We start from the raw sequence: 57,671 nt of genomic DNA on the forward strand, positions 1-57,671 counted from the left end.
CGATCTGCTGAAGCCGGCTTCGCCCGTCCGGGAATTTTTCTTCCGCTATCTGGTGGCCGCCTTCAGCATTCCCCTGGGCATCCAGCACTTTGCCATGGCGGCACGATATTTTGAGGAGGGCTATCTGCGACGGCTGAAGAAACGGACAGAGACCTTCTTTGCCATGGCCGCCCACGACTGCTTCAACAGCGAATGGTTCTGGGATACGATGCGTGATTTGCCGGTGCCGGATGTTGAGCCATTCACCATCACACCGGATTTGAGATCCTCCTATGTCTTTGCCCGACACCCGAAACAGGAAAAGGAAACCGTATTTGTGAACCGGTGTTTCTTTGACCATACCATCAGCTTCTACATCTTTGACCTGATGAACGGATTGCAGCACGGCCATGCCCCCAGTCGGTGCTGTGGCTGCGGGACATACTTTCTCACCACCAACGGCCACATGCCGAAATACTGCGATGGCATTGCGCCTCAGGATCCACGCATGACCTGCCGGCAGTACGGCGCCATGATGCGGCAGAAGGAACAAAACAAACAGCACCCGGTCTACCGCCTGTTCACCACCCGCACCAACACCATCCGCAAGCATCACCAGAGAGGAAAGATCTCCGACGAGCTACGCAATGAAGCACTGTATGTAGCGGAGAGCCTGCGGGATAAGGCGCTCATGGATAACGACTATGCTGCCAACGGCTATGCAAAGGACATGGAGCAGGAAGCGATCTATGCTCAGGCGAGAGCGCGCATTGCCCGGGAGAACCGGCCATGAGCATGTACCACTGTGACACTCCCTGCCCCAGCAACGAGCAACTGGCCCAGCGCATACAGGACGGCGATCCGCAGGCCGCACCGCTCCTGCTTTCCCAGAATGAGGGATACCTGACCATGCTGGCCACAAGCTACTGCGAGCAGTTTTCTCAGGACTTTCTGGTGGACGACCTCAAGCAGGAGGGGGCGCTGGCACTGCTGGATGCGGCGACGCGGTTTGATTTCTCCTATGGAACAAAGCTGCTGACCTATGCGACCCCCGCCATTGAGACGGCCATGCGGGACTGCGCCGCCCAGGGTTCTTTCTCTCTGTCGCTCCCGATGGACCGTTACCGCCAGCTGCACCAGGTGGCTTTCCTCTATGCCACACACGAGCAGGACGCCGAAGCAGATATTCTGACCGCCATTCAAGAGAAGTTGGTAGTCTCCGCCAAAGTAGCCAAGCGTCTGCTGAAGGAATACCGCACCGTGTTTCAAGTCGAGTGTTTGGGCGAGCGTGTCTTTGACCTGGGGTATGGAGGTGACCCCGCCAGGGCCTATGACCGCTTCATGCGCCGGACACTGATCCTCCAGCGTATGGAGGAAGTGCTGAGCCCCAGAGAGCTGAATTTGGTGCGCTGTTATCTGGGAATCGGCCAGCCCAACGATCAGGGTATGACCTTTCAAGAACTGGCCATCCGGCTCAACTACAACGGCCCCAGTGGCGCGGAGAAAACGTATAAGGCTGCCATCCGGAAACTGAGAAAACAGTTGAAAGGCGGCGCTTACGGTCAGTGGCTCTCCATCCAGAAAGCCCTTCGTAGAGCCAGAGCCGAGGCAGAGGCTGATTCCGGTTACTATGTGCCGCCGCAGACCACCTGGCTGGACGAAAAGGAACTGGCGGAGCGGTTTCTCTGTGAAGTTGTTTCGCTGATCCACGTCCATGAGATCTTCAGCGACGCTTTGGAGCAGGAAACAGAATAAGCAGTGCGGCACCAGGCTTTGTCCTGATACCGTACTGCTTTTCATTTATCCCATGATCCCGATTTTATTGCCGTTCTCGTACATGTCCTCGGCGTATTCCACATGGTTGGGGCCTTGGCTTTCTATCCAGCCGAAGCCTGGCACATAGACCATGTTGTCCGGTTCGCTGTCAGGTTCCGGGGCAGGCTCCGGTTCTTGCTGTGGTGCGGCATCCTGTTCAGGTGGGACTGGTACTTCACTCGCCGGGGGCGCTTGAGCAGGCGATGGCCCCGGGTCAATGTCTGCTTCCTCCACCAGTTCCGGCAGTGTTGCTTCCGCCTTTTCTTCCTCTGGGGATATGACTCCTTCTGTTTCCGGTATCTCCGAAACTTCGGGCTGTGTGGCGCTTACAACGGCTGGCATGGGCAGTGTGGGTGTTTCCCTGGCTGGTTGCTTCTGTGGCCACACAGCGGCACACAGAGCCGGGCAGGCAGCGAATGCTGCGGCAGTGATAATACGTTTCTTCATGTTACTTCCTTTCCGGAAACGGAAAGAGCGCCCAATCTCTTCGCCGTACAGCGAGAGACTGAGCGCTCTTTTTCGAATTGATTCAGCTCCACGGAGAGCTGCCACGCCAGTTCAAATCCAGAGATAAAGCTGTCGATGGAGCGTTCCTCTGACATCAGACTCTGGGCATCCATAATTCGCAGTACCAGCCGCCGTTCCGGCTTCTCCAGCGCTTTGATCAGTGCCTGGTGGCATTCTTCCACTTCCTGCTTCTGCTCCGAAAATTCTGGCGGGGTATAAAAGCAGTCGTAGAGGTCTTTCAGTAGTTTGTTCATGCGTTGCACCTCCTGGTAGCAACACACAATACCAAAATCTCGAGGCGAAAGCTACCTAAATATTTTGAAATAGACGCATTCGTAGAATTCTTGAGAAGAGATTGCGCCCGATCCCCCGCTTATGATATAATAACGCTCACGCCTATAAAACAGTTGCAGAAATTTTGTCTATGAGTTATAGTTAACAAAGATACAAAAAGGCAAGGAGGTGACGATTTTGAAGCCGATTATAAAATATCGTGGAGGAAAGCAAAAGGAAATCCCTGATTTTATAAATCGGATTCCACAGGATTATCACCGCTATTTTGAGCCGTTCTTGGGTGGAGGCGCAGTCTATTTTCATCTGGAGCCAGAGCAAGCGGTCGTTGGAGATGTAAATCCCAAACTGATTACATTTTATCAGCAGTTAAGAGACAACTACCCGCTAATGATGCAACAGCTGGATCAGCTTCAGCAGCAGTATGAAGCAAATCAACATGAGTACGAAGAATTAAAAAGGCAATACCCAAATGAGCGGTGCGAAAACCGCAACGAGGCATTATATTATCATTTGCGTGAGCAATATAATCATCCTACAGGCGAGTATCTTGATGGAGTGTTATATTATTTCATCAATAAAACGGCGTATTCTGGTATGATTCGATATAACAGCCACGGAGAGTATAACGTCCCCTTTGGTCGATACAGGCATCTGAATACAAAAGTTATTACAGAAGAACACCATGATTTATTGCAGCGGTCATTGGTTTTATGTTCTGATTATCGGACACTTTTCGAAATGGCGACAGAGAATGATTTTATGTTTTTAGACCCACCGTATGATTGTGTTTTTAATGATTACGGAAACATTGACATGATGAATGGGTTTGACGAAAATGAACATCGAAGATTAGCTGCAGATTTTCGAAATCTAAGTTGTCCAGCGCTAATGATTATTGGAAAAACCCGATTGACCGAAGAATTATATGCACCCTATATTCGGGGGGAGTACCAAAAGAGATATGCTGTGAACATCCGAAATCGCTTTCAGTCAAATGCGATTCATATTATCGTACAGAATTATGATTAACAGCAGAGATGGGGCTACGGCCCCACCTCTGCTTTGCTATTAAAGGGTTTTATAAAATCATCGAAAACGTTACTGTCAGGAATGTGAGCGTCATGCAAACAGGCATTCAAAAGCTGTGTGGGGTCAACTTGATAAATCAAAACACGGTCACCAGGAGAGGCGCTTACCATAGTTTTTGACAATGAAGTTTTCTTTGCAATTTCATCATGCCAATCCGTGTTTGGTACTGCATACCCTACACAACAATACATGCTGCTTGAAGAACAATAAGGAATCAAAAATGCGTTGCCAAATAGCGCAGTAGGGTATTGATTTTTGAGAGAATAGTAGTATTGAATTTGTTTTGCAATATCTGAATTCGGAGGTGCAGCATAGATGCGAGAATTCATATCATCAAATACTGGACAATAGTATTTAGCATCGAAAATCGCCAAGTATGGGTCAGAAGTAGTGCTTGTTCCAGCATTAAGAATATCAGGAATTGCTTCTCCACTGCCAATATAGGCATCGCTGGATCTATCCAAATAATACTTCGGTGGACCGGAGCGGGTATGCTCGATATTCCCGAAATACTTCTTGGTTGCGGCTTCCCAAAAATCTTCAAATGAAGTGATCCCTAAACGAGTTTGGTTATACGGCCCTTCCTTGCACCAGCTTCTTAATCCCCGGAGGAGCCGTAATTCCCGATCAGAAAAAGTCTGATTGATTTTATTGCTAATGGCAGGAACATAACGTGAAAGGTCTGCATTATCCAAGCGTGGTGCAGCAGGGAGTGTAAGTCTCTTAAAAAGTCCAAGCGGCTTGAGGAGGCGAGCACACTGATTCACAATATAGGCATGGAGCGGCGTAATGATATCAGAAATCTTTCTAACACTTTTTACTGTGATTGGTTGTAGATATACAGGAGTACGGTCAAAAATCGGCGCTGTGCGATGAAGCGTCTGTGTCCAATTACGTTGTCCGATACCATCAGTGCGAATCTGCCGCTTACGCTCGGTATATAAACCATTTTCTGCATAGTCTCTCAAAAGAAATACGGCAAGGTCGTATGGGTTTGAGATATGTGCTGTGCGCCGGGGATTAAACGGGTGAAACTGATTCTCAAACCGAACGCTGGACTGTGAAAATATCTTTGCGGCAACCTTGCAAATCAAATTGACATGTTCCAGTATTTGAGGTGCAGATGGTGTCGACAGATATTTGGGAAAACCAATTACTACGGTTTCTGCAACACAAGAGTAATAAATCCCGACAAAGGAAAACGAGGTTCCATTGAAGAAGCCCTGCTTTGCCAGATCCGCTTTTAATTGCTCTTGAACAGCATCGGGCAACGCATTCCAAACAGATTTGGATTCTGGCGGAACATCACCAGGAAAATCCTCCCATCTGGTCAGTTCCTTTACGAAAATAATTGCAGTGCTGGACATAGGCATACCTCGACATTAAACGGATGGGGTTATATAACTTTTTTCCGGGAGTACAGTCAACGATTTGATATCCACGGAGGTTCCATTGTAAGCAAGGTTTTTCAATGCCTGTCGGATCTGCGAAAGCGTATGAATATTTTCCGCAAAGAAACTGGAAGGGGTATTGCGGAAAACATCTTGTAAGAGGTATGCAAATAGTTTGTCCACTAACGGATTTTGCATGGTAGACAGCTCATGTGTTCCAGTTCCATTTCGCATTTCTACAGATGCATTTGTGTACTTCTCAATATCGTTCATCTCAGTTTCACTGAAGAACCAGTAGCCAATGCAACGATCTTCCGCAAAGCCCTCATTGAGAATCTCCGTGTTAATGGAGTCTCTAAAAGTATTCCAATCGAAAGTAGTGGCAACATAGGAATTTACGGAACTATCAAATACAGGCAAACAGATATGAGGGCGGCGTGCATTAGACGGATCAACTTCTACGACATCTCGATAAATGCAGGACCAGCGTCGCTTGAATGCCGAATCCAATGGAAATACACCTTGATCTGCGCTGTTCAACGTAGTCCAGATATACAGGTTGTCCGGGAGTTTTATCTTGCTAAATGCATCCTCGGGCAAGTCTATCGTATCGTCTGTAAGTTTGTGGGAAACTGCGGAGTGGAGATAGTGCGCAAACTCTGATTTTGCGGTGATTTCATAAATACTGGTACCCTTTTCGCGATCCAGAAGCTGAAAAATGTCCCCGAATACGCTGGCTGCATTAGCACGATTTAATTCTTCGATAATTAGAATATATTTCATAGGGGACTTATTTAGCTTTGCGGCATAGCAGTCGGCCAAGAGTTCAGCTAAAGGCCCCGGGGAAAATCGATATGTGATGTGTTCTCCAGACACTGTACCGGAGACAGGGGTTCCAGCATACTCTAAGGCTACGGTTTCGGTGCAGTCTTCCTGGGGAACGGGCATATATTCTCCGACAAACTGTCCATAGGAATAGTCTTCATAGAATGTGACACGCCGATATATGGCCTGACCTGCTTTCGCAAGATCCGTGGCAGCCTTATTCAGAAAGTGGCTCTTGCCCGTGCCAGGAGCGCCGTGAACCAGCAAATTGTGGGGCAAATCTAAGGGAGAGGGATCAGAAACATAAAGTGCTGAAGGCTTGAATACTATGCGATGTCCGCCTGATAGGTCTGTCATATATGGCCTGGAATCAAAATATTGGAGATAGTTTTCCAATTGACTTACAGCAAACGAGCCAGATGCATCGCAAATGCGGACAAAGCAGCTTTGAGTCAAGCTGGGACAATTATGTTCTGCGGGCGAGACGCGAAAAAAAGACCTGGTTTCGGGAGCAGACATATTATCATACATGCTGCGAATATCTACCCGCCCCGGTGTGGTTCGATTAATTTTACTTTCTATGGAAACAAGATATTCTGAAGGGTCTGTCCCAGTGGGTAACTTAAGATTAGCTGGCGGTGTAGCGCAGTAAGCAAAGAAAAAGTAGCGTAAGTTGTTCTGTTTTGCATAACGATATGCAAACTGTATATTATCTGTGAAAACTCGAATTTGAGGCTTGTTTCGGTCACTTCCTGTCAGTGAAGTTTGGCGTAAAACAACAACCAATTGCTCTCCTGAAGGAGTAGTCCAGAGGAAGAACTTCCCAGAAGGGATAGATCCCAAAACAGGATCATTGATGGGAGAATTCTCAGTGAAGGTCCAGCCGCCTGATAGGGTGGCTTTAATGCTTTGGTATAAACTATCGATAGTAGAGAACAGAGCCATATACACACCAACTTTCGTTAGAGTTATTGCTGTAATTTTATCAAATAATAAATATTCTTGCAACTAATGGGAAAATGTTTTTTGACGATAGACCTCTTGCATTAGAAATCATATGATTTTCTAAATAAGCACGGAGAAGAAAATGTAAATCTGATATAGATTATCACACCTAAAGCAATTTAATGAAGTGGCAATCTTTAGACATCTTCCTTTCTGGCTCGCTCTGTGTGCCAGAAAGGTTTGATATATAATTACGATGGTTGATAATGTTTTGAGATAAAATTGAAAAATCCACAAGCCATCATTCGACAGCTCGTGGATTTTTCTTTGTTCCGTACCGGTAGTGCCCCTGGGGGTTCAGTTCGTTTCCCTATGAGATGGAGCACTCCAGCAGCGGGGCTTTGCTTATGTGTTTCGGCTCCCAAAACTCACTCCCATGGTTGGGAGGATCAAACAAACTTTCGCTTCAGGCATCAGGAAGGGAAAAATAATATTGGAAAAGGAAATGCTTGAAAAGATGTATACTGAAGAGAAAATCACCTGTTTACAGACAGAAATGAAAGGACCGGAGCCAAACAATGCGTTTGATTCCGGTCCATAGTTTATTTTAAATGTTTTCCGAAAATTCTGCTGCTCCGCCTTCCTCTTTCCACTGAAAGCGGTATCCGATCCCTCTCATGGTTGTAATGCACTTGCCATAGCCCCGCAGCTTTGCCCGCAAACGTTTTACATGAGTGTCCACTGTGCGGATGTTTCCATCATAGCTGCAGCCCCATACCGATTCCAACAGCTGAGCCCTGGTAAGAACCAAACCCTGATACCTTGCCAGATACACCAGCAGATCAAATTCTTTTCGGGTCAGCTCCACCTGTTTTCCGTTGATTAAAACGATGCGCTGCTTGCAGCGGATTTCCAATCCCCCAAAGATCATATCCGGCATATTCCGTAAAACGGATGCGCCGGTGTGTTCTCTGGGGCAGCTGGCTTCCAGAAGCAGGGGCTTTACATTATACAGCAGTCCTGCCGCCAGCTCTTCCTGATCGGGACTTTGTTGTCCCTGCACCAGACTGAGCAAAGAAAGCGGGCTGGTCAGGCGCAGCAGCTGCGTCCGCTTTTCTTCCAGGGAAGCCGCATCGGTCAGCATGACTGATAAAGCGACCAACACAATGTGCTGATCCCCTGGCTGTCTCGGGGAATCATCGTCCAAAAACTGGAATCCCTCCCGGCGCAGGCAGTTGCTTAACAGCTTGCGGACCTGTTCTTCTTCTTGCAGAAGCATCCGTTCTTTTTCCATGTTGCACTTCCTTCCATTGATGGGAATATCACCGGGGATATATTGCTGCTTCATCCTCGATGATTCAGACAGGAAAAAGGGTTTCAGGTATACCTTTACTCTTTTTCGCAAAATTTCACTTTAATTATACTGGAAACCCATGAAGATTTCTGGGATTCAATGAAAGTTTTCCATGTCTGAAAAATGAACATTTATCCTTGATGTGTCCTGGGGTAAAAAAGAAAGCCTTTTTCACAGCATTGCCATACTTTTAAGGAAATAAGCAATTTTTCAGCAGAGAAGTGTGTTGAAAATGTGTTTGAAAGATTACAACTGTGTAATCTTTTTCACATAATTTTCTGCTTTTCTGGAAATGATCATATGGATCTTTGTGCAAAATTGGTTTTATAGGAAGCTTTTTTTACAAGTTAAAATGAAAATTAACGACTGCTCCACTTTTTTGACCGGAAAAATTCATGAAAAAGATTACACGATTGTAATATAATAAGCGTGTCGAAAGGATATGAGATCCTGACGACAAGCGACAAAAAATCGTTAGGAGGAATTGTGCATGAAACCGATCAAAAAGGCCCTGTCCATGGTCTTGGCGGTGGCTATGATGTCTACCATGGCTTTCGCTACCACCTACGAATGGGGCGATCCCACCGTAGGCACCTCTGACGTCAATGGTGTCTACACCACCATGACTGTCAAACCCGGCGATACCGTTAAAGTACCCGCCAGCTATTTCTACAACAGCAAGGGAGACAACCTGAATATCAAGGAGTACGACCTGGACGATGCTACCTTTACCATCGCTACCAAGAAGTTCTCCAAGGGTGCTGATCTGGTAGAGAAGATCTATCTGGATGATGACTGCGTCAAGATCAAACTGAAGCAGAACTACACCCAGGAAGTCAAGGATGGCAAGGTCAATGTGACCATCTCTGAGCTGACCCTCAAGTCCAAGAAGACCGTGAAGGATTCCAGCGATACGACCATTCTGCGCAAGAACGACAGCTACAGCTTCAGAGCGGGTACTGGCGTTTCCAGCCTGAAGCTGAGCGTTGGTTATCCCAAGGAAGTCCGGGGCGTTGACACCCAGCTGGCCGTGGATCTGAGCGGCAGCAACGGTATGTTCGTAGAGTGGGATAAGGAGAACAACACCACTTACGGTACCGCAGAGGTTACCTTTGGCGACATCGCTTACGCGGAAGGCCGTGTCTATGACGGCGATGAGATCTACTACGGCTACGACGAGGATGCCGATACCGATATCCTCAAGGCTTATCCTGATGCCGAACTGACCTTCGCCAACATCCACACCAATGGCTTCCCCTCTACCATGAACTTCGAGCTGTATGCAGAAGAGGATGCTCATGTTTATGAGGTCAAGAATGGCAAGCTGGTCAAGTCTTCCCTGAAGTGGGATAAGGATGCCTATGCCTTCACCGGCAAGATCCGTTCCGCTACCAGCTATGTGATTTCTGATGTGAAGCTGGATGTTTCCGCTTCCGATAACACCGAGGACAACACCAGCGGCAATGACAACACCGCCAACAACCCTGATACCGGCGCTAACGACGTGGTGGGTGTAGCCACCGCTCTGGCTGTGGTATCCCTGATCTCTGCCGGCGCTGTGGCAATGAAGAAATAATTGCTCCGCCCGGAGAAAAGAAAAATCTGTTCTGACCGTATGTCAGGACAACAGTGGCAACCATGCCCCCGCATCATTGTAAGATGATGCGGGGGGATTTTTTGTCAATGGAAACCACCGGCTCTGCCGGTGAAGGCATCCCATAAAAAGCTTTAGCTTCAAGCATCGAGCGAAGTGAGCTGCAAGGAGCAAATTTTCGTCCATGGAAAAACTTCCGAGGAACGTCGATTGCCCGTTTACGGGCTGCGGGGCAAGTGATGCAAGCGAAGTAACATTCAGTGCGTCTTAAGACGCAGGCCGGTAATATGCCCTTCTAGGGCTGATGCAAACCACCAGTTGAACTGGTGGTTTTGATTGGTTGTCTTTTGTTTTTGCAGAAAAACGCAAGGTTTCAAGACCCTACTTTCTCCACTTGTTTTCGTCACATATGGATGTTACACTATTATTTAAAGCTGCTTTTCTTCGGGGAAAACGGCAGAAAGGAAAGGTGATCCATATGGAGCTTCGTATGGCCGCGGCATTGTGTGGGATGCTGCTTTTGACATTGGCGGTGGGGTGCGGCAGCCAGCAGGAACAAAATCCTCCTTCTATTTTGGAGGAGCATCAGGTGATTTCTCAGGCGGAGTTTTCGCCTCCGTCCTTGAAGGCCAAGCTTGCGGGACTGGAAAATCCCGTAGAGATTCCGGCCATATCCTGGGGGGAAGAGGGAAGTTTGGAAGACTTGTCTCAGACCACCGCAACCTGTATGAATCCCATGCCCTCGGAACAGGGACTGCCCCAGCTGACACTGGAGCCTGCTGCCGATACAACGGAAGTAGAGGCTTTTGAGGGGGAAGAATCTTTGTGGCAGGGGACGCTGGAAGAGCTGCAGCAGGGAGAATGGCAGCCTCAGGAGGGCAGCACCGTTAAACTGGTGATCAAGGCAGTGTGGGAACAGGACGATGGAAGCCGCATCCAGGCGGAATATCTGCTGCCGGTGACCATTTCCGCTTCGGAAAGTGCGCCTGAAGAGAGTGCTTCTGAGGAAAGTTCAGCGGAAGAAAGTACATCGGCAGAGAGTGTTTCCCAGCAGGAAGCTCCCCAGACTGAGCCGGAGGCGGCTGAAAATGCCGTTTCTGATTCAGAGGAAGAACCATCAGATTTGATTTCTTTGAGCAGCGATACCGTTCAGGCGGGACGTTTGACGGTGATCCGTTTTGAGGATGTGCCGGAAGAATTCCCCACCATTGAGACGGATTTGGGATTTACCCCCACATTTTTTGAGGACGATGGAGGATTGACCGCTTATCTGCCGGTGAACAACGGCACCCAGCCGGGGGAGTATCATGTGACTGTCCGGTGGAACGGGGGAGAGGAGCAGCTGCCCCTGACGGTTACAGACGGCGAATTTGACGTGGAAGTGATCACTATGGATCAGGAGGTGGCAGATTCCACCGTCAACAGCAGCACCGCCAACACCGAGTTTGAGACGGTCACCCGCCCGCTGAAAAACCAGTCGGATGATGAGCAGTATTGGTCCGGTCCCTTTGTGATGCCGGTGGAGATGAATCCTGTGCGTACCTCCAGCTCCTTTGGATATACCCGGCTGATCAACGGTGTGGCGGACCGGCACAATGGCGTGGATTTTCCTGTTGCCAAGGGCACGCCGGTCACCGCGCCCAATAATGGCCGTGTGCTGTATGCCGGTTATCTCCAGCTGACAGGCAATACCGTCTGCATTGAGCACGGTTTCGGCCTGAAAAGCTGGTACTATCACATGGACAGTCTCAGCTGTGCCACAGGGGATTTTCTGGAGACAGGAGATCCCGTGGGAGCCGTAGGTTCCACAGGATATTCTACCGGCCCTCACCTTCATTTTGCCCTGTCCATCAACAATGTTTACATCGATCCTTTCCAGCTGATGGAAGAGGACCTGTCCTGAGAAACTGTGATCAAAACGCTGGAAACACCTTCCAAAGCAGGAGCTTGGGAACCGCGGTTTTTGACTGGGGAGAAAGGCTGAGCCGCTTCAATTGGTGCGGATTTTCAGTGGAGAACTCACAGATATCCCCTTGTTTCAGAATTTTCTGCTTTGCAAATTTTCCACAGGTGATTCCTCCTATGAAGGGAAAGCCTTTCCCGGCTTTTCATCCTTTCAAGGAGTAAATAAAGGTGCAATTGGATGAAAACCCCGGGAAAAAGGGGCTAAAGTGGAATCTTATAGGACAGTTTGACCATTGACGGATAAGGGAAGATACCGTTATACTAAAGTTGTTTCCACAACTGACGGACAAAGTGGGATAACCACAGGGGAGTGGAAATGGATATTTGCCGACCGTCTGGGCAGCGTCGCTTTGGTGATGCTGCCCTTTTTGTTTTATCGGGCAGCCCGGTGACGGGAAAAACCGTGAAACTTTTGGAGGTGCATCTCTATGGCAAATCCCTGGAACGGCTTCCGCCCTGGCCGGTGGCAGCAGACCATTGATGTCCGTGATTTCATTCAGCGCAACTACACCCCTTATACCGGGGACGAATCCTTTCTCGCTCCGGCTACAGAGCGGACCCAGGCGCTGATGAAGAAGCTGAATAATCTGTTTTCTCTGGAGCGGGAGTTTGGCGGTGTGCTGGATATCGATACCACCACCGTCACTTCGCTGCTCAACTATAAGCCCGGCTACCTGGACAAGGACCGGGAGATCATTGTGGGCCTTCAGACCGACCGTCCCCTGAAGCGGGGGGTCAATCCCTTCGGCGGCATCCGGATGGCCCGTTCCGCCTGCAAGGCCTATGGCTATGAGCTGTCCCCCCAGGTGGAGGAGGAATTCCGGTACCGCACCACCCATAACGACGGTGTGTTCCGGGTGTATAATGATGAAACCAAGGCGGCGCGCCACTGCGGCCTCATCACCGGTCTGCCGGATGCCTATGGCCGGGGACGGATCATTGGCGACTATCGCCGGGTGGCTTTGTACGGTATTGACCGCCTGGTGGAGGAGAAAAAGGCGGATAAGCAACAGATCGGCCAGCAGGATATGACCGAGGAGAATATCCGCCTGCTGGAGGAATTGTACCGGCAGATCGACTTTTTGGGTAAACTCAAAGAGATGGCTGCAATGTATGGCTTTGATATCGGCGCCCCCGCTGAGAATGCCAGGGAAGCGGTGCAGTGGCTGTATTTCGGTTATCTGGGAGCCATCAAGGAGCAGAACGGCGCGGCGATGAGCCTGGGACGTGTGAGCACCTTCCTGGATATTTATTTCCAGCGGGATCTGGAAAATGGCCTGCTGGATGAGACTGGGGTCCAGGAGATCCTGGATGATTTTGTGATGAAGCTGCGGATGGCCCGCCATCTGCGTACCCAGGAATACAATGAACTGTTCGGCGGCGATCCCATGTGGATTACCGAAGCGGTAGGCGGTATGGGAGAGGATGGCCGTCCTTTGGTCACCCGCAGTTCCTATCGGATTCTTCACACACTGTACAATCTGGGACCTGCGCCGGAGCCCAATCTGACCGTCCTCTGGTCCAATGAACTGCCGGAGGCTTTCCAGCGGTATTGCGCCAAAGTTTCCTGTGAGACCGACGCCATCCAGTATGAAAACGACGATCTGATGCGCCCCATCTATGGGGATGATTACGCCATCGCCTGCTGTGTTTCCGCCATGCGGGTGGGCAAGGAGATGCAGTTCTTCGGCGCCCGGGCCAATTTGGCCAAACTGCTGCTGATGAGCCTCAACGGCGGCAAGGATGAGATGAAAAACCAGCAGGTGGGGCCGGTCACCGAGCCTTGGCAGGGAGATTACCTGGAATATGAGGAAGTCACCCGGCGGCTGGATTTTTACCGGGCATGGCTGGCGCGGATGTATGTGAACACCATGAACGTCATCCACTATATGCACGACAAATACGCCTATGAGAAAACTCAGATGGCCCTCCATGATACCTATGTTCATCGGTATATGGCCTTTGGCGCGGCGGGAATGAGCGTACTGGCGGATTCCCTTTCGGCCATCAAATACGCCCGGGTCAAATGTGTCCGCAATCCTGAGACAGGCCTTATCACCGGCTTTGAGGTGGAAGGGGAGTACCCGGCCTTTGGCAACGACGACGACCGGGTGGACGCGATTGCCGCCGAGCAGATGAAGCTGTTCTCTCAGGAACTGAAAAAGCACAAGCTTTATCGGGATGCCGAGGCTACCCTGTCGGTGCTGACCATCACCTCCAATGTGGTCTATGGCAAAAAGACCGGCGCCACCCCGGACGGACGGAAGGCTGGTGAGCCCTTTGCTCCCGGCGCCAACCCCATGCATGGCCGGGAAAAGAACGGCGCTGTGGCCGCCCTTAATTCAGTGGCCAAGATTTCCTATGACTGGTGCAAAGATGGAGTATCCAACACTTTCTCCATTATTCCGGAAGCTCTGGGACGTACCCCGGAGGAGCGGTATGATAATCTGGTAAGCCTGCTGAGCGGCTATTTCGGTCAGATGGCTCACCACCTCAACGTCAATGTCCTCAACCGCCAGACGCTCTTGGAGGCTTATGAGGACCCCAGCAAATATCCCAACCTCACCATCCGTGTCTCTGGTTATGCAGTCAACTTCCATAAGCTCACCCGGGAGCAGCAGCGGGAAGTTATTTCCCGCACCTTCCATGAGGCGGTGTAAGAGATGGCGGTGACAGGACGGATTCACTCTTTTCAGTCCATGGGGGCGGTGGATGGCCCTGGGCTGCGCTATGTGGTCTTTTTTCAGGGCTGCCCTCTCCGGTGCGCCTTTTGCCACAATCCAGACACCTGGGAAATGACAGGAGGAGCGGAGTACACGGTGGAACAGGTGCTGGAGCGGGTGCTCCGGTGCCGTGGGTACTTGAAAAAAGGGGGCGTCACAGCCACGGGCGGGGAGCCTTTGGCTCAGGGGGAGTTTGTAGAGGAGCTGTTCCGGCAGCTGCGCCGGGAGGGAATCCACACCGCTCTGGATACCTCAGGGGCAGTCCCGCTGGACCGGGCGGAAAGGGTTCTGGAGCAGACGGACCTGGTGCTGGCGGACCTGAAATTTACCACCGAGGAGGAGTACCGCCGCTATACTGGCGGCAGCCTCAGCCATACCTTGGAATTTCTGGAGCTGTGCAGGAAAAAAGGCATCCCCCTCTGGATTCGCCATGTGGTCATCCCTGGCCTTACTGATACAGAGGAGAATATCCAAAAACTGGGGAAGTTACTGGAGCCTTATCCCAATGTGGAGCGGGTGGAGCTGCTGCCTTTCCGCACCCTCTGTCTGGAAAAATACCGGACATTGGGGATTCCATTTCCTCTGGAGGGCACCCCTGAAATGGACCTGAACCGAACCCGGGAACTGGAAAAGCTGTTGTCCTCAGCAAGAAAATAGAAAAAATCAGCAGGGCCTGGACCGGTGACAGACTGGTTCAGGCCCTGTTGTGGAAAAGGGAGAATTTTTATTTGAAATATTAGGTAAAACGTTGCTTGTTTCCGCAGCCTTTATCCGATTAAAATAAATTTCAATGGAATAAAAACGATAAAGAATAGAAAATAGCACAAAAAATGGAAGATCCACCTTCCACTGGGTGAGAAAGAAACTTGAGATAGCCAAGGCCGCAGGACGAAGGCGGAATGGAATCGGTCAAGGAGAAAAATGCAGACAGGAGCGTTTTTTTTTACTTTGTCTGTGCCCTTGCCCCTTTGCTTATAAGGAATCAGAACATCTTATAAATTGTACGACTTGGATGGAAGGGTTTTAAAGGGACCCTGCCTGACCTGAAAACGAAGGAGGAGCACTGATGGAACTGAGAAAGGATGCGGAAGAGATCATTCAGGGGGCGATTGGAGCGGCGCTGCCGGATGCGGCGGTACGCCGTGCCATGGAGCAGTGCCCTCTGGGAGAGGGAAAAGTGGTGCTGGTATCGGTAGGCAAGGCCGCCTGGCAGATGGCCAAAGCTGCTGCTGATTTACTGGGAGAGCGGATCAGTGCCGGTGTGGTGGTAACCAAGTATGGTCATAGTATGGGGCCTGTGAGTAACTTTGAGATCATAGAGGCGGGCCATCCGGTGCCGGATGAAAATAGTTTTCGGGGCGCTGAGGCAGCAATCCGCCTGGTGAGTGGTCTTACCCCAGAGGATCTGGTGCTTTTTTTGGTTTCCGGCGGCGGCTCTGCCCTATTTGAAAAGCCACTGGTCTCCCCAGAGGAGCTGACAGATATCACCCAGCAGTTGCTGGCTTGTGGTGCGGATATTGTGGAAATCAACACCATCCGCAAACGGATTTCCGCTGTCAAGGGAGGAAAATTTGGTCAGCTGTGCGCTCCTGCACGGGTGTTCAGCATCATTTTGTCCGATATCCTGGGGGATCCTTTGGATATGATCGCCTCCGGTCCAGCCTATCCCGACAGCTCCACGGCTGCGGATGCTGTGGCCATCGCAGAAAAATACCACCTGCGCCTTTCTCCGGAAGCCCGGCGGCTGTTGGAGGTGGAGACCCCCAAAAAGCTGGACCATGTGACCAGCTGCGTCACAGGCAGTGTGCGGCAGCTGTGTGCCTCCGCAAAGGAAACCTGCGAAAAGCTGGGATATGAGCCCATCATCCTCACCGACTGCCTCTCCTGTGAGGCCCGGGAAGCAGGAGCGTTTTTGGGCGCCATTGCCCGAACCTATGGGGACAGCAGCCGCTCTATGGCATTTATTGCCGGAGGAGAAACAGTGGTCCATCTGACCGGCAAGGGAAAAGGGGGCCGTAATCAGGAGTTGGCGCTGGCAGCGGCGGAGCTGCTGGATGGCGTTGCGGGAGCGGCAGTTTTTTCTGTGGGTTCCGATGGTACCGATGGCCCCACCGATGCCGCGGGTGGATATGTGGACAGCTTTACCAAGGCGGCGCTGAAAGAAAAGGGAATCTCCATCTATGAAACTTTGGCGGAGAATGATGCCTATCATGCCCTCCAGGCGGTGAATGGTCTGATTATGACCGGTCCCACCGGTACCAATGTCAACGATCTTTCGGTGCTGCTGCTGAAAAGATGACCTGGCGGCTGTTTTTCAGCGTCTGGTTTTGATGCAGCAAATCATACCAACGACAAAAGCCCCTCCCGGGAGACAACATCTGTTTTCCGGGAGGGGTTTGTTGTATATTTGAGCAGAACGTAAAATACCAGCGCTGCTGGGAAGAGCAAAAAAGCTTTGGATTCGGCAGTCCGGTGGTAAACATCAAACTTGCCGCCTCAGAAAAATTCATCAGAATACAAACACTTGCTTATAGGCCGTGGGACAAGGGTGCAGAAGATAAAATGTCCCACGCCTTTTGAAAAGTAAAATTCTGTCTCAGCCGGGGCTGAGGATGGGAGATGTTTTCGGCGCAGCAGGAGCGGATATTCTTTTTAAAAAGTTAGCTGCAAAAATGCTCCCGTAAGTAATCAAGCAGTCCCTTGACCCTGGGATCAGAAATGGAGTAGAGAACATGGAGCCCTTGTTTTTCCTTTTCCAGCAGCCCTGAAAGCCGCAGCAGATTCAGATGCTGGGATAGGGCGGACAGGGTGATGGACGGCAGATATTCCGATAGTTCCCCCACTGTCATAGGCCCCTTCGACAGGGCACAGAGGATCAGCAGGCGGTTTTCGTTGGAAAGCAGTCCCATCAGCTTTGCCACCTGCTTTGCCTGTTCCTCCATGGGTCATTCCTCCTTTGCCTTCACCTTGCAGATCAGCTGGGTCATGGTGCCCATGGGGCAGAAAACGCACCAGGCACGGGGTTTGAAAAGAACCATCACCACAATACCGATGAGGGTGGAGGTGAGCATGATGCTGTAGAAGCCGAAGGCGAATTGAGCTGCCCAAGGGGTCACTTCCACAGGATAGGCCCAATGCCAGGGGACGTTGAAGGTCCACAGCAGCCGTACCGACATTCCCAGTTGGCGGGCTCCGGTAAAGACCAGCCAGGTGGTATAGAGCATCTGGAAGAACATCACCATGAAGAAAGCGAGAAAGCCGTAACGAAAGGCTTTGGAGCGCATCCAGCCGGGAATATCCCGCTTCCGGGACAGTCCCAGACGCCCTCCCAACAGGGCCAGGAACTGTCCCCGGTCGCAGTAGTGGTTGCAGTAAAGTTTATCCTTGCCGCCGATGGCCAGAATCAGGGGAAGGCAGAAGAAAATCAGACCCAGCCAGGCAAAGAGAATATTGAAAAACCCCAGTCCCAGGTAGATGATGGTGACGATCCAGAGCCGATCATACCAGTGGAGTTGCTTTTTCACTGCGCTGCCTCCTCTCTTGCCACCAGAGTAATGACGCTGGCGGGACATTCGGCGGCGCATTTGCCGCAGCCTACACACCGCTTGGAATCCACTTTGGCAATAATCCCTTTCCAGATGGTGATGGCGTCCAGGGGACAGACCTTGACACAGCTGCCGCAGGCTACGCACAGCGGGCCGGGGAGGGCAAAACGTTTCGATGCCATAGACGTTCTCCTTAATTTAAGTATTTTAGAAATTACTAAAATAATAATGGATACCCCCTGCTTTGTCAAGGGGGATCAGAGAGGAAAAAATAATTTTCCTGCTGGGAGTAAAAAAGAAGATGCGGCGGACGATTTTCATGGGACCGGCGATGGAATCCTGCTGTGTCAAAATAGCTGGGTCCGTATCTGTAAAAATGTCCAACAGCAGTATGGATTTAGGAGAAAAAGACATAGCCTCCAAAAGCTGTGAGGGGAGAGAAGACTTCGCCTGTTCTGTTCCCCTTCCCGTTCCTGTACTCAGATTTTCCAGGGAAAATGCCCCCGAGATAATGGCCGATGTGGTGCTTTGTTTGATTAGGGATTGCTGGACAGTGGAAATGATGGTCTTTTTCTGCAATCAACGCCAGCTGCTGTGTTAAAACACTTGGAATTTATCAAAGATTTCTGCGCTTTTTGCTGTATATCTGTCTGTTGTCTTCGGGAGATGTGTCGGTTTCTTTGCTGATCAAAACGTTTTGAATCAAGGTTATTATGGTACTATCTTTCTAAGATGAAGTTATGCAATTGGAGTGAAAACAGCACCCCTTTTCTGTTATCAGAAAAGGGGTGCTGATATGATCAGCCTGCCGCCCTCAGAAAGCAGCCAGAAAAAAGCTTTCTTTACTCATCAGTACCGCTGACGAACCGGCAGGGAAAGAATGAAGGTGGCGCCGCCTCCCGGGGTCTCCTCCACACGGATGCTGCCGCGGTGGAGGCTTATGATTTCCCGGGCAATGCTCAGCCCCAGACCGTAATGGTCCTTTTTGCTCCGGGCGGGATCTGTCCGGTAGAAGCGCTCAAAGATTCTTTTGCGCTGCGCAGGCGGGATACCAGGACCATTGTCTGCCACCATCAGCTCCACCCGTCCCCGGTTTTGCCGGGCTTCCAGCAGAATATGACAGTCCTCGCCCCCATAAGAAAGAGCGTTGTCCACCAGGATGGTCAGCACCTGACTGATCCGCTGTCCATCCCATTGGCATTTGGGCAAAGGATCTTCCGGCAGCCGTATATCCAGCCGGGCTCCTTTGGCGGCAGCCACCGTCTCAAAGCTTTCTGCTGTTTCCAGTAACAAAGTTTCCGGCTCCACCTCCTGGAAATGAACGCTCCAGCTGCTGTTATCGGCGCTGGCCAGCAGCAGCAGGTCCCCCACCAGCCGGGACATCCGGGAACATTCCTGACTGATGGTCTGGCGGAAGCGGACCGCTTTATCCGGGGGAGCAGTCTCCATGGCGGAAACACTGCTTTGAATGACTGCCAAGGGAGAACGCAGCTCATGGCCTGCGGCGGAAACAAATTCCACCTGTTTGCGGCGGCTTTCTTCCACCGGCTCGATGGCCCGGCGGGTGAAAAACCAGGAGAAAATTCCCAGCAGGCATACAGCCACTGCCAGCAGTCCGGCGAACATCCACCGCAGATTGTTTATCTGCATCAGCTCCCCGGTCATGGGCTTTACGACGAGGAGCCCTGCCCAGCCCCGTTCCAGCGGCACCACCGCCGCAGCTCCATAACAGGGGATGCCGGAGGGGCTGGTAAAGGAGAAGGTGACGCGCTCACTTTGAAAATGGGTCTGAGGCGGCTGGGAGAGGTCAAAATAATAGTCCTCCAGGGCGGTTTGCCGGGCGGCTTCCAGCAATTCCTGTCGGTGAGGACGGTCCCAGGAGCCGGAAAAAAGGAGAGACTGGCCGCTGTCCTCCACCAGGATCATCAGCTGTCCGCTGGTTTCAGTCTGAGCAAGCCAGGTGTGATCCAGCACCTTTTGACTGATGATATGGTACAGAATCGCGTTTACATCACCGGCAAAAGCGGCGCTGCCCCGCTGGTTCAAAGCCTGTTCCGACAGGGAGAGAGAGGCCAGGGCCATACCCGCCAGAATAACGCTGGTGACTGCGGTACAGTAGAAGGTCAGTTTTCGCCGCAGCCGCTTAAACATGGGGAACCTCCAGCTGATAGCCTACTCCCCGGACGGTACGGATCTCCAGGGCGCTGCCCACCGACCGCAGCCGCCGACGGAGAAAATGGATATAGTTGTCCAGATTTCCTTCCTCCACTTCCGCCTCCGGCCCCCATACCCGGGACAGCAGCAGCCCCCGGGGCAGGATTTGGCCGGGATTTTTCAGCAGCATTTCCATCAGCTCGCTTTCCCTTCGGGAGAGGGTACAGCTTTGGCCCTCTTTTTCCAAAGTTTTTTGCTCCCGGTCAAAAACCACGTCCCCCAAACGGATGATTTGGCTGCTTTCCCACTGGCGGGGGCGGCGGGACATGGCTCGGATGCGGGCCATCAGTTCTTCAGCGGCAAAGGGCTTGACCAGATAATCGTCCGCTCCCGCATCCAGGCCCTCCACCCGCTGGGAAATTTCCCCCAAAGCTGTTACCAGCACCACCGGGGTAACGATCCCCTCCTGCCGCAGGCTCCGCAGCACCGAAAGCCCATCCAGACCCGGCAGCATCCGGTCCAGCAGAATCAGGTCATAGGCCTGCTGGCGCGCCCAATGGAGGCCGTCCTCCCCATCATGGCAGACGTCCACCGTCACCCCTTTTTGCTCCAGCTGAAAGCTCACCGCTTCACAAAGCCCCGGATCATCCTCCACCATCAGGATTCGCATGGTCCTTTTCCTCCTTCTTTCCTTTTTCAACACTATAGTATAACATGAGAAGTCTGTAAATTTCCTCTAAAGGAAAGCAGTTCCTTCTTATTGGTCTTTATCCTGTTCTGTCAGGTTGCCTCGGTTTCCAGTCTGAATGGAAAATTTGAATGTGAGACACAAAATGAATACCAATGGCGGTCAAAAGAAATTTTTCTTTTTTAGAAAAAATAGAGAAAGGGGTTGTATCGTTATGTTATCAGGCTGGTTGGGTGCTCTCCCAGCTGCCAGAGAAAGGGGTATGGACATGAAATGGAGAAAAATCCGCCGTTCACTTGCGTTTGGGCTTGCCTTTCTGCTGGTTTTTTCCGGCTGCGGAAAAGTGGAGGAAACCGGGGAACAGCCGGCGATGGGACGATATATTGAGGAAAAGGACCGAATGCCGGAAAATCTGGATCTGGTGCTGGGAATGGATGTTTTGTCCGATGGCACCCAGGTTTTGGCGGCAATTGAACAGCAGCAGCTACGGCTGTTTGAGCGGGAAAAAGATGGTCAGTGGAGCTCCACCGTCACCCTGTCCCCGGAAGAATTTGGGGATTTGCAGCCGGAAAGCATCTGCTGGAATGACCAGGGAGAAGTTTTGGTGGTGGGAACGGTATATCCCATGGAGGACAGCGGAGAGACTTTTTCCGATGATGTTTCTTTGAAGCAGCCGGAGCTCAGAGGAATCTGGCTGGATTCATCGGGGCAGAAAACGGCACAATCCTTTGAGACTTCGGAAAGCCTCATCAGCGGCACATTCCGGCAGCTGGCAACAGGTCCCAAGGGGAATATCCTGGGAAGCGATTATACAGAGGTTTATCATTTTGACGGCACCGGCGCATTGAAAAACCGGTGGAGTATGGAGCGGCAGGTGGAAGGCATTGCCGTTTGGGGAGATAAAGCCGCTGTAGCGCTGTCCAATGAGATTCGGCTCTATGATCTGAACACAGGGGAACAGGGAGAAGTTTTTCCCCTGCCGGAGGTACGCTCTTCTGAAGAGGAGTTTTTTATTTCCGGAGGGCTGTTCAAGGTGCTGCTGTCGGTTGGAGAGGACGGCGCGCTGTATGTTTGCAGCGCCCAGGGGATCTTCCGTATTGCCGGTGACGGTGCGCTCATTGAGCAGTTGGCCGATGGAAGCCTTACTTCATTGGGTGATCCGACGGCGCAGCTGGTGGATTTTATAGTGGATGGCGATGTCTTTCAGGTCATGCTCCTCAATTCCTCCAGCGAATATCAGCTGCTGCAATACCGCTATGATCCTCAGACCGCCACCGTTCCAGCCAAGGAGCTGCGAATCTATGGCCTTACTGAAAACAGAACCATTCGTTTGGCCATCAGCGAATATCAGCGGCAGAATCCCGACACCCAGGTGATTTATGAGACGGCAGGAGAGGATGTTTCCCTGTCCGATGCCATCCGCTCCCTCAATACCCGTCTGCTGGCTGGGGAGGGCCCCGACCTGCTGATGCTGGACGGCTTGCCGGTGGATTCCTATGTGGAAAAAGGGGTGCTGCTGGATCTGCGGGAGCTGGCAGAGAAGCGGACCGCCTCAGGGGAATGGCTGACTTCTGTTATAGAGGGAATGAAAGAGGAAAACGGGTCCCTTTATGCTCTGCCCGCCCGTTTTGGAGTGCCTATGGTGATAGGGGATGGGGATCTGCTGGAACAGGCGGAGGATCTGACTGCTTTGGAGCAGGCGGGAGAAGATTTGTCCAAGCGGTACCCCAATGCCATGGTACTGTATGACTGCGGCGGCAGACAGCTGACACAGCTGTTCTTCCCCTGGTATCTGGCCCAGGGTTCCGGGGAGATCTCCCGGGAGGTCCTCACCGCCCTGCTGACCGATATGGAAGGGTGGCGGCAGCTGCAAAAGAAGGAAAATCCCGATCTCACTCCTGAGCTGTTGTTTGGAGCTCTGGCATGGCGTTTTAATACCGATATTCTGGCGATTGGCGACGTAGTTTCTCCCGAGGATCTGGCCATGGCGTGGCAGGCCCTCGGGGAGAAAGAGGGAGGCGTTTTCCTGCCCCTTCCCGCAGGTGGAAAAAAGCTGTTTACTCCCATGGTTCAGCTGGGCGTCAACGCTTCCGGCAAAGCTACGGAGGAAGCGCTGAACTTTGTGGAAACAGTCCTTTCCCTGCCGGTGCAGCAGGAGGACTTCCGTGAGGGCTTGCCAGTCAACCAGGAGGCATGGCAGACAATGACCGAAAAACTCAGCGCCAGAGAGCAGCTGGGAGGCTACGGCTTTACCGACGAGGGAGGGGAGACGAAAGTGATGATCATTGCCGCTCCCCGTCTGGAGCAGTGGGAAAGCTTCTGGTCACAGCTGCAAACGCTGGATACCGCGGTACAAAAAGATCAGTTGGTGATGGAGCAGGTGACGGAGACGGCGGACCGCTTTTTCCAGGGAAGTGTTTCTCTGGAGGAAGGGGTAGAGGAACTGACGGCAAAGCTGAGTTTGATGGCTTCCGAATGACCGACTTCCAGAAAATTTAGAGGAAGCTTTTTTATGATGAAATTACCCTCCATGAACAAGGTGGGAAATGGTTTTCCAAAGACGGTCGTGTGCCGTCTCTGAAAAAATGTTGGAGCGCCAACCAGAAGGGCGAAACAAAGGTTGCCGGGAGCCTAGGGCGAGAGCAGGCTGATGCCTGTCAAAAGGGAGGACGCATACAGCTCCTTTTTTCTCCCTGTCCGGCAATTTGTTCCATCGTCCGCTGAGGGTATCAACACAGAAACAGGGGGAATTGGGATGAAAAGATTCTGGAAGCGGGCGGCTGCGCTGATGATTTCCGGGATGTTGCTGTTAAGTACCGCCTGTACAGGCACTGACGGGAGCAGCAGTTCTCAAACCGAAGGGCAAACTGCGGCCATGGGCCGGTATGTGGAAGAGGAGTATGGTTCCATTCCCGATGGGACGGAAACCATCGCGGGTCTCAAAAGCTTTTCCGACGGTTCCATGGAGATGCTTGTCAGCAAGACCGAAAATATGGTTCGGGGCCCCTGGTATCTGTACCGCTCCGAGGATGGAGGAGAAAGCTGGCAGCAGAAGGATCTGCCGTGGTTGTCCCAGTTGGATCAGGCCACGGTAATGGCAATGGACTGGACGCCGGACGGCGGCATCGCTGTGGCGTACAGTATTTATACCGATGAGCTGGTAGCCGCCATGGATGAGGCGGTCAGGAACCAGGACTTTGAAACCGCCCTTGCCCTCCAGCCGGAAACCAACTATACCTGGTTCAGCGGCGACGGCAGCAGCAGGGAGATGCCATTGGACATTCCCCTGAGCAGCGATGGCCAGCCCGCCACCCCCCGGGATATCGCCGTTACCGAAGGCGGGGACATCATCTTTAATGACTATTTGACCCTCTACCAGATGGATTCCCAGACAGGTAAGGTGAAAAACACCTATCAGCCCACGGTGCAGCCCAAAGCCTTTCTGACCATGGGGGACCAACTGGCAATGGTGGAGGAAAATCGCATCCATTTCTTTGATCTGAATACCGGCGAGCGGCTGGAAACGGTGGAAATTCCCTCCGGGGATGGTTCCGGCATTCTGGCGGCGGATGAGCAGGCTCTTTACTACTGTGATTCCACCGGCATTTACCGCCTGGTCAACGGCGGCGGTGTGCTGGAGCTGGTGGTGGACGGCTCCCTCACCTCCCTGAATATGCCCTCGATCAACTGTTTTGCCCTGATTCCCCAGGAGGGAGAAAACTTTCTGGGCTTTTTCAGCGGTGATGGTTATTCCACCCTCCGTTACCGGTATGATGAGACCATCCCCACCGTGCCTTCCACTCAGCTGCGGGTCTACAGCCTGGAGGACAACGACACCATTCGGGAGACGATGGCTTTGTTCCAGCGGCGGCATCCTGATGTGCAGGTTTCCTTTGAGGTGGGGCTGCCGGAAGACGGTTCCATCACCACTTCCGACGCCCTTCGGGGACTGAGCACCCAGCTGCTGGCAGGTCAGGGGCCGGATATTCTGGTGTTGGATGGAATGCCGGTGGATTCTTATATTGAAAAGCAGGTATTGCTGGAACTGAGCGACGGTCTTTCCCAGCAGATCTCCTCCGGCGAACTGCTGGAAAATATCGTTGCCGGCAGCCGGGAAGCAGACGGCAGCCTTTACGCCATTCCTGCCCGGTTCCAGGTGCCCCTGGCTCTGGCGGATTCCCAAACGGCGGAGAAGCTGACAAACCTGGAAGCCCTGGCGGAATATCAGGCCCAGGAAATCCGGAGCCTGCCGCAGATGGCCGACTTCCAGGGCAATCCCATGGAACCCCATCCCAATGCCCTGATTCGTACCTTTTATCCTGTTTGCGCTCCTTACTGGTTTGGACAGGACGGCTCAGTGAACCTGGAGCAAATTTCCCTGTTCCTGGAAAGCCTCAAAAAGATCACTGACGCCACAGGCCGCACCGATTGGGGAGAATATACTTCCATGTGGGGGGCTGGCGACTATGACCTGTCCTTCGCCGCGGTTTACTGGAATTTCGGCTATATCCCCATGGCTTACGGCATTTCCAATACTTTTGATGATATCGCTCCCTGCGAGGAGGCCATTTCTCAGAAGGGAGACGGCAAACTGTTCCTGCTGCCGGGACAGGGAGAGCCGGTGTTTATCCCCTCCACCCTCCTGGGGGTGAGCGCTGGCAGCGCCCATCAGGAACTGGCCCTGGAATTTGTGCAGCTGGCCCTTTCGGATCAGGTGCAGAGTCACAATTTCGGAGGCGGCTATGCAGTCAACGCCGCCGCGTTCCAACAAAGCGCTCAAAACCCCTATCCGCCCACCGACGACGGCATGACCTATGGAGCCGTTGCTGCTGATGGTTCCTACCAGTACTTCCAGGTGATCTGGCCGGATGAGGACTATATGGAGCAGGTAAAGGAAATGATCCGGGGTGTGGATACCGCCTCCCGGGTGGACCTGACCGCCCGGCAGATCGTTCTGGATGAATCCTGGGAGTATTTCCGGGGCAACCGCACTTTGGAGGATACCGTCACCGCCATTGGGGAAAAGCTGCGGCTGTACCTGACGGAATAAGGAGGATTTTTAAGTTCCTCATCCATCAGGTGGACCGTTCCCAGGCAGGCTTTGACAGTCAGGGAAGGGAAAACAATGTTTCAGAAAGGGGGAGGGCCCGTGGGCTTCAAAAAGAAAGACGGCTTGGCGGGCCTTCTGTTTCTCCTTCCCAGCCTGGCTGGGGTGCTGGTGTTTGTGCTCCTTCCCTTTGGGGATGTGGTCCGCCGCTCCTTTCAGGAGGCTATGAGCGGCGCTTTTGTGGGGCTGCGGAATTATCAGATGGTGTTGTCCAACGGGGCCTTTCAGCTGGCGGCAGGCAATACCCTGCGCTTTATGGGGGTGTGTATGCCCCTGCTGATTTTGCTGTCACTGCTGGTGGCGGTGCTGCTCCACAGCCGGATGGAGCGGGCGGGAATGCTGAAAATCACCTTCCTGCTGCCCATGGCCATTCCTGTGGCGTCGGTGGTGCTGCTGTGGCGGGCTGTCTTTCATCGGGATGGTTTTCTCAGCCTGCTGGCGGAGGCCCTGGGGGGACAGCGGGTGGACTGGATGAACAGCCACTGGGCTTTCTGGGTGCTGGTGTTCAGCTATATCTGGAAGAACCTGGGCTATGATATGGTGCTGTGGCTGGCAGGGCTTTCCGGTATTCCCTCCACCGTTTACGAAGCGGCACAGGTGGACGGGGCGGGGCCAATGACCATCTTCCGGCGGATCACCCTGCCGGGGCTGCTCCCTTCCCTGTACACCATTACCGTTCTGTCCTTTCTCAATTCTTTCAAGGTGTTTCGGGAGGCCTATCTGGTGGCGGGGGATTATCCCCACACCAGTATGTACCTGCTCCAACACCTGTTTAACAACTGGTTCCGGGAGCTGTCCATGGATAAGCTGGCGGCAGCGGCGGTGCTGGTGGCGGCGGTGATCCTGGTGCTGATTTTACTGCTGCGCCGGGCCTGGGACGAGGGGGAGGAAGGATAAAGGACCAGGGATTATCTGGAAAGTCGAAAATTCCATCTTTTCTATAGAAATCGGTGTCCAAAAGTCTGGGTATCCCAAAGGATGCTTTCGCTTTTTCCTTGCATCCCCCCACTTCCGGGGGGAATTCTGTGTGTTTTTTGTTTTCAGAAACGCCTTGCGCTCTGAAATGAAGAGAAAAGTGCTGCTGTAAAGCGCAAGTGTATGAAAAAACGGTTTCGGAAAATCAGTGGGTGTTCAGCCCCTGCCCTCCGGGGCAGAAAAAGGGGCATTACCGGTGGTTTGGGCATCAGACGGCAGCAGGCCCAGAAGGGCGACACACCTTTAAAGTATGCCCGGTTTTGGGATACAGCCAAAAAGTATTTCCGGGAGGTGAAGCGCGTGAAAAAATCTCTGTTACCCCTTGTTTTTCCCGGAATACTGGCGCTGTTTGTCTGGCTGCCACTGGTCTTTCTGATTTCCGGGTCGCTGATGGGCAGCGAAGAGCTGACAGAAAATCTGGCCCCCGTCCTGGGCAGCGCCGCCGGTCAGGTGCAGTGGACGCTGCTGCCCCGCTATCCCACCCTGCGCCCTTATGTGGAGCTGCTGCTGGACAGTCCGGAATTCTTTGTCATGTTTTGGAACTCGGTGAAGATCACCGCTCTCACTCTTTTGGGGCAGCTGGCGGTAGGGGCTCCCGCCGCATGGGGCTTTGCCTGGTTCCGCTTTCCCGGTAAAAAGCTGCTGCTGACGCTGTACATCGTGCTGATGCTCATGCCTTTTCAGGTGACCATGGTTTCCAGCTATCTGGTGCTGAACGGCCTCTCCCTGCTGGATACCCATTGGGCGGTGATTCTGCCGGGTGTTTTTTCCACCTTCCCGGTTTTTATCATGACCCGGTTCTTTCAGGGCATCCCCAAAGGGGTGCTGGAATCGGCGGCTTTGGATGGGGCAGGGCATCTGCGGATTTTTTTCACCATGGGTCTGCCCCTGGGAGCGCCGGGGGTGATGTCCGCCATGGTGCTGAGTTTTCTGGAATGCTGGAACCTCATTGAACAGCCCATGACTTTCCTCACAACCCCCAGTCTGTGGCCCCTGTCTCTGTATCTGCCCAATATCGGTCCCGGACAGGCGGGGCTTGCCCTGGCAGCATCGGTGGCGACGCTGGTTCCCGCAGTGCTGGTGTTTCTGTGGGGACAAAAGGACCTGGAGCGGGGGATTATCGCCGCCAGTGTAAAGGAATGAGAAGATGATGAAGCTGACACAACTGATTTTTTGGAGGCCTTCCGATGAGCCTCGTCCCTTGTCTGAGCGAGCTCCCCGGCTGCTGGCGGGATTTCTGGCGGTGATGGTTCTGTGTACCCTCCTGTCAAGGGGCGCGGATTCCCTGACGGTACCCAAGGTGACGGTGGAAAATCCGGTGAGCGCCGCCATTACCCATACCACCCGTCTGGACGGCACTCTGGAGCCTCAGCGAGAGACCCTGGTGGTGACAGTGTCGGGGATTTTGGTGGACAGCATCCAGGCCCAGCCGGGCAGCCAGGTGGAGGAGGGGGACCCCTTGTTCACCTTCAATCAGGATTCTTTAGAGAAGGCTCTGCTGCGGCAAAGGACGCAGCTGCAAAAACTGCGGCTGGAATGGGAGGGGCTGAAAAACGCCGCTTCTTTGGAGGATAAACAAAAGGCCCTGGCCTATGACCGGGCGTATGAGGACTATTCCGATGCCTTTGACCGCTCCTATGACAGCCTGGAGGATGCCAGAAAAACCCGGAAGGAAGCCCTGGTGGCTCTGCGGGAGTATTATCAGCAGCACCAGGCGGTTATTGACCGGTGGACAGGGGGAACGCTGCCTCCGGGAACCAGCCTTCCTCCGGAAACGGATGAGGAGACCAGGGAGATCTTAAGTCGCTACTACGCCCTGAAGGGGGAGTATGAAGCGGCGGATGAAGCTTATGAAGGAGCCCAGGACAGCCGCCGGGATGCCTGGAAAGCGGCTCAGCGAGCTTTGGAGGATGCCCAATTGGCCCTAGACTATAACGACAGCGCCCGACAGGGGGAAATTGCAGCCCTCAGCTGTGTGCTGGAAGAGGAGAGCCTCCGGGAGCTGGAGACCCTTTTGAACGAAGGCGGTGTGGTGACGGCGCCGGAGAGGGGCGTGGTATCCCAGATGCTGGTGACACCTGGGCAGGCCACCACCGAAGCGGCCGCAGCCATGGTGGCGGGGGAGGAGAGCGGCTTTCTCTTTACAGCCCAGTTGACCCAGGAGCAGCTGGAATATGTGGCCCTGGGAGATGAGGCCACCATCACTTTACCGGGGAATCGTTCTGTTAAGACCCAGGTAGTCGGGCTGCAAAATGTGGAGGATGGGCAAGGGATGATGACACGTCTTACCGCAGTGGTTCCCCAGGACAGCGGAACCCTGGGGGCCAGAGGAACGGTGGAAATCACCAGAAAAACCGGCAGCTATAATCTGTGCGTACCGGTGTCCGCTCTCCACAGCGATGGCAGCAAAAAGTACCTGCTGGTGTTGGAGGAACAGGAAACGGTGTTGGGCGCCCAGCTGACGGCCAGACGGGTGGACGTTCAGGTGGAGGACCAGAATGAGACCCGGGCCGCTGTTGCCGGAGCACTTTCCCGGGAAGACCGGGTGATCGTGGATACCAGCAAAACAGTGCGGGAGGGCGACCGGGTGCGCCTGATGGCATCATGAGGGCCGCAGGCAGAAGCTGGGGGCTGATGCTGACCGCCCTGGCTCTGGTTTGCTGGGCCTTGGCCCTGGGGGAGAGGGAACGTCTCGCCTTTCCAGGAGGGATGACCGCTATTCTTCCTTCCCCCATGACTGTGGCGGAAGCAAAGAGCATTCAGGCGGCGGAGGAGCGCACCCAGCAGCCCACGGCAGTGGTCCCTTGGTGCCAGCAGGAGGGTATTTGGATAGAAAGCGGGGAACTGGACCGTTCCGCACTGGTCAGCGTCCTCACCCTGGGGGGAGATTCCCGGCTTGTGCTGCCGGTGGCGGCGGTACTGCCCCAGGAGGACCTGACCGGCTGCCTGGTGGACCGGCGTACCGCCCAGGCCCTTTTTGGGGATGACGCTCCCATCGGGGGAACCATAACCCTGGAAAACCGGGTGTATCAGGTACGGGGTGTTTTTGACGCTCCGGTGCAGGTATTGGTCCGCCAGGGGGACGGGGAATGGACCGGCGGGTTTGACCGCCTCAGTCTGTCTCTCCCCGCTGGAAAAGAGGCGGAGGCTTATGGGGAAAGCTTTGCTTTGCGTCATGGTTTGAGCTTTTCTGTCAGCTTTTCCACCGGGATCTGGCTGGGGCTGGCCGGTATCGGCACAAGACTGCTGCCCTTTATGCTGCTGTGGTTTCTTCTGCGGGAAAGCATGGGGCGGCGAAAAGGGTTTCGGACTTATCCGGTGCTTTCAGCGCTGGTGTTACTGGGGATTGTGGCCGCTGCTGTTTTGTTCTGGATGCTGATGGGGCTGGGTTTTACCGTCCCTCCCTCTATGATTCCCGCCAGATGGTCGGATTTTGAGTTCTGGGGAGAACGCCTGGGGGAGATTCGCCGGTGGCTCTGGGAGCTTTTGCTGATGAAGAAAAATGTCCCGGAGGCCCTGGGCCTTTTTCGTGCCCTCCGAAGCTGGGGCTGGTCCCTGGGGGCGCTGGCCCTGTGGCTTCAAGCCCGGAAGCTGCTGCCACTGGACCGGCTGGAGGATTTGCTGTTTCTTTTGCTAGCAGGCGGCGTGGGGGCTTTTGCCGGAGAACTGCTGGCGGGAGGGGTGGAAATCGCCGCCCTGTGGCTGCTGCCTGGCTGCTGGGGTGGATGGCTTCTGATGCTGCGATGGACAAAAAAAGTGCTTCACCACGGCGATAATGACCAGTCTGACCAGTGGCTTGACAGATGCCTATAGCGGCTGGTATTGTGATGCGCATGAAAGGGAAACGAATTTTATAAGCGTGCTCCAAAGGTGTGGCACACACCCAGGGAGAGCTGTGTTTTCCTGCGTACGCCGCTGGCCTGAAACCAGTGGTATCCCCTGGATTTCCCCCACGATAGGAACAGAGGATGAGATGAAAACAGGCCGTAAATCCTTTCCTAAGGATTCACGGCCTGTTAAGCTTTGCTGAAATGCGATTTGTTTGAAAAAAGCTTATGTCAGCTGCTGGGTACTGAAAGTGATGGTCAAGGCCAACACTTTAGTGTAACCCCGCTCCGCCAGCTGCTCCGGCTCATAGTAGGCGGAAACATCGGTGGAATAGAAGCTGCCGGTGGTAAAAGCCTGAATGGCAACAGGAATTTCGGTTTCGTATTCCAGGGGGACGCTGTCGGACAGGATGGTGCTGCCCCAGGCAAGACCTTCCCGATCAGATTTTTCCGGTTTGAAGTTATTGGAAGAGACAAAGTAGTTTTTGGTTTGAATGGCGGTGCGCAAGCCTTCATCCAGCAGATCGAATTGCAGGGCAATGCGGCCGCTGCTGTCCTCCAGGCCGTACGATCCCCCGCCCACAGACACCCACTGAGTGCCGTCCAACTCTTTGATGGATACAGACAGGGACTTAAGCTGTTCGTCAGCGGCAAAATCCAGCAGGATACCTTGATTGGGTGTAAGCAGCTGAACCATCTGTTCTTCCTTCTGGGTCAGCTGGGCGGGGGAAAGGGTCATGGAATCCCCTCCCATTGAGGCGCAGCCGGTGAAAAGAAGACAGAAAAGCAGGGCGAAAATTCGTTTCATAAGGACCTCCTGTTTGATGGATCAATGAGAGTGATAGAATGGTTCTGCTAACAAAACGAACAAAACGCCTCAGATATTACAGCATCGTGAAAAAATAAAAATTTTTTGTCGCCGGTTTTCTGCGGCCGGTATCGCCCTGGGATGAAACAGGCGATTCCATCAGCGGCTCTGGGGATGAAAAAGCTCATCCACCGTCAGCTGCAATTCTCTGGCCAAAGCGAAGGCCAGAGCCAGTGTGGGGTCATACTTGTTGTTTTCGATGGCGTTGACTGTCTGGCGGGAAACGCCGCATCTTTTCGCCAGTTCCTCCTGAGACAGCCCCAGCTCCTTGCGCCGCGCGCGGATATGATTTTCCATTTCAGCCACCGTACTTCCGTTTGTAATAAAGGAGAAACGCAAAGTAGATGGTGGCGGTGGAGCCCAGCTTGATGAAGGGATTGATGAGCACGGGGTCCATTTGTATGAGGCTTTGGACGATATTCAGAATCAGGGAGCCGGTAACGCCCAGAAGGGTGTAGGCGCTGGCTTTCCAGACGATCATCTGCTTCCGTTCATCCCCAGGTATGACCAGCGAGACGACCATCCCCAGGTCCAGAAGAATGAGTCCCAGGATAAATGCCGCGAACAACACTAAACCGATTTTTTCCATTGCGATGCCCCTTTCCCATGATGAAGTTACAGCCACTTGACATCTAAAGTGTCAAATACTTTTGATATCATCAGCATATCATGGATGGTTTAAAGTGTCAAGAGTATTTGACATTTATCCTGCAAAATGCTTTGGGGAAGCTGATTTTGGACTTTCACTGAACCGCCGCAGAAGCAGACCATTGCCTCCTTGACAAAAACCGGCAAAAGGATTATCTTATACAAAGAAAACAGAACAGCGCACCGGGGAGCTTGTGAGACAGGCTGAGAGGAAGCGGCAGCAGCTTCGACCCGTCGACCTGATTTGGGTAATGCCAACGTAGGAATCGCTTTGAGGAAAGCAGGGATGCCGTTGGCGTGCCTGCCTTTTTGTTTGTGTCCGCGCTGTTTGTGATCAAAGGAGGGGAATGAAGGAAAACAAAACAGAGCCAAACTGCCGGCAAATTTTTGTTGTACGGCGGGCCGAGGGGGAGCGCCCTGGGCTCGTGCAGATTTGGACGCAGCGATGGGAAGCCGTGTTCCGGCGTGAGAGGAAGCCAGTAAGCTTCGACCGTGGGAGAGGGGAAAGCCCTGTCCTGTTCCGCCCGCCGGGGGGAAGCTGCGTCAAAAACAGTTTCATCCCGGAGGGGAAATGTATAAGAAAAGAAAAAGGAGCTGTTTACACATGAAACGTACACAAACAAGAAAACTGGCACTGGCAGGCCTGCTCACCGCCGTCGCGGTGGTGGGGAGTATGTTTTCCTTCCCGGTGCTGGGGTCCAAGTGCGCCCCCATCCAACATATGGTCAATGTTATCTGCGCAGTGTTTCTGGGCCCCTGGTATGGAGTGGCTTCCGCCTTTGTAGCCAGCCTGCTGCGCAACCTCCTGGGCTTGGGCAGCCCCATGGCTTTCCCCGGCAGTATGTGCGGAGCATTGCTGTGCGGCCTGATGTACCGGAAACTGCCCCGGCTGCTGCCCACCTGCATGGCGGAGGTGTTCGGTACTGGTATTTTGGGAGGTTTGGCTGCCTATCCGGTGGCAATTTATATCATCGGCCAGGATGCGGGTCAGGTGGCCTTTTATGCCTATATTGTGCCGTTCCTTATTTCCACTGTGGTGGGTTCGGTCATTGCGGGATTGGCTCTCAGCGCCCTGCGGAGCACCGGCGCCCTCAAGACCCTGACGGCGTAAGTTTTTGAAAAGGAGCGGGAACAATGACTGCCACTGGATATGCCCTGGAACAGCTGCGGGAGAAACGCCCCCTGATTCACGCCATCACCAATGTGGTCACCATCAACGATGTGGCCAACCTTCTGCTGGCCTGCGGCGCCCGGCCCATCATGGCCAACGCGCCGGAAGAGGTGGAGGAGATCACAGCCCTGGCCGATGGTCTGGTGCTGAATCTGGGTACCCCTAATCTCCAAACCATTTCTTCCATGTTTTTGTCGGGGAAAAAGGCCAACGCACTGGGAATTCCGGTGGTGCTGGACCCGGTGGGAGTGGGGGCCAGCCGCCTGCGCCGGGAGACCGCCGCCCGCCTGCTGCAGGAGGTGCGTTTTTCGGTGATTCGGGGGAATATATCAGAGATCCGGGCCCTGGCGGAGGGAAGCGGCTGCCCGGGAGTGGATGCCGATGCCGCCCAGCAGGTGACGGAGGAGAATCTGACAGAAGCCCTTGATTTTGCAGGGCGGTTTGCACGTCATACCGGCGCGGTGGTGGCGGTCAGCGGAGCTTTGGACCTGGTGTGCGATGGAAGCAGCGCCAGAGTGATCCGCAACGGCAGACAGGAGATGTCCCTGGTCACCGGCACCGGCTGTCAGCTTTCCGCCTTGGTGGGAGCCTTTGCCGCCGCCAACAGAGTGGGGACATTGGATGCCGTTGCCGCCGCTGTGGCAATGATGGGGCTGGCAGGTGAGCTGGGCTGGGAGCGGATGGCCCCTGGTGATGGCAACGCTTCCTACCGCAGCAGAATCATAGACGCAGTTTGTACCATGACCCCACAGGTCCTGGAGAAAGGAGCCCGCATTGAAAGTCGATAGAAAACAGTTGTGTTTATATGCCGTTACCGACCGCCGCTGGCTGGGAAATTCCACCCTGGCACAGCAGGTGGAGCTGGCCCTGGAGGGAGGGGTCACCTTTCTCCAGCTGCGGGAAAAGGATGCCGGCCCCCAGGAGATTTTGGAGCAGGCCCGGCAGCTGCTGCCTATCTGCCGCCGCTTTGGAGTGCCGCTGATTATCAATGATAATGTGGAGCTGGCACTGGCCAGCGGCGCGGATGGAGTTCATCTGGGGCAGGGGGATATGGACCCGCGCCAGGCCCGGCGGCTGTTGGGGCCTGACCGGATCATCGGCGTTTCAGCCCACAATCCTCAGGAAGCCCGACTGGCCCTGGAAGGGGGAGCGGACTATCTGGGAGCGGGAGCGGTGTTCCACACTGGCACCAAAACAGACGCAGGGGCTCTCCCCAGACAAGCTCTGGAGGAGATTTGCCGTTCGGTAGATATTCCGGTGGTGGCCATCGGCGGTATTACCAGAGAAAATGTCCTTTCTCTGGCCGGCAGCGGTGTGGCGGGAGCGGCGGTAGTCAGCGCCATTTTTGCCCAGCCCGATGTGAAGGAGGCTGCCCGGGAGATGGCGCAGCTGTGCCAGAAGGTGGCAGGTCTCCGGTAAAAAGGGAAAACAAGAGTGTTTTCTTTCAAAAAGCGAATAACAGAAGAAACGGCGGGAGGAGACTTCTCCCGCCGTGTGCGTGTCGAAAAAGTTCGACACGCTTCCAGGGGGTATCCCATACCCCCTGGATACGCCGGTGGTTCCTGATGAAACCACCGGCGATACCCCCGGTTTCGCGCCCCGGTGGGCGCGGGTCGTGGTATAAAAATCAGGCACATGTCCTGATTTTTATGATTTTGAATTTTGTTTTTTCTTGGAATCCGATTTTTCTACAGTCTGACGGCGGGAGGATGCTTCTCCCGCCGTTTTTGCATCCCGAAAAAAGTCTGTTGCAAAAGGAGATACAAGTAAAAGTACATTTTATGGAAATAGAAATTCTCCTGTGCCCGGTGATTTGATTTTTGGGAAAAGTATTGGTCTTCATTTTGCCGGACTGTTTAAGAGTCCGAGAACACAGCAGATATTTTCCGGTTTCCCACTTTTTTCATCAGCTCCAACCCTTTCCAGCAGAGCAGCGGCATTTGTGGGAAAGGATATTCAGGCAGAAAGAAAACGCTCTTTCCTACTTTTCTTAAAAATCATGTGTCCGCCCTTTTTTCTTCCCTTTCTTTCAGGTATAATAAAAATATATGGAAGATGGAAAATATATTTTTTCACACGAGAGCTGAGAGGAGGGAGTCCCTTGGAGCCGACCTATAAACATTCCTACAAGCTGGCCCCACAGATGTCTTCCCTGTATGTTCAGAATACCGGACGGCAGCGTTGCTCTCCCGGCTATAGCTGGGGCCCCGGCATCCGGGACCATTATCTGGTCCATCATGTGCTGGCGGGAAGGGGAACCCTGGAGGTGGGCGGTCAGCGGTACCTTTTGGGACCTGGGGACACTTTTCTCACCTTCCCCAATACCACCATCCATTATTTCGCCGATGATGATGACCCCTGGGAGTATATCTGGGTGGGCTTTGCCGGTGTGGATGCCCGGCAGCTGGTGGAACAGACAGATTTTTCTTCCCAGACGCCGGTGGCGGAGCAGTTTTATCCCCAGGAAATCGCCCGGCTGCTGACGGAGCTTTATGATGATTACGGTACCGCCCCCTGGAGCCGGGTGGCTATCACAGGGAGGCTGTATTTGCTGCTGTCTTTTTTGATCTGCCATTCCGGCAAGGCGGGGACAAAAGGCCCCGTTCCCAGGCAGGACTGCGCCCAGGCAGCCGCATCCTATATGATGAGCCACTATGAACGCCCCCTGACGGTGGAGGAGCTGGCGGAGTTTATGGCTGTCAGCCAAAGCAGCCTTTACCGCAGTTTCCGGGAGCGATACGGCCGGTCCCCCAAGCGCTTTTTGCTGGAATACCGTGTCCAGCGGGCCTGTGAACTGCTCCATCGGGGGGGCTTGTCGGTCCGGGAGATTGCCTACTCAGTGGGCTTTGAGGATCCTCTGTACTTTTCCCGGGTATTTCGGCAGCTCAAAGGCTGTTCTCCCCGGCAATACGCCGCGGCGGAGGATGGAGAGACAGAAGAAAAGTGACAAAAAAATCTATACTTTTTTCTCCGCTTCTATCAGGAGAAAAGTTGGACAAACTCTTTCAGCAGGGAAATGAGAAGATATTGCGCTTCAATTCAGTTCCATGTGGGAAGAGTTTTTTCTTTCTTACGGGCAAAGCGCTTTCCCGGGAAAAAAGAACCGGATAATTCCATATACATGACGGAAAAATCCATTTTTTAACCCTGCTTAACAGGCTATAATGGAACACAGAGGAAAACGATTTTTCGGTGAGAAAACAGCGCTTTTCCACCGGCGCAACAGAAAAAAAGAAATGGAGGCTGATGACCATGATTTCCATCAAAGAGCTCCGGACACGGTTGTCCGCAGGCAGCCTGGATCAGGATTTGTCCCGGCTGCGCTGTGTTTCCGGTGAGGCGCTGACCAGTGAGCGCCGCCGTCTGTCCGACGTACTGGATCAGTTCTGTGCCGCTTTTGGCGCAGAGGACGCCACCGCCGTTACTGTCTGCTCCGCCCCGGGCCGTACTGAGCTGGGAGGCAATCATACCGACCATCAGAGAGGACGCGTGCTGGCCGCTTCGGTGAATCTGGATATCCTGGCCTGCGCCGCTGTCAACGGCACCGATTCCATCCGTATCCTTTCCCAGGGCTGGCCAATGGTGACGGTGGACCTGAGCCGTCTGGAGCCGGTGGAGGAAGAAAAGGGTACCACCGCCGCTTTGGTTCGGGGTATGGCTGCCCGGGCGGTGCAGCTGGGGCACAAGGTTTCCGGCTTTGACGCCTATGCGGTTTCCGATGTTCTTCCCGGTTCCGGCCTGTCCTCCTCCGCTGCCTATGAGGTGCTGGTGGGGGTGCTCATCAATCACCTGTTCTGCGGCGATGCCTTTGATCCGGTGACCATTGCCCAGATGGGCCAGTATGCGGAGAACGTCTTTTTTGACAAGCCCTGCGGTCTGATGGATCAGATGGCATCCTCGGTGGGAGGCGCTGTCGCCATTGATTTTGAGGATCCCCAAAATCCCATTGTCCGCCAGGTGAAGGTGGATCTGGAAAAAGAGGGCTATGCCCTGTGCATCATCGACTCCGGCGCGGACCACGCCGACCTGACCGCCGAGTATGCCGCCATTCCTGCCGAGATGAAGGCTGTTGCCGCATCCTTCGGTAAGGAGGTGCTGCGGCAGGTGCCCCAGGCGGAGTTTTATGACCGTCTGCCCCAGCTGCGCAAGGAGCATGGGGACCGGGCAGTGCTGCGGGCCATGCATTTCTATGCTGACGACCGCCGTGCCGCCGCCGAAGCGGATGCTTTGGCCTCCGGTGATTTTGGCGCATTCCTGGGACTGGTGAAGGAATCCGGCTATTCCTCCTGGATGTATCTCCAGGATGTGATCCCAGCCGGCTGGACCACCCATCAGGAGATGGCGGTGGCTCTGGCCACAGCGGAGCGGGCTCTGGGAGGCAGAGGGGCTTTCCGGGTCCACGGAGGCGGATTTGCCGGCACCATCCAGGCCTTTGTTCCTTTGGATATGCTGGAAGATTTCCGGACCCAGGTGGAGCGTGTGCTGGGAGAGGGCCGGTGCCATATCCTGTCCATCCGTCCTGTGGGCGGCACAGTGCTGGTTCCCTGAGCTGCTGTGTGAGTTGAAAAAACAACTTTGAATGGTCTTTCAATGATAGAAGGAGGATTTGTGTCATGTCTGTTTTGGTTTTGGGCGGCGCGGGCTATATTGGTTCCCATACTGTATATGAGCTGATCGACGCGGGCCGGGATGTGGTGATCGTGGATAATCTTCTCACCGGCTTCAAAGCGGCGGTCCATCCCAAGGCGAAGTTTTATGAGGCGGATATTCGGGACCGCAAGGCGATGGATGAGATTTTTGAAAAAGAAAACATCGAGGGTGTTATCCATTTCGCTGCCTGTTCCCAGGTGGGAGAATCCATGTCCCAGCCGCTGAAATATTATGACAACAACCTCTATGGCACCATGGTGCTGCTCCAGTCCATGGTGGCTCATGGCGTGGATAAAATCGTCTTTTCCTCCACTGCCGCCACCTATGGCGAGCCGGAGCGGGTGCCGATCCTGGAAAGCGACCGCACCGAGCCTACCAACTGCTACGGCGAAACCAAGCTGTCCATGGAGAAAATGATGAAGTGGGTCTCCCACGCCCACGGCCTGCGGTTTGTAGCGCTGCGTTACTTTAACGCCTGCGGCGCCCACCGCTCCGGCAAGATTGGTGAAGCCCACAATCCTGAGACCCACCTGATCCCCCTCATCCTCCAGGTCCCCAATGGCCAGCGGGAGAAGATCATGGTCTTTGGTGATGACTACGCCACTCCGGACGGCACCTGCATCCGGGATTATATCCATGTCACCGATCTGGCTCAGGCTCATATCCTGGCCCTGGATTATCTCCTCAAGGGCGGGGAGAACAATGTCTTCAACCTGGGCAACGGTGTGGGCTTCTCTGTGCGGGAAGTGGTGGACTGCGCCCGGAAGGTGACCGGCCATCCCATTCCTGAGGAAATGGCCCCTCGTCGTGCCGGCGACCCTGCCCAGCTGATCGCTTCCTCCGAAAAAGCAATGAAGGTTCTGGGCTGGAAGCCCCAGTACAATGATCTGGAAACCATCATCGCAACCGCCTGGGAGTGGCATCGCACCCATCCCCACGGTTTTGAGGAGGTCTGAGCCATGGTGTGCAAGGAGATCGCCGCTCTGGTGGAATATGCCCGCCGGAAGGACCTGATTGAAGAGGAGGATATCACCTGGGCCATCAACAGTCTGCTGGATGCCCTGAAGCTGGACAGCTATACGCCTCAGCCTCTGCCGGAAGGGGAGATCGACCTGGCCCAGGTGCTGGACCGTCTGCTGGATGATGCCGCCCAGCGGGGTGTTTTGGAGCAGAACTCGGTGGTGTACCGGGATTTGCTGGATACCGAGCTGATGGGGCGGCTCACCCCCCGTCCTTCCCAGGTGGCAAAAAAATTCTGGGAGCTGTATGATGAGTGTTCCCCCAAGGATGCAACAGATTGGTATTATGATTTCAGTCAGAACACCAACTACATCCGCCGGGATCGCATCGCCCGGGATATTCAGTGGAAAGCGGAAACAGAGTATGGCCAGCTGGATATCACCATCAACCTCTCCAAGCCGGAGAAGGACCCCAAGGCCATCGCCGCCGCCCGGAATCTGCCTGTTTCCGACTATCCCCGGTGCCTGTTGTGCAAGGAGAACGAGGGTTACGCCGGACGGGTGAACCATCCTGCCCGGCAGAACCATCGCATCATCCCCATTCAGATGGCGGGAGACAACTGGGCGCTCCAGTATTCCCCCTATGTTTACTATAATGAGCACTGCATTGTTTTTAACCAGGAGCATATCCCCATGAAGATCGACCGCTCCTGCTTTGCCAAACTGCTGGCATTTGTGGAGCGTTTCCCTCATTACTTTGTGGGTTCCAATGCCGACCTGCCCATCGTAGGCGGCTCCATCCTGGCTCATGAGCATTTCCAGGGAGGCCATTACACCTTCGCTATGGAAAAAGCTCCTGTGGAGACTTCCTTTACCTTCCCCGGCTTTGAGGATATCCGCAGCGGTATCGTCAAATGGCCCATGTCGGTGGTCCGTCTCACCGGCGCCGACCCGGAACGTCTGGTGCAGCTGGCGGACAAAATCCTCACCAGCTGGCGGGGATACAGTGATGAAAGCGCTTTCATCTTTGCTGAGACCGACGGCGAGCCCCACAATACCATCACCCCCATCGCCCGGCGGCGGGGGGAGGATTTTGAGCTGGACCTGGTGCTGCGCAACAACATCACCACTGAGGAGCATCCCCTGGGAGTTTATCATCCTCATGCGGAGCTGCATCACATCAAAAAGGAGAACATCGGCCTCATTGAGGTGATGGGTCTGGCGGTGCTTCCTGCCCGGCTGAAAGGGGAACTGGCCCGCCTGGAGGAGATGCTGGTCAGCGGCGGAGACATTGCTGCCGACGAGGAGCTAAAAAAGCACGCTCCCTGGGCTGAGGAGCTGAAGAAGCAGTACACCTTCACCGCTGAAAACACCGGAGAGATTCTGCGCAAAGAAGTGGGCAAGGTCTTTGCCCAGGTGCTGGAGCACGCCGGTGTGTATAAACGCACTGAGGAAGGAAAGGCTGCTTTCCTGCGGTTCCTGGAACAGGTATAATCGTGTTCACATTTTTGGTCGAGGCCTTCTGATTACAACAAAAAGTCCCTCTGACAAGCAAAGTACGCTTGTCGGAGGGACTTTTTTATATAAGCCGCCGAAAGGGACACTTGGGGTATTGCCATTGGCTTGCAGAAAATTTGGATGGGCAAACAGAAAAGATCTGTATCCGCGCCACGAGGAGTACGGCGGGATTTTAAGGAATTATTGGTTGGGTAGATGGCAGGATTTTGTTTGGCGGGATGTGACAGAAACTTTTGCCTCTGATAAATTGCATATACACAGATGCTGCAAAATCAGACTTTTTTTCTCAGCAATGTCGAGCATGATACGGGCGGTTGTGGTATTCTTATTCCTGAAGGGGGAATACCTGTATGCTGAAAAAACTCAATGACGCCATGGAATATATTGAGCAGCATCTGGAAGGAGAACTGCCGCTTGAGGATATATCCCGGTATATCGGCGTTCCCGATTGCCATTTCAGAAAAATTTTTCTGGCGCTGACCAATATGACATTAAGCGAATATGTAAAAAATCGAAAGCTGTCCCAGGCAAATAAAGAGTTGCTGCAGGGGGCTTCGGTAACAGATTTAGCGTATAAATATGGCTATCAGTCTGTTGACGGCTTTACGCGGGCTTTTAAGAAATGGTGTGGACTATTGCCCTCACAGGCCGCAAAGCTAAAGCAAGGAAAAGTGTGCCAGAGGATCAGCTTCGTGGTGTCGGTCAAAGGAGGAAATATGATGGAATATAAAATTGTAGAAAAACCTGCCTTTTATGTTGCGGGTGTAAGCAAGCGTGTGCCGCTGCAATTTGAAGGGGTGAATAACGAGATCGTAAAGCTGGCAGAGAGTATTACAGAGGAACAAAGAAAAGAAAGGAGATGCACCGTCTCCAGGATCTGGAGCCCCGGGAAGTGGTGAATGTCTCATATGAATCCGATACTGCTTTCCTTGAAGAAAGGGGAGAGCTGACCCATATGATCGGAGTGCTGACAACCAGGAAAGATGTGGGCTGTCAGCTGGAATGTTTACCGGTTGCGGCTCATACATGGGCGTTTTTTCCCAATGAGGGCCCCTTTCCCTTTGTGCTGCAGGATACAATGGCGAGAATTTATTCGGAGTGGCTTGTGGCTTCTGGTTATGAGCTGGCGGAATCTTTTTCTTTTTCCTTTACTAAAATGGACCGCCAGAAGGAGAACTATGCTTACAGCGAAATTTGGATTCCCGTTGTCAAAAGCGCTCAGGCAGCCCGGTGATAAAACTGGGGCAGTTACCGGCAAAAAAGAACAGCGACATGATATACCGCAGCCGAAATTCTTAGAATATTCGGTGCAGCGTATATCATGCCGTTTTTACAAAAGCGGGGGGATTTTATTTTTCGATAGAAATCCGCCGTACTTCTTTGCCGTCCATATCTTTGATGATGAACTGGCCATCCTCATAGATCATGTAGCTGTTGCAGTTGCCTTCTTTAGGCAGTGCGCAGGAACCGGGATTGATGTAGAGATAATCTCCCACCTGGTCCATAGCCTGTACATGAGTGTGGCCGTGGAGGAGAATATCCCCCTTACCCAGCAGAGGCGGATGATCGTTGTTAAAGAGGTGGCCATGGGTGACAAACACCATCCGGCCCTCCAGATACAGGATCATATAATCCGCCATAATGGGAAACTCCAGTACCATCTGGTCCACCTCGGCGTCACAGTTGCCCCGGACGCACAGCAGGTGTTCCTTCATGGAGTTGAGGATAGCGATCACCCCTTTGGGATCATATTCCAAAGGCAGATTGTTCCGGGGACCGTGATACAGCAGATCTCCCAGCAGGATCAGCCGCTCCGGAGCCTCCGCCTCAAAACGCTCCCGGACCTTCTCGCACCAGGCACGGGAACCGTGGATATCAGAAGCAAACATCAGTTTCATCGGTGTTCTTCCTCCTTGTTGTTTAGACTGGCACCATTTTGACACAGCAGAGCGTGTTTGTCAACGATACCGGAGCAAATTTTCCTGTCCAAAAGGTGAAACTTCTTCTGAGAAAAAACCTGGCCCTGCGCCCACCAGGGTACGGAACCGAGGGTATCACCGCTGGTTGCGGTGTATCCAGAGGGTACCCCATGCCCCTGGAAGTGTGCCGAACTTTTTTGACACGCTCAGGGCCTGCCTAGACCAAATCGGTCCCAGACAGGCCCCTTGTTCTGCTGGATGTTAGGCTGAGATTTTCCTCACACCTGCTGCGAGCAGGGAAAGCTCTTATTTCAGCGCGCCTACGCCCTTGGCCACATTGACGATGAAATCCTGGGCATTGGTGAGCATACTGATGGCGCTGAGACTGCCCCGGTCCGCCAGCTTGTTGGTGACAAACTCGGAGGTGTCGATGCAGTAGATATACAGGGGCCGGACCACGCCGTCCACAACCCGGAAGCTGGGGGTCATATTGCCGGTGGCAATGGTGTGCAGCTGGGTAGCCAGGCAGATAACGGTGGTGGCATCCCGGACCATATCACGCATCCGGCTCTGTCCCTCGTAGGCGCTGGCGATCACTTCCGGCAGGGGACCATCGTCCCGGATGGAGCCGGTGAGGACAAAGGGAACATTTTTTTGCACCAAAGAATACATGATGCCGTCTTTGATGTTGTGATCCTGGATAAACTGAGGGATGGACCCGCTGCGGCGCACCAGGTTGATGACGTCCAGGTGGTTGTAGTGGCCCTGGGGACGGCTTTCCTGGGTATAGATATCCTGCCCCAGAGCAGTGCGGAGCAGACCTCCCTCCAGGTCGTGGGTGGCCAGGGCATTGCCGGCCATGAGGCCCTGAACAAAGCCGCTTTCCACCAACGCCTGCATGGAACGGCGGGCGTCATAGTCAAAAGAGAAAGCGGGGCCCATGACCCACACCACCTTGCCGTGTTCCCGCTCGTATTTCAGCAGTTCGTACAGCTGGTCATAATCCTTGGAAAAGGCGGTTTCACGGGAACGCCCGGTGCGGAAAACAAACTGATCCGCTTCTTTGCCGGGTTCCTGGAAGCCGGTGGCGTGGAGGTAGATACCTTCCTCACAGTTTTCAGTGCGGCCCAGGATCACCTTGTCCCCCTTGCGGATATTCCGGTTTTCCACTACATCCAGGCGCCCGTCCTCCCGGAGAACCACAGAGCTGTCCATCCGGCTTTCTTCCGCCAGAAGCCATTTGCCGTCAACCTTGAAATACTCGGGATACATGGAGGTGCTGTGGTAATAGTCGGGGGCTACGCCGTCCATGTCGGCCACAGCGATTTTGACGTCGGGCGCATCTTTAAATTTCTGCTGGGTGAAATCGGGACCATGATAGGTTGGGATTTGAAATGCCATGAGAAAACTGCCTCCTTTTCTTTCTCTTCAAGATCAAGTTATGGATTGGAAATCACAGTGCCGCCTTGGCCTTCCATGGCCGGCAGCGCGTTGTCCAGAGAAGTGATGATGGCTTTCCTGCCCGGGGCTGATTCCACAAAGCGGATGGCCGCCTGGATTTTTGGCAGCATGGAGCCGGCGGCAAATTGCCCTTGGGCGGCGTATGTTTTTGCCTGCTGAGTGGTCAGATGATGCAGGTTCTGCTGCTGGGGGGTACCGAAGTAGATGGCCGCCTGCCGGACCTCGGTGAGGATCATCAGTACGTCAGCCTCGATCTGCCGGGCCAGCAGCTCAGCGGCGTAGTCCTTGTCAATGACGGCGGCGATCCCTTCCAGCAGGCCATCTTCTCCCCGAACCACCGGAATGCCGCCCCCGCCGCAGGTGATGACAATGGTGCTGTCCCAAAGGCGTTTGATGGTCTCAAACTCCAGAATTTCCCGGGGAAGGGGGGAGGGCACCACCCGCCGCCAGCCCCGTCCGGCATCCTCCTTCATCGTATAGCCCCGCTGACGGGATAAAAGCTCCGCCTCCTGAGGACCATAAAAGGAGCGCACCGGCTTTGAGGGATGCTCAAAAGCGGGATCGTCCCTGTCCACCAGTACCTGGGTGACCAGAGAAACCACTGGTATACGGCCAAGTCCCACCTGGTTGAGGGCTTCCTTCATCCCCAGCTGAAGATGATAGCCGATATACCCCTGGCTCATGGCGTCACAAACGTCGAAGGGCATGGGCGGGATTTCTTTTGCAGCCGTTTCAAAGGCCTGTTCGATCCGTCCCACCTGGGGCCCATTGCCGTGGACAATGGCGATTTCATAACCTCCCAGGCTCAGTCGGGCCAGGTGCCGGCAGGTGTCCCGAACCACCTCCAGCTGGGCTTGGGCGGTGGCGGGAGCGCCTTTACGCTGGAGAGCGTTGCCTCCCAGAGCCACTACAATTTTTCCTTTACACACTCCCATGGGTTTCCGCCTTCCTTTATGCGAGGGTGGCGTAGATGACCGCCTTGATGGTGTGCATCCGGTTTTCCGCCTCATCAAAGACCACAGACTGTTTGGATTCAAAGACTTCGTCGGTCACTTCCATCTCCGGCAGGCCGAATTTTTCCGCGATCTCGGCGCCGATGGTGGTGCGGGTATCATGGAAGGAGGGCAGGCAGTGCATAAACAAAGCGGTATCCTTAGCGTTGGCCATGGCGGCAGCGTTCACCTGATAGGGGCGCAGCAGCTTGATGCGGCTTTCCCAGACGCTGTCCGGCTCGCCCATGGACACCCAGATGTCGGTATAGATGACATCGGCTCCGGTGGTGCCTTCCTTTACGTCCTCGGTAAGGGTGACGGAGCCGCCTTCCTCAGCGGCGATGGCTTTGCAGGTCTTCACCAGCTCAGGAGCGGGGAACAGCTCCTTGGGGGCGCAGGCGGTGAAATGCAGGCCCATCTTGGCACAGGCCACCATCAGGGAATTGCCCATGTTGTTCCGGGCATCCCCCATGTAGGTGAAGCGAACACCCTTGAGGTGCCCCAGCTTTTCCTCGATGGTCAGCAGATCCGCCAGCATCTGGGTGGGATGGAACTGATCTGTCAGGCCGTTCCACACCGGTACCCCAGCATAGTCTGCCAGAGTTTGGACCAGCTCCTGGCTGAATCCCCGGTATTCGATGCCGTCATACATCCGTCCCAGTACCCGGGCGGTGTCGGGGATGCTTTCCTTTTTGCCCATCTGGGAGCTGCCAGGGTCCAGATAGGTAACACCCAGGCCCAGATCACGTCCAGCCACCTCAAAGGCACAGCGGGTGCGGGTGGAAGTCTTTTCAAAAAGCAGCACGATGTTTTTCCCCTCCAGGTAACGATGAGGGGTACCGGCACGCTTGAGGTCCTTGAAGTTTCTGGACAGGTCCAGCAGATAGCGGATCTCCCGGGGGGAGAAATCCAGCAGTTTGAGAAAACTTCTTCCACGCAGATTGACAGCCATGACAAACAACTCCTTTTTATTTTATCACATCTAAATATTCTGTGAAGCGGGAGACAAAAATTTTCTCAGATCTTCCCGTCTTCGGTTTTCTGGAGAAATATTCTGCTTCTCTCAGGGAGAAGTCATCCTTCCCGCATCAGAGGCATACTCATGCAGCGGGGACCGCCCCGTCCCCGGGAAAGCTCAGAGCTGGGAATTTCCAATACCGTTACGCCATGGTCCTCCAGGATGCGGTTGGTGATGTTGTTGCGGTCATAGACGACCACTTTGCCGGGAGCGATGCACAGGGTGTTGGACCCGTCATTCCACTGTTCCCGTTCCGCAGCGATGCGGTCCTGTCCGCCGCAGTGGATGAGAGTGACCCGCTCCAGTTCCAACAGCTCCGCCAGGACAGTGTCCAGAGGCTTGGTCCGCTCCACCGTACGCACGCCGCCGCTGCCATCCCGGGAGAGCTGATAGATCCGCAGGGTCTGGAGGATACCGGGATGGATGGTAAATTTGTCGTTATCCACCTGGGTAAAGACGGTATCCAGGTGCATATAGGCCCTCATACTGGGGATATCCAGGGCCAGGATGGTGTTTACAGCGCAGCCCTCGGAGCGGAACAGATTGCTGGCCAGCAGTTCAATGGCCTCCGGGGTGGTCCGCTGGGAGATACCGATAGCCAGGGTCTGAGCGTTGAGGTTAAGGATATCGCCTCCCTCAATGCTGAAGGGGAAAGAGGGCTGATAGTAGAGGGGCACCTTTTGGGCATAGTCCGGATGATAAGTGAGAATGTACCGCCCGTAAATGGTTTCCCTGCGTCTGGTGGCGGAATACATCCGGTTGAGGCTCACGCCACGGCCGATGGTGGCGAAGGGGTCCCGGGTAAAGTAAAGGTTGGGAATGGGTTCCAGAACAAAGCGGTCCTCCCGGCGCACCATTTCGGAAAGGGTAGACTTGGTAGGGCGGCGCAGCTCTGAAAGGTTCACGCCTGCCATGGTTCGCAGCACCAGCTCCTTTTCATCCTGGATATCCATCAGCAGCTGGAACAGTTCCTCCTGATAGTTGAGGGCCACTGCTCCCGCCTCCCGGATGAAATCCCGGATAAAAGCAGGCTTCAATGAGGGATCATTTTGAAGGGTCCCGGCCATCAGATCCTCCAGATACAGCACCTCAACGCCGTTGTCTGTCAGGGTTCGGGCAAAGACATCATGCTCCCGCTGAGCGGCGGCAAGATAGGGAATGTCGTCAAAGAGCAGACGTTCCAGTGTATCGGGAATCAGGTGTTCCAGCTCCCGGCCGGGGCGGTGAAGGAGCACCTGTTTGAGAGGACCGATTTCGCTGGTGACATGGATAGCCAAAAGAAAAACTCCCTTCCTGTGTGGATTTGCGGTTTATTCAGGGTTTGACACCCTGAGGCGATGATTTTATTGTACTGGATTTTCTGCTGCTTTGCTGGACAAATAGGGTGATTGGGAAAGTATTTTAACGTGCTTTTGCACCCGCTGAAAAAGTGGTAAAAAAGGGTGTTTTCATCCGTTGCCGGACTTTGAAAAATGTGGTAAAATACAATAAAATTCAGGGCATTTGTCCTTTGATTTTCATTCCCCAGCAGTCAGCCTGTAGAAAAAAGAAAAATTCAAAATCATAGCAATCAGGCGTATGTCCTGATTGTTATACCACGACCCGCGCCCACTGGAGTGTGAAACCGGGGGTATCGCCGCTGGTTTCATCAGGAACCTGCGGCGTATCCAGGGGGACCGGGTCCCCTGGAAGTGTGCCGAACTTTTTCGATATGCTCAGTATGACAGAGGAAAGGAACGTGATGCTATGTCCCGCACTGTGCAGATCCAGCCCTGGTATTGTTCCCATCTGGATCAGGGGACCCTCTGCGGCTTCGACCGGGAGGTCATTGAGGCGCCCACTCAGCCGCTGCTTCACCAGGGAGCCCGCTTTTTGTTTATCAACAAGGGAGAAGGGGTCCTGCGGCTGCAAAATACCGATTATCCTCTCCGCCCCGGCGCATTGGTGGCCATCCTTCCCTGGCAGCTGAGTGAGATGGTACAGGTGGACAGTCCTCTGGCTTATTTTATCCTTCGGTATCAATTGGATACAGTCAATGGGGTGATCAAATCCATCTGCAATGTCCGCAGCGAGCCGGTGCGGCTGTTGGAGGAGATGGAAAACAGTCCGGTGATTTATTGCCAGGGGCGGGATGCCGACAGGATTCAGCAGCTGCTGCTGACTTTGCAGGCGGAGACTCAACGGGGCGAAGGCGGTGAAGCAGACAGCCCTTCCAGAGGCATCTATGAGATCAGCCTGCTGGTTCAGCTGATGGTGCTGTTTCAGCGGATCGGCATGGCGGGAGACGGCAGGTTTGGACATCCCCGCCAGGAGGTGGACAAGTCGGAGATTTTCCGTTATCTTTATACCCATCTCAGTGAAAAAATCACCCTCAAAAGCCTTTCCGGCATCTTTTATCTCAGCGAATCCGCCATACGTCTGTATATCCGGGAGATGACCGGTCTCTCCTTTTTTGATCTGCTGGGAGAGATGCGGGTAGCCAAAACCATCAATTTTTTGTTATATACCGATCTGACCCTGGAAGAGCTGGCGCAAATTCTGGGGTATGTGGACGCCTCCCATATTTCCAAGGTATTCGCGGCACGGATGGGAATGAGGGCGGGGGAATACCGGCGCACCTATCAGAAGGCGGGAGAAATTTGCAAAATCAAGGAAAGCCGTCTGGCTTATGACGTAGTGGCGTGGATCTACCGCAATCATACCGAGCCGCTGACGGTCCATCTGGTAGCGGAGCGTTTCGGCATCACCACCGAGGAACTGCACAAAATCCTTTTGTATCAGGTGGAAAAGAATTTTGAAAGCTTCCTCAATTATGTCCGGGTGCTCCATGCCAGCCAGCTGCTGGCGGAAACGGATACCACCATCACCGCCATCGCCATGGAGGTGGGATATAACACCGTGAAATCCTTTACCCGGAATTTTCTCCGTTTTCAGGTGATGACCCCCAGCAGGTACCGGGAGTTGGCAGCCCGTGCCCGCAGGGAGACGGCAGACAAAGGATGATTGCCTGGAGGAGCAGACTGACAGAGCCCTCAACGAAAGTTCAGCAAGGAAATGGATTGGAAGGAGAAGAGAAATGGATTATCAGCAGATCAATGCCGACACGATTGACAGCTGGTGCGGCCAGGGATGGAAATGGGGAATACCGGTCTCCCATGAGGAATTTGAGCAAGCCCGGCAGGGAAAGTGGGAAGTATATCTTACCCCTACAAAAACGGTGCCTCATGGATGGCTGGAACCGCTGGCAGGAAAAAGGATTCTGGGTCTGGCCAGCGGCGGCGGACAGCAGATCCCCATTTTCTCCGCGCTGGGGGCACACTGTACCGTGCTGGATTATTCCCCTGTACAGTGTGAAAGCGAGCGGATGGTAGCTGACAGAGAGGGATATGAGGTGGAGGTGATCCGGGGGGATATGACAAAACCCCTGCCCTTTGAAGACGAGACCTTTGATCTGATCTTTCATCCCGTTTCCAACTGCTATGTACGGCAGGTGCGGCCTGTTTTCCGGGAGTGCGCCCGGGTGCTGAAAACCGGAGGGGTGATGCTTTCGGGGCTGGATCTGGGGCTCAACTATATTTTTGACGAGACTGAAACCTTTGTCCAGCGCAGCCTTCCTTTCGACCCGGTGGCGGACCCGGAGTTGATGAAAATGTGCCTGGAAGAGGATTGGGGCGTACAGTTTTCCCACACTTTGGAGGAGCAGCTGGGGGGACAGCTGGCAGCGGGACTGATTTTGACCCATTTGTACGAGGACACCAATGGGGAAGGCAATCTTCATGACCATCATGTACCAACCTTCGCGGCAACCCGGGCGGTGAAGGTGCCGCCTCAGCTGCGGCGTGCCTTGACATTGCCCGGAGAAATGGGTATGATGGATCACAAGTGAACAGCAGGGGGAGCTTGTATATCAGGCTGAGAGGAAGCGATCGGGCTTCGACCCCAGAACCTGATTTGGGTAATGCCAACGGAGGGAAGCGTGAAAAACGCGGCGGGAGAGGCAGATGCCCCTTCCGCTTTTTTATTTGAAAAGACTCTCCAGGCGGCCCCATGGAAATTGTCTCCAGGAGCTGATGCCGCTTTGGTTTAAGAGCCGGCAGCCGGTGAGAAAAGGCTGCTTTGGCGGGCTTCGGAAAGCGTTTTTTCCATGGCTTTCCCCCGAGGGATACGGTAATTGTTTCGACAGTAAGGAGAAGATCACATTGGTAACAGCACTTACCATCGCAGGAAGCGATTGCAGCGGCGGAGCAGGTATTCAGGCGGATCTGAAAACCATGACCGCCCATAAGGTGTATGGCATGAGCGCTATCACCGCTCTGACGGCCCAGAACACCACCGGCGTGTCCGGTATTCTGGAGGTACCGCCGGAGTTTTTGGCTCAGCAGCTGGACAGCATCTTCACTGATATTCCGCCCCAGGCGGTAAAGATCGGGATGGTCTCCTCCGCGGAGCTGATTCGGGTGATTGGAGAGAAGCTGGAGCAGTATCATGCCTCCCATATTGTACTGGACCCGGTGATGGTGGCCACCAGCGGCGCGCGCCTCATTAAGGAGGATGCAGTGGAAGCCCTTTGCCGGTATCTTATTCCCCTGGCGGAGGTGATCACCCCCAACATCCCGGAGGCGGAGGTGCTTTGGGGACATTCCATCGGCGATGCCGGAGAAATGGAACAGGCCGCCGCTGCCATTGGAGAGAAATGGAACTGCGGTGTTTTGTGTAAAGGTGGCCATCGGGTACAGGATGCCGACGACCTGCTGTGGCGGCAGGGACAAAGCCGGTGGTTCCATGGCCACCGGATCAATAATCCCAACACCCACGGCACCGGCTGTACCCTTTCCAGCGCCATTGCCTCCAACCTGGCTTTGGGTATGCCGTTGGAGGAAGCGGTGGAGAGAGCAAAGGCGTATCTGTCCGGAGCATTGGCGGCTATGCTGGATTTGGGCAAGGGTTCCGGCCCTATGGACCATACTTTCGCAATCCCTGTGGGCGGCTGGGACAAGTAAACAGAGACTTCAAAGCCGCAGGACGCAGGGAGATATGGGGCCGGGACAAAATCGCAGATAGCAGCAGCTTTTGCCTGATCTGCCATTTTCCCTTTTTGCCATTGAAAAGACAATTTTTCCCTAAAAATAAGCCCACACCGATCAATCTGGCCGGTGTGGGCTTTCAGACTGTAGAAAAACCTGATTCAAGGAACAAATAAAATTCAAAATCATAAAAATCAGGCCATGTGCCTGATTTTTATACCACGCCCCGCGCCCACTGGGGCGCGAAACCGGGGGTATCGCCGCTGGTTTCGTCAGGAACCAGGCGGCGTATCCAGGGGGTATTGGATACCCCCTGGAAGCGTGTCGGATTTTTCCGACACGCTCAAAGCCCACACCGATCAACCTGACCGGTGTGGGCTTTGACATTCTTTTGACTGCGTTCTGTACCCTTATGCAAAGGGATTTTTCTCTTCCCAAATCTGTTTGAGCGCTTCAGGCGTGTTGGATACGGTCCCATCCAGCACCTGTTCCAGCAGCCAGCGGAGAGTGTTTCCCAGCTGTGGTCCCGCAGGGATTCCCCAGTCCATCAGCATACGTCCGTCCACTGTCAGCTGGGAGATGGTCAGACAGGCTTGCTCTTCCATCAGCTGCTCCATCAGTTTTTGAGCCCCTTCCAGCTCAGACAGCTTGGCGGCACGGGTATCGGGGCTTTGGGCCAGAATATCCGCCCGGCGCAGCGCCAGCAGTTTGCCGGTCATTTCCAGCCCCAGTTTACCCAACAGCCGGGCCATCCCTTTTCTGGTTTGGGGTGGCGGATCGTCATGGTGGCAGACCAGGGCCGTCACCTGCCGGACCGTTTCACCATCGGATTTCAGCCTGTTCAGGCAGCTGCGGGCAATTTCTGCGCTCATAGCCCCATGGCCGATATAGTGGGCGTTTCCATCCTCCCCCCAGCTTTGGCACAGAGGCTTTGCCACGTCGTGGAAAAGTGCCGCCAGACGGATCTCCGCTTCCCGGGGGCACCCATCCACCACCTGACAGGTATGGGTCCACAGATCCAGATGATGGTGAGGATTGTGCTGATCAAATCCCCCCAAGGGGAGCAGCTGCGGCAGCACCACCCCCAGCGCCGGGAGAGAATCCAGCAGTGTCCTGCCTGCCTGAAGACCGGTGAGCAGCTTTTTCAGCTCTGTCAGCACCCGCTCCCCCGCCACCGTTTTCAGCAGTTCCTTGCGGGCCGCTATGCCCCGGCGGGTCTCTTCTTCCAGCGTAAAACCATATTGAGCGCAAAAACGCAGCGCCCGAAGCATCCGCAGGGCATCCTCCTCAAAACGATGTTCAGGCTGTCCCACACATCGCAGCAGCCCCGCTTCCAGATCCTTCTGCCCGCCGAAATCGTCCCGTATCCCCCGGATGGGGCTCCAGGCCATGGCGTTGACGGTGAAATCCCGCCGGGCCAGATCCTGATGGAGAGAGGTGACGAAGTGGACTTCATCCGGGCGGCGGTGGTCGGTGTAGGTTCCTTCGGTGCGGAAGGTGGTCACCTCTACCGGCATCCCATCGGCAAGGATCGTTACAGTACCATGGCGCAGTCCGGTGGGGATCACTGGAAACCGCCCTTCAAAGAGGCTTTGGACGGTTTCCGGAAGAGCGGCTGTGCAGACATCCCAGTCCGCGGGCACTTTCCCCAGCAGACTGTCCCGGACGCAGCCCCCCACTGTCCAGGACTCCCAACCGTTTTGCTCCAATTGCTCCAGTACCTTTAAAACACTTGGGGGAGGGGAAAAAATGGCTTCCCATCTGGCCACACACAACACCACCTTTTGCACAGTTGATATCATCATAGCATACAGGAGGGGAAAATCAAGGGTGGACAACAAATGAGCATAAAGGGAGAGTAGGGGAGTACCTGGGATGAAACCTTATCCATCAGAACTGAAAAAATTCAGATAGGCGTAATAAAACAGAGCTGTTCTATTCCTGTGGAAAGCCAGGATTTTTTCAGAATGGAAGGAGCTTCATCATTAAATAAAAACTTTTTTGATTTAATGTCACATTTTGTAGGTTTCATGATAGATTCCCTCTTGCAATCCATTGTGAAAAATGGCAAAATAAGAAATAAATTTTCTCCCCTTTGGTCAATTGACAAGAAAGAGGAGAATCATCCAGAAGGAGGAAGTTATGGCGCATCAAACGGTTTTGATTGTGGATTTCGGCGGTCAGTATAATCAACTGATCGCGCGTCGCGTCCGGGAATGCGGCGTTTATTGCGAGGTCCATCCCTATACCACACCCCTGGCTGAACTCAAGGCGAAAGATCCTATCGGTCTGATTTTTACCGGTGGTCCGGACAGCGTTTATCTGGATGGTTCCCCCAAGGTGGATCCGGAAATTTTCACCTGGGGTGTGCCGATCTTGGGCATCTGCTATGGCTGCCAGTTTATGTCCCACACTTTGGGTGGCCGGGTAACAGAAGCTCAGGATGATTCCGCCCGGGAATATGGAAAAACAGTGACCTATTATGACACCTCATGCCCCATTTTCCAGGGCTTGCCGGAACAGGGGATTTCCTGGATGAGCCATGGGGACTATATGGCTGCCATTCCGGAAGGGTTCAAGCTGGTGGCTCATTCCGATGCCTGCCCCAACGTGGCTATCGCCGATGAAAAGCGGGGATTTTATGGGGTACAGTATCATCCTGAGGTCAATCACACCGAAAATGGCCTGAAGATGATCCGCAATTTCCTCTATGAGGTCTGCGGCGCTGTTGGCGACTGGACCATGGGTAATTTTTGTAAAACCACCGTGGAGCGGCTGCGGCAAGAAATCGGCGGCGGCAGAGTGCTGCTGGCTCTTTCCGGCGGCGTGGACAGCTCTGTACTGGCGGCGCTGTTGGCGGAAGCGATCGGAGATCGTCTGACCTGTGTTTTTGTTGATCACGGCTTGATGCGTAAAAACGAGGGGGACGAAGTAGAGGCTGCTTTTTCAAAATGGAAGGTAAACTTTGTTCGGGTCAATGCCGAGGATCGTTTCCTCATCAAGCTGGCCGGTGTATCTGAGCCGGAAAGCAAGAGGAAAATCATCGGCGCTGAGTTCGGTTATGTATTCCGGGACGAAGCGGAGCGTTTCCATATCACCAACGAGGATTTTCTGGCTCAGGGAACCATTTATCCTGATGTCATTGAATCCGGTAAAGGAGACGCGGACGTTATCAAGAGCCACCACAACCGCCTCCTTCCTCCCGAGGTGGTCGCGCGGTTCAAAGGTGTGCTGGAACCGCTGTCTCTGCTGTTCAAGGATGAAGTCCGGCAGCTGGGAAGAGAACTGGGACTTCCGGAATATATGGTTATGCGTCAGCCCTTCCCCGGACCGGGTTTGGCTATCCGCATTATCGGTGATATTACCAAGGAAAAGGCGGATATGCTGCGGGAAGCTGATGCCATTTTCCGGGAAGAGATGGCCAACGCCGGTTTGGATCGGACCGTCAGCCAGTATTTTGCGGTGCTGACCAATGTGCGCTCTGTGGGCGTGATGGGGGATGGCCGCACTTATGATTACACATTGGCCCTTCGGGGTGTGACCACCACCGACTTTATGACAGCGGACTGGGCCAGAATCCCCTATGAAGTGTTGGACAAGGTTTCCAGCCGGATCATCAATACTGTTCGGGGTATCAACCGTATTGTATACGACATTACCTCCAAGCCCCCGGCAACCATCGAATGGGAGTAATTTCAGAGGCTTGGAAAAGCCTGTAGTTACTGGGCTTTTGAGGGGTTAAGGCCCTTTGTGGCAACGATTAGGCAACATTTTTTCATTATTCATAAAAAGAGAGCTAACTGATTTTGATTAGTCAGTTGGCTCTCTTTTTCTGTCAATGGAAACCACCGGCTCTGCCGGTGGAGGCATCCCATAAAAAGCTTTAGCTTCAAGCATCGAGCGAAGCGAGCTACAAGGAGCAAATTTTCGTCCGTGGGAAAAACTTCCAATAAGACGTCAGTTGCCCGTTTACGGGCTGCGGAGCAAGTGATGCAAACGAAGTAACATTCAGTGCGTCTTAAGACGCGGGCTGGTAATATGCCCTTCTAGGGCTGATGCAAACCACCAGTTCAACTGGTGGTTTTGATTACGGTCCATTTTTACTGGACCTGTTTACTTTATTATTATATGCCATTAGAGAAAAAGAGAAGCCAAATAAAAAGTATCTGGAAGAATTGCTGGCGGTACTGAACCTGACCGCACGGAGGAACCATCTTCCCAGTCAACTTTCTGGCGGCCAGCAGCAACGTGTCGCTATTGGACGTGCCTTGATTACACGTCCCTCTCTGATCTTGGCAGACGAGCCGACCGGCAATCTGGATACGCAAAACACAAGCGAAGTCATTGCGCTGCTGAAAGAAGCATCCAGAAAATATGAGCAGACCATTGTTATGATTACGCATAGCAAAAGCATCGCCCAGACCGCTGACCGTATTTTGAGGGTATCCGATGGTGTACTGACGGATTTCGGGAGGTGCCGTGAATGAAAAGTTATCTTAGTCTCATTCCCATCTCCGCTAAAGTCCACCGCCGTCAAAATCGTATGACGCTGCTTTGCATTGTATTTGCTGTGTTTATGGTAACAGCAGTATTCAGTATGGCAGAAATGGGTTTTCGGATGGAACAGGCCCGATTGGTTGGTAAGCATGGAAGTTTCTCTATTGGAGACTTACTCGGCAGTTCCATGGGGCAAACCCTTCTTTCTGTTGCGGTTGTTCTGTTCCTGCTGATTTTGATTGCAGGCGTTTTGATGATTTCCAGTAGCATGAATAGCAGCGTTGCACAGAGAACCCAATTTTTCGGAATGATGCGCTGCATTGGTATGAGTAAGCAGCAGATCATCCGCTTTGTCCGTTTAGAGGCATTGAACTGGTGCAAAACAGCTATCCCTATCGGTCTTGTTTTAGGGGTTGTTACTACATGGGGACTTTGCGCGGTACTGCGTTTTGTAGTCAGAGAAGAATTTTCTGATATTCCCCTCTTTGGCATTAGTATTTTTGGCATTGCTTGCGGTATCTTTGTGGGACTGATTACTGTACTGATTGCCGCAAATGCTCCGGCAAAACATGCTACGAAGGTGTCTCCCATCACAGCGGTGTCTGGAAATGCAGGCCACGAAAAAACAATGCGTCATTCGCCGTATGTAGGTTTCGGAAAAATTGAATCCCTTCTTGGTGTCAGCCATGCAATCTCCGGGAAGAAAAATTTATTCCTGATGACAGGTTCTTTTGCACTTAGCATCATCCTGTTTTTGAGCTTTTCTGTTATGGTCAATTTTGTGGATTACCTAATTCCTCAGTCGGCTGCCACATCAGATATAGATATTGCAAGTGCTGGCGGTAATACGATTCCTCGGGAACTGCTTACATCCATCTGCGAAATGGATGGAGTGAAGGAAGTTTACGGGCGTCGTAAAAGACCAGATACTTGTTATTGCTCCGCATGAAGCATTGATCCCCTCTGACACATGGCTGAAATGCCGGAAAAAGCTCATGGCAAATACCACCTTCCAGCAGGGGCGGAAACCAAAAAACACTTGGCTGGCCGGAAAAATCAAATGCGGGCATTGTGGGTATGCGCTGAAAGCCACCCATGTACCAAACAGCACAGGCTATTTCCGCTGCACCAAACGGACGGAAAACAAAGGTTGTCCGGGCTGCGGGAAAATCCGCAAAGAAGAATTTGAGCAATTTATTTTCTCGGCCATGCAAGAGAAGTTCAAAGATTTTCAGATACTCCACGGCCAAGAGGAAAAGGTTAATCCGAAGCTGACAGCCTATCAAGTAGAGCTGGCACAGGTGGAGGCAGAAATTGAAAAACTGCTGGACACGCTGACCGGAGCCAATGCGACCTTGCTTGCCTACGCCAACAAGAAAATCGAAGAACTGGACACCCGCCGTCAGACCATTTCAAAAGCCATAGCCGATTTGAGCGTCGAAACCATATCGCCCCAGCAGATAAAGAAACTTTCCTATTATCTCGACAACTGGGAGAGCATAGATTTTGACGACAAAAGAAAAGCCGCCGATGGCTTGATTTCTACAATCAAGGCCACCAGCGACCGTGTTCAGATAGAGTGGAAAATCTGATATTTCCGCTCTATCGCCCCTCATTTCTATTTTATCTCGTTTGTACCCCTTGTACACCGACGCTTTACATGGTTGGTAAAAAGGGAACTGTTTGATCTTGATCGATCAGTCAGTTCCCTTTTTCTTTGTAAGATTTTTCGTCAGACGCTTTGCTCACCGCTTTCGGAAGCCGTGCTTTTTATCAGAGTACGGCAGGGCAGATTGTCTTGAAGAAAAACATTTTGTAGATTTTGAGGCAAATTAAAGTGACTCCAAAAGGGAACGGATTTATTGGCTGAAGACCCATTGGAAAAACGTCAAACCCGCTGTTTTTGGAGCCTCTGAATGAGAAGATTTAATTGCTCACATACATTTGTTTATAAGGATTGCTGCTGCAAGGGACAGCAATGGTGAAAGGCGACGCCAAAATCTCTTCCAGATCAAGGTTGAATACCTGGCAGTAGGGGATGAGATATTGCCGCAGCTCCTCCAGATCATCGGGAGAAGCGGGAGAGGCCGTTACCTGATTGGGGAAGAGTACCTCCTCAGGAGTGCAGCGCAGGAACAGTTTGCCGCCGTGCATACCGGTACAGGGAAA

51 protein-coding genes, 2 pseudogenes and 3 riboswitches (2 of these 56 cut by a window edge) are annotated in these 57,671 nt (G+C 53.5%); of the genes and pseudogenes, 32 read left to right on the plus strand and 21 right to left on the minus strand.

The window, feature by feature from the left end; translation table 11 throughout:
* Together BQ5383_RS12770 and BQ5383_RS12775 are read left to right on the plus strand one after the other, a co-directional pair.
* On the plus strand, positions 1–772 hold the 3' portion of the coding sequence (locus BQ5383_RS12770) for a DUF6076 domain-containing protein (protein WP_071432534.1). It extends 353 nt beyond the left edge of the window; 772 of the gene's 1,125 nt are visible here — the last part of the coding sequence; the start codon falls outside the window, past its left edge; the stop codon is at positions 770–772.
* Positions 769–1,734, plus strand: coding sequence for a sigma-70 family RNA polymerase sigma factor (locus tag BQ5383_RS12775; protein ID WP_071432536.1), 966 nt, complete (start codon positions 769–771; stop codon positions 1,732–1,734). The genes BQ5383_RS12770 and BQ5383_RS12775 overlap by 4 nt, the downstream gene beginning before the upstream one ends.
* A gap of 45 nt (positions 1,735–1,779) precedes the next feature.
* On the opposite strand, the gene BQ5383_RS12780 is transcribed toward BQ5383_RS12775, so the two are convergent.
* Both BQ5383_RS12780 and BQ5383_RS12785 read right to left on the minus strand, forming a co-directional pair.
* Entirely contained in the window at positions 1,780–2,241 is a 462-nt protein-coding gene (locus tag BQ5383_RS12780; RefSeq protein WP_071432538.1) for a DUF6550 family protein, read from the minus strand.
* Positions 2,238–2,555, minus strand: a complete 318-nt coding sequence (locus BQ5383_RS12785; RefSeq protein ID WP_071432540.1) for a DUF6809 family protein — start codon at positions 2,553–2,555, stop codon at positions 2,238–2,240. Before BQ5383_RS12785 ends, BQ5383_RS12780 begins: the two co-directional genes overlap by 4 nt.
* Before the next feature lie 208 nt (positions 2,556–2,763).
* On the opposite strand from BQ5383_RS12785, the gene BQ5383_RS12790 reads away from it, so the two are divergent.
* Positions 2,764–3,624 (plus strand): DNA adenine methylase, encoded by an 861-nt coding sequence (locus tag BQ5383_RS12790; protein ID WP_420835666.1) that lies wholly within the window; start codon positions 2,764–2,766, stop codon positions 3,622–3,624.
* A 14-nt stretch (positions 3,625–3,638) separates the two neighbouring features.
* Here BQ5383_RS12790 and BQ5383_RS12795 read toward each other — a convergent pair whose 3' ends face one another.
* From BQ5383_RS12795 to BQ5383_RS12805, 3 genes are all read right to left on the minus strand, one after another.
* Positions 3,639–5,051, minus strand: a complete 1,413-nt coding sequence (locus tag BQ5383_RS12795; protein WP_071432542.1) for an LlaJI family restriction endonuclease — start codon at positions 5,049–5,051, stop codon at positions 3,639–3,641.
* A 15-nt stretch (positions 5,052–5,066) separates the two neighbouring features.
* On the minus strand, positions 5,067–6,845 hold the full coding sequence (locus BQ5383_RS20425) for an AAA family ATPase (protein ID WP_139193425.1): 1,779 nt from the start codon (positions 6,843–6,845) through the stop codon (positions 5,067–5,069).
* Between the two features lie 607 nt (positions 6,846–7,452).
* Entirely contained in the window at positions 7,453–8,139 is a 687-nt protein-coding gene (locus BQ5383_RS12805; protein WP_071432546.1) for a winged helix-turn-helix transcriptional regulator, read from the minus strand.
* Positions 8,140–8,689: 550 nt separating this feature from the next.
* On the opposite strand from BQ5383_RS12805, the gene BQ5383_RS12810 reads away from it, so the two are divergent.
* The 5 genes from BQ5383_RS12810 to BQ5383_RS12835 all read left to right on the plus strand — a co-directional run bounded on the left by BQ5383_RS12810 (position 8,690) and on the right by BQ5383_RS12835 (position 16,780).
* A complete protein-coding gene (locus BQ5383_RS12810) occupies positions 8,690–9,775 on the plus strand; it encodes a hypothetical protein (protein WP_071432548.1) in 1,086 nt (361 codons plus the stop codon).
* Between the two features lie 496 nt (positions 9,776–10,271).
* On the plus strand, positions 10,272–11,696 hold the full coding sequence (locus BQ5383_RS12815; RefSeq protein ID WP_071432550.1) for a M23 family metallopeptidase: 1,425 nt from the start codon (positions 10,272–10,274) through the stop codon (positions 11,694–11,696).
* A 327-nt stretch (positions 11,697–12,023) separates the two neighbouring features.
* A riboswitch (ZMP/ZTP riboswitch) is annotated at positions 12,024–12,106 on the plus strand.
* Between the two features lie 80 nt (positions 12,107–12,186).
* The gene (gene pflB, locus BQ5383_RS12825) at positions 12,187–14,418 is read left to right on the plus strand and encodes a formate C-acetyltransferase (protein ID WP_071432554.1); all 2,232 of its coding nucleotides are present in this window, start codon (positions 12,187–12,189) and stop codon (positions 14,416–14,418) included.
* Between the two features lie 3 nt (positions 14,419–14,421).
* The gene (pflA, locus tag BQ5383_RS12830) at positions 14,422–15,138 is read left to right on the plus strand and encodes a pyruvate formate-lyase-activating protein (RefSeq protein WP_071432556.1); all 717 of its coding nucleotides are present in this window, start codon (positions 14,422–14,424) and stop codon (positions 15,136–15,138) included.
* 409 nt (positions 15,139–15,547) lie between these two features.
* Positions 15,548–16,780: a glycerate kinase type-2 family protein gene (locus BQ5383_RS12835; RefSeq protein ID WP_071432558.1), complete on the plus strand. Its 1,233-nt coding sequence runs from the start codon at positions 15,548–15,550 to the stop codon at positions 16,778–16,780.
* A gap of 361 nt (positions 16,781–17,141) precedes the next feature.
* Here the strand turns inward: BQ5383_RS12835 and BQ5383_RS12840 are convergent, their stop codons facing one another.
* The 5 genes from BQ5383_RS12840 to BQ5383_RS12865 all read right to left on the minus strand — a co-directional run bounded on the left by BQ5383_RS12840 (position 17,142) and on the right by BQ5383_RS12865 (position 20,850).
* Entirely contained in the window at positions 17,142–17,423 is a 282-nt protein-coding gene (locus tag BQ5383_RS12840) for an ArsR/SmtB family transcription factor (RefSeq protein ID WP_071432560.1), read from the minus strand.
* Positions 17,424–17,426: 3 nt separating this feature from the next.
* Positions 17,427–18,005, minus strand: coding sequence for a 4Fe-4S binding protein (locus BQ5383_RS12845; protein WP_071432562.1), 579 nt, complete (start codon positions 18,003–18,005; stop codon positions 17,427–17,429).
* Complete coding sequence (locus BQ5383_RS12850; protein ID WP_071432564.1) at positions 18,002–18,208, minus strand: 4Fe-4S binding protein; 207 nt, start codon at positions 18,206–18,208, stop codon at positions 18,002–18,004. Before BQ5383_RS12850 ends, BQ5383_RS12845 begins: the two co-directional genes overlap by 4 nt.
* A gap of 667 nt (positions 18,209–18,875) precedes the next feature.
* The gene (locus tag BQ5383_RS12860) at positions 18,876–20,177 is read right to left on the minus strand and encodes a sensor histidine kinase (protein ID WP_071432568.1); all 1,302 of its coding nucleotides are present in this window, start codon (positions 20,175–20,177) and stop codon (positions 18,876–18,878) included.
* Complete coding sequence (locus BQ5383_RS12865; RefSeq protein ID WP_071432570.1) at positions 20,170–20,850, minus strand: response regulator transcription factor; 681 nt, start codon at positions 20,848–20,850, stop codon at positions 20,170–20,172. The genes BQ5383_RS12860 and BQ5383_RS12865 overlap by 8 nt, the downstream gene beginning before the upstream one ends.
* A 286-nt stretch (positions 20,851–21,136) precedes the next feature.
* Here BQ5383_RS12865 and BQ5383_RS12870 point away from each other — a divergent pair, with 286 nt between their 5' ends.
* The 6 genes from BQ5383_RS12870 to BQ5383_RS12895 all read left to right on the plus strand — a co-directional run bounded on the left by BQ5383_RS12870 (position 21,137) and on the right by BQ5383_RS12895 (position 30,763).
* Positions 21,137–23,347: an ABC transporter substrate-binding protein gene (locus tag BQ5383_RS12870; protein ID WP_071432572.1), complete on the plus strand. Its 2,211-nt coding sequence runs from the start codon at positions 21,137–21,139 to the stop codon at positions 23,345–23,347.
* A gap of 276 nt (positions 23,348–23,623) precedes the next feature.
* A complete protein-coding gene (locus BQ5383_RS12875) occupies positions 23,624–25,918 on the plus strand; it encodes an ABC transporter substrate-binding protein (RefSeq protein ID WP_071432574.1) in 2,295 nt (764 codons plus the stop codon).
* A 99-nt stretch (positions 25,919–26,017) separates the two neighbouring features.
* Positions 26,018–26,872, plus strand: coding sequence for a carbohydrate ABC transporter permease (locus tag BQ5383_RS12880; RefSeq protein ID WP_235821981.1), 855 nt, complete (start codon positions 26,018–26,020; stop codon positions 26,870–26,872).
* A gap of 378 nt (positions 26,873–27,250) precedes the next feature.
* Positions 27,251–28,093: a carbohydrate ABC transporter permease gene (locus BQ5383_RS12885; RefSeq protein WP_071435086.1), complete on the plus strand. Its 843-nt coding sequence runs from the start codon at positions 27,251–27,253 to the stop codon at positions 28,091–28,093.
* Positions 28,094–28,097: 4 nt separating this feature from the next.
* Entirely contained in the window at positions 28,098–29,558 is a 1,461-nt protein-coding gene (locus BQ5383_RS12890; RefSeq protein WP_071432579.1) for an efflux RND transporter periplasmic adaptor subunit, read from the plus strand.
* A 101-nt stretch (positions 29,559–29,659) separates the two neighbouring features.
* Positions 29,660–30,763 carry an ABC transporter permease gene (locus BQ5383_RS12895; protein ID WP_139193428.1) on the plus strand — a complete coding sequence of 368 codons (1,104 nt, stop codon included), beginning with the start codon at positions 29,660–29,662 and terminating at the stop codon, positions 30,761–30,763.
* Between the two features lie 240 nt (positions 30,764–31,003).
* On the opposite strand, the gene BQ5383_RS12900 is transcribed toward BQ5383_RS12895, so the two are convergent.
* From BQ5383_RS12900 to BQ5383_RS12910, 3 genes are all read right to left on the minus strand, one after another.
* Positions 31,004–31,585 carry a hypothetical protein gene (locus tag BQ5383_RS12900; RefSeq protein WP_071432582.1) on the minus strand — a complete coding sequence of 194 codons (582 nt, stop codon included), beginning with the start codon at positions 31,583–31,585 and terminating at the stop codon, positions 31,004–31,006.
* A gap of 159 nt (positions 31,586–31,744) precedes the next feature.
* Positions 31,745–31,942 (minus strand): helix-turn-helix transcriptional regulator, encoded by a 198-nt coding sequence (locus tag BQ5383_RS12905; RefSeq protein ID WP_071432584.1) that lies wholly within the window; start codon positions 31,940–31,942, stop codon positions 31,745–31,747.
* A gap of 1 nt (position 31,943) precedes the next feature.
* Positions 31,944–32,234, minus strand: coding sequence for a hypothetical protein (locus BQ5383_RS12910; RefSeq protein ID WP_071432586.1), 291 nt, complete (start codon positions 32,232–32,234; stop codon positions 31,944–31,946).
* Between the two features lie 233 nt (positions 32,235–32,467).
* Positions 32,468–32,576, plus strand: a riboswitch (TPP riboswitch).
* A 321-nt stretch (positions 32,577–32,897) separates the two neighbouring features.
* On the opposite strand from BQ5383_RS12910, the gene thiW reads away from it, so the two are divergent.
* The 5 genes from thiW to BQ5383_RS12940 all read left to right on the plus strand — a co-directional run bounded on the left by thiW (position 32,898) and on the right by BQ5383_RS12940 (position 36,411).
* Positions 32,898–33,404: an energy coupling factor transporter S component ThiW gene (thiW, locus tag BQ5383_RS12920; protein ID WP_071432590.1), complete on the plus strand. Its 507-nt coding sequence runs from the start codon at positions 32,898–32,900 to the stop codon at positions 33,402–33,404.
* A 23-nt stretch (positions 33,405–33,427) separates the two neighbouring features.
* Positions 33,428–34,252: a hydroxyethylthiazole kinase gene (thiM, locus tag BQ5383_RS12925; protein ID WP_071432592.1), complete on the plus strand. Its 825-nt coding sequence runs from the start codon at positions 33,428–33,430 to the stop codon at positions 34,250–34,252.
* The gene (gene thiE / locus BQ5383_RS12930) at positions 34,239–34,883 is read left to right on the plus strand and encodes a thiamine phosphate synthase (protein WP_071432594.1); all 645 of its coding nucleotides are present in this window, start codon (positions 34,239–34,241) and stop codon (positions 34,881–34,883) included. The genes thiM and thiE overlap by 14 nt, the downstream gene beginning before the upstream one ends.
* Before the next feature lie 73 nt (positions 34,884–34,956).
* On the plus strand, positions 34,957–35,088 hold the full coding sequence (locus BQ5383_RS21775) for a hypothetical protein (protein WP_268874632.1): 132 nt from the start codon (positions 34,957–34,959) through the stop codon (positions 35,086–35,088).
* Between the two features lie 477 nt (positions 35,089–35,565).
* Positions 35,566–36,411 (plus strand): AraC family transcriptional regulator, encoded by an 846-nt coding sequence (locus tag BQ5383_RS12940; protein ID WP_071432598.1) that lies wholly within the window; start codon positions 35,566–35,568, stop codon positions 36,409–36,411.
* A 58-nt stretch (positions 36,412–36,469) separates the two neighbouring features.
* Here the strand turns inward: BQ5383_RS12940 and BQ5383_RS20820 are convergent, their stop codons facing one another.
* Positions 36,470–36,727, minus strand: a complete 258-nt coding sequence (locus tag BQ5383_RS20820) for a hypothetical protein (RefSeq protein ID WP_139193430.1) — start codon at positions 36,725–36,727, stop codon at positions 36,470–36,472.
* Between BQ5383_RS20820 and BQ5383_RS12945 the strand changes: the two genes are divergently transcribed.
* The 5 genes from BQ5383_RS12945 (at position 36,717) to BQ5383_RS21895 (ending at position 41,825) form a co-directional block, all read left to right on the plus strand.
* Positions 36,717–38,012, plus strand: coding sequence for a galactokinase (locus BQ5383_RS12945; protein WP_071435088.1), 1,296 nt, complete (start codon positions 36,717–36,719; stop codon positions 38,010–38,012). The two genes, BQ5383_RS20820 and BQ5383_RS12945, sit on opposite strands and share 11 nt — an antisense overlap.
* Positions 38,013–38,077: 65 nt before the next feature.
* Positions 38,078–39,070: a UDP-glucose 4-epimerase GalE gene (gene galE, locus BQ5383_RS12950; protein WP_071432600.1), complete on the plus strand. Its 993-nt coding sequence runs from the start codon at positions 38,078–38,080 to the stop codon at positions 39,068–39,070.
* Positions 39,071–39,073: 3 nt separating this feature from the next.
* Positions 39,074–40,567: a UDP-glucose--hexose-1-phosphate uridylyltransferase gene (galT, locus tag BQ5383_RS12955; RefSeq protein WP_071432602.1), complete on the plus strand. Its 1,494-nt coding sequence runs from the start codon at positions 39,074–39,076 to the stop codon at positions 40,565–40,567.
* Between the two features lie 398 nt (positions 40,568–40,965).
* On the plus strand, positions 40,966–41,490 hold the full coding sequence (locus BQ5383_RS21890; RefSeq protein ID WP_338061417.1) for an AraC family transcriptional regulator: 525 nt from the start codon (positions 40,966–40,968) through the stop codon (positions 41,488–41,490).
* A complete protein-coding gene (locus BQ5383_RS21895) occupies positions 41,451–41,825 on the plus strand; it encodes a GyrI-like domain-containing protein (RefSeq protein ID WP_338061418.1) in 375 nt (124 codons plus the stop codon). The genes BQ5383_RS21890 and BQ5383_RS21895 overlap by 40 nt, the downstream gene beginning before the upstream one ends.
* A 115-nt stretch (positions 41,826–41,940) precedes the next feature.
* On the opposite strand, the gene yfcE is transcribed toward BQ5383_RS21895, so the two are convergent.
* From yfcE to arcA, 5 genes are all read right to left on the minus strand, one after another.
* On the minus strand, positions 41,941–42,489 hold the full coding sequence (gene yfcE, locus BQ5383_RS12965; protein ID WP_071432604.1) for a phosphodiesterase: 549 nt from the start codon (positions 42,487–42,489) through the stop codon (positions 41,941–41,943).
* A 327-nt stretch (positions 42,490–42,816) separates the two neighbouring features.
* Entirely contained in the window at positions 42,817–43,911 is a 1,095-nt protein-coding gene (locus BQ5383_RS12970; protein ID WP_071432606.1) for a putative NPN-dependent ornithine cyclodeaminase, read from the minus strand.
* 38 nt (positions 43,912–43,949) lie between these two features.
* Positions 43,950–44,906 (minus strand): carbamate kinase, encoded by a 957-nt coding sequence (gene arcC / locus BQ5383_RS12975; protein ID WP_071432607.1) that lies wholly within the window; start codon positions 44,904–44,906, stop codon positions 43,950–43,952.
* Between the two features lie 16 nt (positions 44,907–44,922).
* Entirely contained in the window at positions 44,923–45,915 is a 993-nt protein-coding gene (gene argF / locus BQ5383_RS12980) for an ornithine carbamoyltransferase (RefSeq protein ID WP_071432609.1), read from the minus strand.
* A gap of 122 nt (positions 45,916–46,037) precedes the next feature.
* Positions 46,038–47,258 (minus strand): arginine deiminase, encoded by a 1,221-nt coding sequence (gene arcA / locus BQ5383_RS12985; protein ID WP_071432612.1) that lies wholly within the window; start codon positions 47,256–47,258, stop codon positions 46,038–46,040.
* A 469-nt stretch (positions 47,259–47,727) separates the two neighbouring features.
* Here arcA and BQ5383_RS12990 point away from each other — a divergent pair, with 469 nt between their 5' ends.
* The 3 genes from BQ5383_RS12990 (at position 47,728) to thiD (ending at position 50,981) form a co-directional block, all read left to right on the plus strand.
* Positions 47,728–48,984, plus strand: a complete 1,257-nt coding sequence (locus BQ5383_RS12990; RefSeq protein ID WP_071432613.1) for a helix-turn-helix transcriptional regulator — start codon at positions 47,728–47,730, stop codon at positions 48,982–48,984.
* A gap of 73 nt (positions 48,985–49,057) precedes the next feature.
* The gene (locus BQ5383_RS12995) at positions 49,058–49,867 is read left to right on the plus strand and encodes a class I SAM-dependent methyltransferase (protein ID WP_071432615.1); all 810 of its coding nucleotides are present in this window, start codon (positions 49,058–49,060) and stop codon (positions 49,865–49,867) included.
* Positions 49,864–49,971, plus strand: a riboswitch (TPP riboswitch). Its footprint overlaps the gene before it by 4 nt.
* A 209-nt stretch (positions 49,972–50,180) precedes the next feature.
* The gene (thiD, locus tag BQ5383_RS13000; protein WP_071435090.1) at positions 50,181–50,981 is read left to right on the plus strand and encodes a bifunctional hydroxymethylpyrimidine kinase/phosphomethylpyrimidine kinase; all 801 of its coding nucleotides are present in this window, start codon (positions 50,181–50,183) and stop codon (positions 50,979–50,981) included.
* Positions 50,982–51,415: 434 nt separating this feature from the next.
* On the opposite strand, the gene BQ5383_RS13005 is transcribed toward thiD, so the two are convergent.
* Positions 51,416–52,774 (minus strand): CCA tRNA nucleotidyltransferase, encoded by a 1,359-nt coding sequence (locus BQ5383_RS13005; protein WP_235821982.1) that lies wholly within the window; start codon positions 52,772–52,774, stop codon positions 51,416–51,418.
* Between the two features lie 198 nt (positions 52,775–52,972).
* Here BQ5383_RS13005 and BQ5383_RS20825 point away from each other — a divergent pair, with 198 nt between their 5' ends.
* The 5 genes and pseudogenes from BQ5383_RS20825 (at position 52,973) to BQ5383_RS13025 (ending at position 57,094) form a co-directional block, all read left to right on the plus strand.
* Complete coding sequence (locus BQ5383_RS20825) at positions 52,973–53,194, plus strand: hypothetical protein (protein ID WP_139193431.1); 222 nt, start codon at positions 52,973–52,975, stop codon at positions 53,192–53,194.
* Positions 53,148–54,698, plus strand: a complete 1,551-nt coding sequence (gene guaA / locus BQ5383_RS13010; RefSeq protein WP_071432617.1) for a glutamine-hydrolyzing GMP synthase — start codon at positions 53,148–53,150, stop codon at positions 54,696–54,698. The genes BQ5383_RS20825 and guaA overlap by 47 nt, the downstream gene beginning before the upstream one ends.
* Positions 54,699–55,150: 452 nt before the next feature.
* A pseudogene (locus BQ5383_RS13015) lies at positions 55,151–55,492 on the plus strand (ABC transporter ATP-binding protein); the annotation flags it as partial.
* Positions 55,489–56,418 (plus strand): annotated as a pseudogene (locus BQ5383_RS13020) (ABC transporter permease); the annotation flags it as partial. The pseudogenes BQ5383_RS13015 and BQ5383_RS13020, both read left to right, overlap by 4 nt.
* A gap of 79 nt (positions 56,419–56,497) precedes the next feature.
* Complete coding sequence (locus BQ5383_RS13025; RefSeq protein WP_235821983.1) at positions 56,498–57,094, plus strand: recombinase zinc ribbon domain-containing protein; 597 nt, start codon at positions 56,498–56,500, stop codon at positions 57,092–57,094.
* A 334-nt stretch (positions 57,095–57,428) separates the two neighbouring features.
* Here the strand turns inward: BQ5383_RS13025 and BQ5383_RS13030 are convergent, their stop codons facing one another.
* Positions 57,429–57,671 carry the final stretch of a GltB/FmdC/FwdC-like GXGXG domain-containing protein gene (locus tag BQ5383_RS13030; protein WP_071432619.1) on the minus strand. 480 nt of this gene lie beyond the right edge of the window, so the window shows 243 of its 723 coding nt (coding positions 481–723); its start codon lies off the right edge, out of view; the stop codon is at positions 57,429–57,431.

Source organism: Angelakisella massiliensis (genome assembly GCF_900104675.1).
Classification (GTDB): domain Bacteria; phylum Bacillota; class Clostridia; order Oscillospirales; family Ruminococcaceae; genus Angelakisella; species Angelakisella massiliensis.

Bases quoted from the DNA above. Each gene is read 5' to 3' on its own strand.
- BQ5383_RS12870 (WP_071432572.1), top strand. From the start codon at position 21,137: ATGAAATGGAGAAAAATCCGCCGTTCACTTGCGTTTGGGCTTGCCTTT.
- BQ5383_RS12945 (WP_071435088.1), top strand. From the start codon at position 36,717: ATGATTTCCATCAAAGAGCTCCGGACACGGTTGTCCGCAGGCAGCCTG.
- thiW (WP_071432590.1), top strand. From the start codon at position 32,898: ATGAAACGTACACAAACAAGAAAACTGGCACTGGCAGGCCTGCTCACC.
- argF (WP_071432609.1), bottom strand. From the start codon at position 45,915: ATGGCTGTCAATCTGCGTGGAAGAAGTTTTCTCAAACTGCTGGATTTC.
- thiM (WP_071432592.1), top strand. From the start codon at position 33,428: ATGACTGCCACTGGATATGCCCTGGAACAGCTGCGGGAGAAACGCCCC.
- BQ5383_RS12810 (WP_071432548.1), top strand. From the start codon at position 8,690: ATGAAACCGATCAAAAAGGCCCTGTCCATGGTCTTGGCGGTGGCTATG.
- BQ5383_RS12780 (WP_071432538.1), bottom strand. From the start codon at position 2,241: ATGAAGAAACGTATTATCACTGCCGCAGCATTCGCTGCCTGCCCGGCT.
- BQ5383_RS21895 (WP_338061418.1), top strand. From the start codon at position 41,451: ATGCACCGTCTCCAGGATCTGGAGCCCCGGGAAGTGGTGAATGTCTCA.
- BQ5383_RS12895 (WP_139193428.1), top strand. From the start codon at position 29,660: ATGACCGCTATTCTTCCTTCCCCCATGACTGTGGCGGAAGCAAAGAGC.
- BQ5383_RS20425 (WP_139193425.1), bottom strand. From the start codon at position 6,845: ATGGCTCTGTTCTCTACTATCGATAGTTTATACCAAAGCATTAAAGCC.
- galT (WP_071432602.1), top strand. From the start codon at position 39,074: ATGGTGTGCAAGGAGATCGCCGCTCTGGTGGAATATGCCCGCCGGAAG.
- BQ5383_RS12805 (WP_071432546.1), bottom strand. From the start codon at position 8,139: ATGGAAAAAGAACGGATGCTTCTGCAAGAAGAAGAACAGGTCCGCAAG.
- BQ5383_RS12970 (WP_071432606.1), bottom strand. From the start codon at position 43,911: ATGGCATTTCAAATCCCAACCTATCATGGTCCCGATTTCACCCAGCAG.
- BQ5383_RS12875 (WP_071432574.1), top strand. From the start codon at position 23,624: ATGAAAAGATTCTGGAAGCGGGCGGCTGCGCTGATGATTTCCGGGATG.
- pflA (WP_071432556.1), top strand. From the start codon at position 14,422: ATGGCGGTGACAGGACGGATTCACTCTTTTCAGTCCATGGGGGCGGTG.
- BQ5383_RS12795 (WP_071432542.1), bottom strand. From the start codon at position 5,051: ATGTCCAGCACTGCAATTATTTTCGTAAAGGAACTGACCAGATGGGAG.
- BQ5383_RS12840 (WP_071432560.1), bottom strand. From the start codon at position 17,423: ATGGAGGAACAGGCAAAGCAGGTGGCAAAGCTGATGGGACTGCTTTCC.
- BQ5383_RS12835 (WP_071432558.1), top strand. From the start codon at position 15,548: ATGGAACTGAGAAAGGATGCGGAAGAGATCATTCAGGGGGCGATTGGA.
- BQ5383_RS12775 (WP_071432536.1), top strand. From the start codon at position 769: ATGAGCATGTACCACTGTGACACTCCCTGCCCCAGCAACGAGCAACTG.
- BQ5383_RS12905 (WP_071432584.1), bottom strand. From the start codon at position 31,942: ATGGAAAATCATATCCGCGCGCGGCGCAAGGAGCTGGGGCTGTCTCAG.
- arcC (WP_071432607.1), bottom strand. From the start codon at position 44,906: ATGGGAGTGTGTAAAGGAAAAATTGTAGTGGCTCTGGGAGGCAACGCT.
- BQ5383_RS20825 (WP_139193431.1), top strand. From the start codon at position 52,973: ATGGAAGGAGCTTCATCATTAAATAAAAACTTTTTTGATTTAATGTCA.
- BQ5383_RS12815 (WP_071432550.1), top strand. From the start codon at position 10,272: ATGGAGCTTCGTATGGCCGCGGCATTGTGTGGGATGCTGCTTTTGACA.
- galE (WP_071432600.1), top strand. From the start codon at position 38,078: ATGTCTGTTTTGGTTTTGGGCGGCGCGGGCTATATTGGTTCCCATACT.
- pflB (WP_071432554.1), top strand. From the start codon at position 12,187: ATGGCAAATCCCTGGAACGGCTTCCGCCCTGGCCGGTGGCAGCAGACC.
- BQ5383_RS12890 (WP_071432579.1), top strand. From the start codon at position 28,098: ATGATGAAGCTGACACAACTGATTTTTTGGAGGCCTTCCGATGAGCCT.
- BQ5383_RS12865 (WP_071432570.1), bottom strand. From the start codon at position 20,850: ATGCGAATCCTGATGGTGGAGGATGATCCGGGGCTTTGTGAAGCGGTG.
- BQ5383_RS12995 (WP_071432615.1), top strand. From the start codon at position 49,058: ATGGATTATCAGCAGATCAATGCCGACACGATTGACAGCTGGTGCGGC.
- BQ5383_RS20820 (WP_139193430.1), bottom strand. From the start codon at position 36,727: ATGGAAATCATGGTCATCAGCCTCCATTTCTTTTTTTCTGTTGCGCCG.
- yfcE (WP_071432604.1), bottom strand. From the start codon at position 42,489: ATGAAACTGATGTTTGCTTCTGATATCCACGGTTCCCGTGCCTGGTGC.
- BQ5383_RS12900 (WP_071432582.1), bottom strand. From the start codon at position 31,585: ATGAAACGAATTTTCGCCCTGCTTTTCTGTCTTCTTTTCACCGGCTGC.
- BQ5383_RS12850 (WP_071432564.1), bottom strand. From the start codon at position 18,208: ATGGCATCGAAACGTTTTGCCCTCCCCGGCCCGCTGTGCGTAGCCTGC.
- guaA (WP_071432617.1), top strand. From the start codon at position 53,148: ATGGCGCATCAAACGGTTTTGATTGTGGATTTCGGCGGTCAGTATAAT.
- BQ5383_RS12785 (WP_071432540.1), bottom strand. From the start codon at position 2,555: ATGAACAAACTACTGAAAGACCTCTACGACTGCTTTTATACCCCGCCA.
- BQ5383_RS21890 (WP_338061417.1), top strand. From the start codon at position 40,966: ATGGAATATATTGAGCAGCATCTGGAAGGAGAACTGCCGCTTGAGGAT.
- BQ5383_RS12860 (WP_071432568.1), bottom strand. From the start codon at position 20,177: ATGTTTAAGCGGCTGCGGCGAAAACTGACCTTCTACTGTACCGCAGTC.
- BQ5383_RS12990 (WP_071432613.1), top strand. From the start codon at position 47,728: ATGTCCCGCACTGTGCAGATCCAGCCCTGGTATTGTTCCCATCTGGAT.
- BQ5383_RS13025 (WP_235821983.1), top strand. From the start codon at position 56,498: ATGGCAAATACCACCTTCCAGCAGGGGCGGAAACCAAAAAACACTTGG.
- BQ5383_RS12910 (WP_071432586.1), bottom strand. From the start codon at position 32,234: ATGGAAAAAATCGGTTTAGTGTTGTTCGCGGCATTTATCCTGGGACTC.